This window comes from Yinghuangia seranimata (genome assembly GCF_029953285.1).
Lineage (GTDB): Bacteria > Actinomycetota > Actinomycetes > Streptomycetales > Streptomycetaceae > Yinghuangia > Yinghuangia seranimata.
In genome coordinates this window covers 1-44,275 of sequence record NZ_JASAOI010000033.1, presented here as the reverse complement: position 1 = coordinate 44,275, position 44,275 = coordinate 1, and the positions used below count along the sequence as shown (strand labels likewise).

Here is a 44,275-nt window from a genome sequence, read left to right as displayed (position 1 = left end):
CCGGACCCACCCCGGCCCCCGCCGCACCCCCCGGGAGAGGTGCTGAGCCAGGGCTGGGGGGGTGCCCCCGGGGGGGCCCCCGCCACTGTCGCGTTACCGGGCCGCCTCAGCGGCCGTGCGTCAGTCCCGCAGGATCGCGAGCAGGCGCAGCAGGTAGGTGTAGATCCACACCAGCGAGAGCGTCAGGCCGAACGCGCAGCGCCAGGCCTCGCGCTCCGGCGCGCCGGCGGCGGAGAGCTGCTCGACCTCGTGGAAGTCCATCGCGAGGAAGAACGCGCCGACGCCGATGCCGAGCAGCGAGAACAGGATGCCGAGCGGGCCGTCGTTGAGGCCGAGCGCGTTGCCGCCGCCGAACGACCAGACCAGGAAGTTGACCATCGCGACCAGGAAGAAGCCGATCGCGATCGCCGTGCCGATGCGCGCGAACCGCGAGGTGACGCGGACGCGGCCCGACTTGTACGCCCACAGCATGCCCGCGAAGACGCCGGCCGTGCCGAGCACGGCCTGCACCACGATGCCGCTGTACGCGTACTCGAACGCGTGGCTGACCGCGCCGAGGAAGACACCCTCGAGGGCGGCGTAGGCGACGACCAGCGCGGGGCTGATCGTGCGCTTGATGATCAGCGCCAGGTAGACGCCGAACGCGGCGAGGGCAGCGACCCCCGCCAGCATGAAGTTCTCGAACGGGATGAACGCCCAGCCGATCGCCGCGCCGACGAGCAGCGTCAGCAGCGTGATGGCCGTCTTGGCGACGACGTCGTCAACAGTCATCCGGCCGGTCTGAAGCGGGCCGGCGGACTGCTGCTGGTACCACTGGTTCATCTGCTCGGGCGTCGGCTGCCCGTACTGCTGGCCCTGCTGGCCGTACTGGGCCGCGTTGCCGCCGAACGGGTTGCCGCCGGACGGCTGCTGGCCATTCGGCGCGCCGTACTGCGGCGCCTGCTGCGGCCCGGCCTGCGGCACCCCGAAAGCCCCCCGCCGCGTCAGGACCGGGTTGCTGCTCCTCATGTCAACTCCTCCATGCCCCTGCGTATGTGGGGTCGTGGGTCAAGAGTAATGGCCCAGTAAAGCCCATGGTGTGACCCACGAGGACGATCCTTCCCCCATCCTCTGGTCGCATCAACGTGCGGGCAGCGTGGATTGTGCCCGACGCGGGAGGGCCTCCAGGCGAACGGGAGGCGAACAGGAGTGCGCCATTTACACCCCGGGGCACCGGCATCAGAAGTTCTATGGAGCTTCTGGGGCTCGTACCGCGACGGAGCTCGCGGTACGGGGACCTCGACGCCGGTCCGCGGGCTGCTGCCCACTCGGCGACGCGTTCCCCCGACCTGGTCCGAGGTGGCGGCCTCGGCGACGTTCCCCCAGGTCAGAGCGCTTTTCATCCGGTGCCCGGAGCCGGACTCGAACCGGCACGGCCGTGCGGCCAGCGAGGTTTAAGCTCGCCGTGTCTGCGTTCCACCATCCGGGCGCGATGCCGAGCGTAGCGGCATCACAGCACCCTGTTGACCAACCGTCTGTGTCCGGACCACCACGGACGGCCCGGACCGGTTGTTCGGCGGCGTGCGGCGGGGCGCGGAGACGTCCCGCGCGACCCTCACGCGCGCCTCCGCGCCCCCTTCAGCGGACCTGGCGCGCGAGCGTGAACTGCGACACGCCGAGGTATCCGGAGCGGAACCCGGCCTCGCAGTAGGCCAGGTAGAACTCCCACATCCGTTGGAAGGTCGTGTCGAAGCCGAGCGCGGTCACCTCGGCCGCGCGGGCGACGAACCGGTCGCGCCACGCGTGCAGCGTCTCTGCGTAGTGCGCGCCGAAGTCGCGCCGGTGCACGACCTGGAGGCGGGTGTGCTCGGCGAGGGCGGCGTCGATCGCCTCGGGCGACGGGATGAGGCCGCCGGGGAAGACGTACTTGTGCATCCACGTCCACGTGTCGCGGGCGGCCCGCATGCGGTCGTCGGCCATGGTGATCGCCTGGACGCAGGCGCGGCCGCCGGGGACCAGCGCGCGGTCGATCGCGGCGAAGTAGGCCGGCCAGTAGCGCTCGCCGACCGCCTCGATCATCTCGACGCTGACGACCGCGTCGTAGGTGCCGGACACCTCGCGGTAGTCGCACAGCAGGACGTCCACCTGGTCGGCGACGCCGGCCTGGGCCAACCGGCGTCTGGCCAGGGCGCGCTGCTCGTCCGACAACGTGATGGTGGTGACCCGGGCGCCGCGCTCCGCCGCGCGCAGCGCCAGCTCGCCCCACCCGGTGCCGATCTCCAGGACGTGGGTGCCCGACCGGACCGCGGCCGCGTCCAGCACCGCGTCGATCTTGCGCCGCTGGGCGGCGCGCAGGTCGTCGCCCGGTTCGAACAGGGCCGACGAATAGGTCATGGTCTCGTCGAGGAAGAGCGCGAACAGGTCGTTCGACAGGTCGTAGTGGCGGCTGATGTTGCCGCGCGCGCCGGACGGGGTGTTCTCCTCGTCGGCCGGGCGCACCGCGACCGCCCACCTGCGCAGCCGCTGCAGCGACGGCGGTACCAGGGTGCTCAGGCGGCGGGCGAACACCGTCAGCACGCTGGTCGGGTCGTCGGCGTCCCACGCGCCGGTCATCCACGCCTCGCCGAAGCCGATCAGGCCGTGCGCGCCGATCCGGCGATAGAACTCGTCGGGGCGCTCGATGCGCATGACCGGGTCGCCGAACCCGCCGCCGCCGATCACCCGGCCGCTCGGCAGGTGGACGCGGACCTTCAGGTCGCGCACGGCGTGCGCGAACAGCCGTTTGGCGATGCGGGCGCGCGCCGGGGCGTCGGGCACCGTGGCGAGTCCCGGCCAGCGCCCCGCGGCCGGCTCGGGCGTGCCCCGCGTGCGCGGGCGCGATCCCGCCCCGGGCGTGGGGGCGTTCGCCGCACCGCCGGTCGTGCTGGTCCTCGTGCTCACGCTCGTACGTTGCCCGGCTCGACCTCGAGTGACGCTCGATTCAGTCGTTTGCCGGGTCGCCGGGGCGTCCGGGTACGCCGAAGGGCCCGCACCCCAGGGGGGTGCGGGCCCTTCGTGGCTCGTGCGCCGGACGGCCGGATCCGGCCGTCGGCGGACGGGTCAGGCGCTCTTGGACACCGTCGTCGCGGCGGGCGCCGGCGGCAGCGCGGCCTCGGCGAACTCGTCGCGCGGGTGCTCCATGGAGCCGAGCGAGACGATCTCGCGGCGGAAGAACATCGCGAGCGTCCAGTCCGCGACGATGCGCGTCTTCCGGTTGAAGGTCGGCATCGCGTACATGTGGTACGTGCGGTGGAACAGCCAGGCCGGCAGGCCCTTGAGCTTGATGCCGCCGAGCACGATCGCGACGCCCTTGTGCAGGCCGAGGCCCGCCACCGCGCCGAGGTTCTTGTGCTTGTACTCGCCGGGCGGGAAGCCGCGCACGACACTCATCACGTTGTCGCCGAGCTGCTTGGCCTGGCGGACGGCGTGCTGCGCGTTCGGCGGGCACCACGCGCCCTCGCCCGAGGCGAGGTCCGGGACCTGCGCGTTGTCGCCGGCGGCGAACACGTGGTCCATGCCGGTGACCTGCAGGGTCGGGCGGGTGTCGACGTGGCCGCGGGGGCCGAGCGGCAGGCCGAACTGGGCGAGCGCGGGGTTCGGCTTGACGCCGGCGGTCCACACGATGGTGCTCGCGTCGAACTCGGTGCCGTCGGACAGCACGCAGTGCTTGTCGACGCAGGACTGCAGCGAGGTCTCGAGGTAGAACTCGATGCCGCGCTCCTTGAGCTTCGCCAGCGTCCACTTGCCGAGCTCGTCGCCGACCTCGGGGAGGATGCGGTGCATGGCCTCGACCATGATGAAGCGCATGTCGTCGCGGCTGATGTTCTTGTAGTACTTGACCGCGTCGCGCGCCATGTCCTCGATCTCGGCGAGCGCCTCGATGCCGGCGAAGCCGCCGCCGACGAACGCGAAGGTCAGCGCGCGGCGGCGGATCTCCGGGTCGGTGGTCGAGTCGGCGACGTCGAGCTGGCCCAGCACGTGGTTGCGCAGCGCGATGGCTTCTTCGATCGTCTTGAAGCCGATGCCGTTCTCGGCGAGGCCGGGGATCGGGAAGGTCCGGGATATGGAGCCGAGCGCGACCACCAGGTAGTCGAACTCGTGGTCGTACGCCTCGCCGACGAGCGGCACGATGCGCGCGACCTTCTTCTCCTGGTCGATGGTGGTGACACGACCGGTGACGACGTCGGCCTTGGGCAGGGCCCGGCGCAGCGGGACGACGACGTGGCGGGGCGACAGGCTGCCTGCCGCCGCCTCCGGGAGGAAGGGCTGGTACGTCATGTACGAACGCGGGTCGACGACGGTGACCGACACCTCGTCGCGGCGCGCCTTCTTCAGGATGCGCTGCGCTGCGTACAGGCCGACGTACCCGCCGCCGACGACGAGGATGCGGTGGCGACGGTCCTTGTTGCTGCTCATGTACGGAAGTATCCAGGAGCACGGCGGGGGGCTTGCGCGAGGCCGCTCACAAGGTCGACTTGGCACTGTGATACCCTGCGCGGTTTTGATTTCGGCCACCCGTACCTGCGGATGTACGGGTGCGCGGCGCCCCGGGCCTTGGGTTGCCGAATACCTGACGCGGTCAACCGACGCTTGTGCGTGATTGAGAAAGCTTTCACAAAGTCACTTAGTGGCAGAGTGACGAAAAGTTTGCCGAAGGGGCATGTGAAGAGTTTCACAACCTTCGTGTCCGGACGTCCCACATGGTGGGACGGGGGTCCGGGTCAATCCGCCACGGACCAGGCGATCCCGTCCAGGATGTCGTGCTCGGAGACGACGACCTCGTCGGCGCCGATCCGCTCCATGATCGTGAGCAGCACCAGGGCGCCCGCGCCGATGACGTCGATCCGCCCCGGGTGCAGCACCGGGATGGCGGCCCGCTCGTCGTGGGTCATGGACAGCAGGCGCTCGGTCACCGCGCGGACCTGGTCGCGGGTCAGCCGCGCGTGGTGGATACGCGTCGAGTCGTACTCCGGCAGGTTGAGCACGATGCCGGCGACTGTGGTCACCGAGCCGGCCAGGCCGACGAGGGTGCGGGCGCGGTCCAGCGGCACGGCCTCGGCGGCGTGGTCGACGGCCGCCTCGATGTCGGCCTTCGCCGCCGCGACCTGCTCGGCCGTGGGCGGGTCGTCGTGCAGGTGCCGCTCGGTCATCCGCACGCAGCCGATGTCGACCGAGCGGGCCGCCTCGACGTGGTCGCCGCCGAGCACGAACTCGGTGGAGCCGCCGCCGATGTCGACCACCAGGTACGGCTGTGCCGGGCCGGCCTCGCCGGTCAGCTCGCGGGTCGCGCCGGAGAAGGAGAGGTTGGCCTCCTCGTCCCCGGACACCACCTCGGGCTCGACGCCGAACAGCTCGCGCACGCCGCTGCGGAACTCCTCGCGGTTCTCCGCGTCACGGCTCGCGCTGGTGGCCACGAAGCGCAGCCGGTCGGGGCCGACGCCCAGGGCGTCGATCAGCTGCTTGTAGACCCGCCCGGCGGCGAACGTGCGCTCGAGGGCCTCGGGCGCGAGCCGGCCGGTCTTGTCGACGCCCTGGCCGAGCCGGACGATCTCCATGCGCCGGTCGAGGTCCTTCAGGGCGCCGGTCTCCGGGTCGAGGTCGGCGACCAGCAGCCGGATCGAGTTGGTGCCGCAGTCGATCGCGGCCACGCGCGTCTGAGCCATGTCGTTCAGTCCCCCAAGGACTCGTCGTCGGCGGACTGTTCCGCCTGCCCCGTCTGCTCCCCCGATGTGCTGACGCACGGGCCCTTGCGCCACCACTCCGGCAGCGCGGCGAGCGCCTCGTCCCCCAGCGGGTTGACGCCGGGGCCGGCGGCCAGCGAGTGCGCGACCAGAACGTGCAGGCACTTCACCCGGTCGGGCATACCGCCCGCGGACGGGAAGCCGGCCAGCACCTCGATCGCGTCGCGGCGCTCGATGTAGTCGTCGTGCGCGGCGGCGTAGCGGGCGGCCAGCTCCGGGTCGGCCGCGAGCCGCTCGTTCATCTCGCGCATCATCCCGTCGGACTCCAGCGTGCCGATCGCGGACGCGGCCCGCGGGCAGGTCAGGTAGTACATCGTCGGGAACGGGGTGCCGTCCTCCAGACGGGGCGCGGTCTCCACCACGTCGGGCTGCCCGCAGGGGCAGCGGTGGGCGACCCCGCGCAGACCGCGCGGGGTGCGGCCGAGCTGGGCGGTGACGGCGTCGACGTCCTGCTGATCCATGCTGAGCAGTATTTCCGATTTTCGGGGACGGTGGTTCCGGCGCGCGGCCGGGCGGGGTCCGTGCGGGTCCCGCCCGGTCCGGACCGGGTTCCGCCGGGCGGCGGTTCGTTCAGCGGCCGCCGGTGCGCGGGTCGACGATCGTCGCGGCGGGCGCGGGCGGCGGCGGGGGGACGGACGGCTTCTTCGGCCCGGTGTCCGCGTCGCGCACCGACGTCCACAGCTGGCTCGGCCACGAGCCGGGGCTCGGGGTCGCGCCGGGGGACGCGCTCGCGGGCGCGGGCGGCGGGACGACCGAGTAGGCCGTGTCGCCCGGGTTGACGTAGTGCAGGTAGAGGCGGGCCTGCTGGCGGACGAACGCCGGATCCTTCCAGCGCTCGAGCTCCAGCCGCAGCCGCTCCACCTCCTCGCGGCGCTTGGCGGTCTCCTCGCGCAGGTCCTCGCGTTCGCGCCGCTGGTCGAGGTACTGCCGGGCGGGCACGATCAGCGCGACGCCGAGCGTGCAGACCACGAGCACGAGCACGCCCGCGCGGCCGGTGAGCCGGTTGGGGCGGCCCTTGCCTCCGCCCCACGTGATCACCAGGCGGCGGCGCTTCGCGGCGGGGTCGGACTTGGGCTTCGGCTTCGGCTTGGGCCTCGCCGCGGCGGGACCGCCGCCCGGCCTCGGCCTGGCCGCCGGTCGCGGTGCCGCGGCACGCGGCCTCGGAGCTCCCCCGTCGCCGTTCCCGTTGCGTCCGCCCGCCTCGGACACGCGCCCTCCCTGGCATCGGGCCGGGGGGGCGGGGGGGGGGGGGGGGGGGGGGCCCCCGGGGGGGGGGGGGGGCGCCGGCGGGGGGGGGGGGGGGGGCCCCGCCCCCCCCCCCGGGGGCGGGGGCGCGGGGGGGGGGGGGGGCCCCCCCCCCCCCCCCCCGGTGTCGAGACCGGATCAGCCCTTGAAGCGGGGGAACGCGCCGCGGCCGGCGTAGACCGCGGCGTCGTCGAGGATCTCCTCGATGCGCAGCAGCTGGTTGTACTTGGCCACGCGCTCGGAGCGGGCCGGGGCACCGGTCTTGATCTGGCCGCAGTCGGTGGCGACGGCCAGGTCGGCGATCGTGGTGTCCTCGGTCTCGCCCGAACGGTGACTCATCATGCACCGGTAACCGTTGCGGTGGGCGAGCGACACGGCGTCGAGGGTCTCGGTGAGCGTGCCGATCTGGTTGACCTTCACCAGCAGCGCGTTCGCCGTACCGGAGTCGATGCCGCGCTGCAGGCGGGCCGGGTTGGTGACGAACAGGTCGTCGCCGACCAGCTGGACCTTGTCGCCGAGGGTCTCGGTGAGCTGCTGCCAGCCCTCCCAGTCCTCCTCGTTCATCGGGTCCTCGATGGAGACCAGCGGGTAGGCCTCGACGAGCTCGGCGTAGTAAGCGGCCATCTCGGCGGAGGTCTTCGCGGCGCCCTCGAACGTGTAGACGCCGTCCTTGTAGAACTCGGTCGCGGCGACGTCGAGCGCGAGGGCGATGTCGGTGCCGGGCTCGTAGCCGGCCGCCTCGATGGCCTCGATGATCAGGTCGAGCGCGTCGCGGTTGCTCGGCAGGTCGGGGGCGAAGCCGCCCTCGTCGCCGATGCTGGTGGCCAGGCCGCGGGCCTTCAGGACGGCCTTGAGCTGGTGGTAGACCTCCGCGCCCCAGCGCACGGCCTCCGAGAAGCTCTCCGCGCCGATCGGCGCGATCATGAACTCCTGGATGTCGACGTTGGTGTCCGCGTGGGCGCCGCCGTTGAGGATGTTCATCATCGGGACGGGCAGCACGTGCGCGTTCGGTCCGCCGAGGTAGCGGAACAGCGGCAGCTCGGCGGCCTCCGCGGCGGCGTGCGCGACGGCGAGCGAGACGCCGAGCATGGCGTTGGCGCCGAGGTTGGACTTGTCGGCCGACGCGTCCAGGTCGATCATCGTCTGGTCGATGATGCGCTGCTCGTCGGCCTCGATGCCGACGATCTCCGTCTGGATCTGCTCGATGACGGCGAGCACGGCCTTCTGGACGCCCTTGCCGTTGTACCGCTCCTGCTCGCCGTCGCGGAGCTCGATGGCTTCGAACGCGCCGGTGGAGGCACCGGACGGGACCGCGGCCCGGCCCTGGCTGCCGTTGTCGAGGACCACCTCGACCTCGACCGTGGGGTTGCCGCGGGAGTCGAGGATCTCCCGGGCGTGGACGACGTCGATGGACGGCACGAGCATCTCCTTGGTACGTGGCGGGCGCGTCGGGCACACGATGTCTGCCGGACCGAGCCTAGTGCCTGGCACCGCACGCCCCGCCCGGCGGTTCGGGCGGCCGGGGCCGCCCGCGGCGAAACGGCCCGCGGCGAGGTGTGCGTCGGAACGGACGCGGGTGTGGCCCGGCGGGCGGCGGCCCCTGTCTGCTTCGCCGTCGCCCGCCGGGAGATGGGGTGCGGGCCGCGGGGCGGACGGCGTCGTTGGCGTCCGTCCCGCGGCTGGTGCACGGGTTACGCGTTGTCGGCCGCGTAGACGCGCTCGCCTTCGACGTAGGTGAGGGCGGTGCGGGTCTCGTAGATGGCCTCGGCCGGGGCGGCGAACGGGTCGCGGTCCAGGACGACGAGGTCGGCGAGCTTGCCGACCTCGATGGAGCCGGTCTCGTCGAGGTGGTTCACGTACGCCGAGCCGGCCGTGTAGGCGGCGATCGCGGTGCCGAGGTCGAGGCGCTGCTCGGGCAGGAAGACCGGGTAGTCGCCCTCGGAGGCCGGGACGCGGCGGTTGACCGCGACGTGGATGCCGGCCATCGGGTCGGGCGAGGACACCGACCAGTCGCTGCCCGCGGCGAGGACCGCGCCGGCCTGCTGGAAGGCGCGGAACGGGTACTGCCAGGAGGCGCGCTCGGAGCCGAGGAACGGGATGTTGAGCTCGTCCATCTGCACCTCGTGCGCGGCCCACAGCGGCTGCATGTTGACGGCCACGTCGAGCGCGCGGAAGCGCGGGATGTCGACGGGGTCGACGACCTGGACGTGCGCGACGTGGTGGCGCAGGTCGTTGAAGCCGTTGACCTTGCGGGCCGCCTCGACGGCGTCGAGCACCTCGCGCACGGCGCGGTCGCCGATGGCGTGGAAATGCACCTGGAAGCCGTGCGTGTCCAACAGCGTGATGTATTCGCGCAGCAGGGCCGGGTCGACCATGGACAGGCCGTTGTTGCCGGTCTGGCAGCCGCAGGCGTCGAGGTAGGACTCGGCCATGCCCGCGGTGAAGTTCTCCGTGATGCCGTCCTGCATCAGCTTGATGGTGCCGCAGTTGAACCGGCCGACGGTGCCGCGGGCGCGCCGGTCGAGCAGGAAGTCGAGCTGCTCGGCGCCCTGGTCGCGGTCCCACCACAGCGCGCCGCGGACGCGCGCGGTGAGCAGGCCGGTGGCGGCGGCCTCCAGGTAGACGTCGTACTGGTCGTTCCAACCGCCGTAGCCGCCGATGATGGCGTCCTGCCAGGCGGTGATGCCGAGCGAGTGCAGGTACGACTGCGCGTCGGTCAGGCCCTTGAGGTAGTCGGCGTGGGTCGGCGACGGCGCGTGGTGGCCGACGAGGCCCATGGCGCCCTCGTGGAGGATGCCGCTGGGGGTGCCGTCCGGCTCGCGCTCGATGCGGCCGTCGGCCGGGTCGGGCGTGTTCTTGTCGATGCCGGCCAGCTCGAGCGCGCGGGTGTTGACCCAGGCGCTGTGGCCGTCGCGCACCGGCAGGTAGACGGGGCGGTCGGCGACCACGGCGTCGAGCATCTGGCGGGTGGCCAGGCCGCCCGGGAACGCGTCGAACGACCAGGCACCGCCGAGGATCCACTCGACCTCGGGGTGGGCGGCCGCGTAGGCGGCCACCGTGCCGACGGTCTGCTCCTGCGTCTCCGCCTCGGAGAGGTCGCAGCGGCTCATCGTCAGGCCGGCGAACACCGGGTGGACGTGGGCGTCCTGGAACCCGGGGATGAGCAGGCGGCCGTTGAGGTCGATCCGCTCGGTGTTCGGGCCGACCAGCTCGGCGACCTCGCTGTCCGTGCCGACCGCGACGACACGGCCGTCGCGGACGGCCACCGCGCGGGCCCAGCTGCGTGCCGCGTCTACGGTGTAGACGGGCCCGTTGGTGAAGACGAGGTCGGCGTACGCCATGGGTCCTGACGACCTTTCAGTCGAAGTTCGGGTGAACGTGGGACGGGTTGCGCAGATGCGCTCGGTCAGCCGATCTCGGCGGGACTGTCCGGGTCGACGGAGCGCGGCAGGGTGAAGTAGTCCGGCTTGCGCACGAAGCGGTTCCAGGCGGCGATCGGGATGCCGACGGCGATGATGCTCAGCGGGACGACGGTCAGGAACCGGCCGTTCTCCGCGTCGAACGCGATGGTGTCGACGGACGTCCACTGGCTGTAGACCATGTAGCCGCCGAGCAGCAGCAGGGCCACGCCGGCGAGTCCGGGCAGCAGTCCGAGGGTGAGGAAGTTGCGGACGGACCGGCGCAGTTCGCGGCGGAAGATCATGACGCAGGCGACGCCGGTGACGCCGTAGCCGAACGACACCAGGATGCCGACCGCGGTGACGGTGGCCATGATGACGTCGGTCAGCTTGCCGAGCGCCGTGCCGGCGGCGGCGATCACGAGGCTGATGGCGACCGTGCGGTAGGTGCTGATCGCGGGCGTGCGGTGCTTGGGGTGCAGGCGCGCCCAGCTCTTGCCGAGGACGCCGTTGCGGCCCATGGCCATGGTGAGGCGCGCGCCGCCGATGACGCTGGACTGCAGGCACGCGATGGTCGACAGCAGCATCGCGAGGTAGGCGATCAGCGCGCCGGGGCCGCCGAAGATCTTGTCCGAGAGGTACGGCAGGGCGTTGGCGCCGTACTCGGCGAACTCGTCCGCGCTGAGCGCCCGTTCGAAGGCGGCGGCGGCGAAGACGAAGAGCGCGACGGCAATGGCGATCGAGATCAGGCCCGCCTTGCCGGCGACCTTCTTGTCGACGTTCTCCTCGGAGACGCTGAACGCGGTCTCCCAGCCCCAGAAGTTGTAGGCGCACAGCAGCACGCCGGTCGCCAGCACGGTGGTGTTGTCGAAGCCGAACGGGTTGAACCAGTGCGCGCTGAAGTCGTTGGTCGCGCCGCCGTCGCCCCAGCCCGCGAAGGCGAAGACGCAGACGATGACGACGACGAGGGCGGCGAAACCGAAGAGGATGCCCTGCACGCGGGCGGCGACGTCGACGCCGCGCACCGCGGTCCAGGTGATGCCGACCGCCCACAGGATGCCGATGACGGTCGCGTACTTCATGTTGCCCGGGTCGACGCTGCCGCCGAGCTCGTGGACGACGCCGAGGGTGAACTGCCCGGCGAGCTGGGTGCCGTACGCGAGGAACAGGATCGAACAGGCGACGCCGATCCACCCGACCATGAAGCCCAGCCAGGGGCCGAGCGCGCGGCGCACCCAGATGTAGGTGGTGCCGGCGTTGGGGTCGCGCTCGGAGAGGCGCGCGTAGCCGACGGCTATGCCGAGGATCGGCAGGCACGCGATGAGGAACGCGGCGGGGAGGCTGGTGCCGACCTCCATGCCGATCAGGCCGAGGCCGAGGCCGATGCTGACCGTGGGGCTCATGTTGGCGAGCGCCATGACGACGCCCTGACGCACTCCGAGGGTCTTCTTCAGTCCGGGTGCGGTTGCGGCGGCGGCCGCGGCGGGCGCCGCGGCCGTGCGGGTCGGGGTGTCGACGGACATGAGCACTCCAGGGCGGGGCAGGTGGTACGGGCGGAGCTGGGTAACGCCTCCTCGGGGGGACCGGGCGGGCTTCGTCGGCCGCCACCATGTCCCGGGACTATCAAGGCAGCGTCATGTAACACGGACGTCAACGCCGAAGTCAATGGTGTTGACAAAAGTGTTTACCTCGACACTCTTGAACGTCACCGGGCGTTCGACACGGCAAGATGGGGCCGGTCGGCGCGGGAAGAGTCCCGCACGTCGCGTCAAGGACACCAAGGGAGGGCTGCGATGGCAGGCACCGGCACGGGGGTGCCCGGCACCCGGCGCCGCGGGGGAGCCGGCGGACGCGTGGGCCTGACGCCCGAGCGGATCGTCGACGGATGCCTCGCACTGCTGGACGAGCAGGGCCCCGAGGCCTTCACGTTCCGGCGCATCGGCGGCTACCTCGGCGTCGACCCGACCGCGCTGTACCGGCACTTCCGCGACAAGGACGAGCTCGTCCTCGCGGTCGCCGACCGCCTGCTGGCCCGGGCGCTGGAGGACTTCACGCCGACCGGCGACTGGCGCGCGACGCTGACCGACATGCTGGTGCGCAACCGCACGGTGTACCTCGCGCACCCCGAGGCCGCGGTGCTGTCCGTCTCCCGGACCACGCGCCGCGCCGCGGAGATGGCGAGCGTCGAGATCACCCTCGGCGCACTCGCCGACGCGGGGTTCCCGCCGGAGGAGGCGGTCCGGTACTACCGGGTGCTGGTCGACTTCGTGCTGTCGTGGTGCGGCCTCGAGGCCGCCTACCTCACGCTCGACCAGGCCGCGCGGAGCGGCGACGAGGGTGCGTGGTCACGCGAGTACGCGGGCGCGCCCGCCGACCGGTACCCGCACATCGCGGCCGCGGCGCCGTACCTGCCGGACGTCACGGAGGAGGGCAACTTCATGCTGGCCCTCGAACTGCTGCTGGACTCGATCGAACTGCGCGCGACGAAGCTGGCCGCCGCGGCTCAGGCGAAGTAGCCCGACCCCTCCCCCGGGCCGCCGTCGAGGCCGAAGATCCGCCAGCGGGTCGGGGTGACGACGCCGAGACTGGTGCCCTCGCGGGACAGCGCGCGGTGCTGCGACGTGAGGCCTTGTTCGCCGAGGATGTGCCGCATCGCGAACTCCCAGCGCTCCTGCGCCCAGGCGTCCTCCCGGAGCTCGACCTCGCCCCAGATGATCACGTGGGCGATGTCCCCGTCCTCGGCTATCGACAGGCACACCTTGGGGTTCTTCTCGAGGTTGGCCTTCTTGGTGCGGCCGGTGAGGCTCAGGTAGAGGTGGTCGTCGTCGTACGCCAGCATCACGGGCGTCACGTGCGGCTCACCGGTGGGCGTCACCGTGCCGGCGTGCACCCAGTGCTCGGGGTCGCCGAGCATCGAGTCGAGCGCGGCCTTCAGTTCCGGGTCGATCATCGGCTTCCGCCTTTCGTGTGCCGTCCCGCGGGGGCGCGGGTACGGTCCGACGGTTGTACGACGCGGCCACGTTACCCGTTCGAGTGACGCAGGACACAAGGCGGGGCGGTCTGGGGGGCGTACTCGGCGCGAAGGCGCGGCGTCGGCCGGCGGCGGCGCGGCCGCGGGCGTCTCCCGGGCGCTCCCGCGAGGCGCGCGTAGGACGCGCGCGCCCCGGCGGCATGGCGCCCGAGCCGACTGCGGCCAGGACGGCGGCGGCCCTCGCCAGTCGATCGGATATTCCCGTGCGATCTCCCTCAAATCGACCGCACGCCCTCGGCCCGACAAACGACCGCATGCGTCCACTAGGCACGCATTTCATACCTACGAGTGATTCCTCAGTGTCTGCCGTGACCTCCTTTCGTTGACCCTTTCGTTGACCCGTTGATGACGCGTCGACCGTTTCGCCGACCGGTCGCGTGGGCACGCCGCCGCGTCCGCACGGGGACGCGGTCGGCCCCGGTCGGCCCCAAGGACTCGCAAGAGCTCGCACGGAAGGCGGTCGCGGTGCCCGAGGTCTCGTTCGTCGTCCCCACGCGCAACTCGGGACGCACGTTGGAGGCGTGCCTCAAGAGCCTGCGCGCCCAGTCCGGGGTGTCCGTCGAGGTGATCGTGGTCGACGACGCCTCGACCGACGCCACGCCGGAGATCGCCGCGCGGTGGGCCGACCGCCTGCTGCTCCACGGACCCGGGCGCAGCTCGCAGCGCAACGCCGGGTGGCAGGCGTCGCGGGCGCGCGTCGTGGCGTTCCTGGACAGCGACATGGTGCTCGACCCGGGCGCGGCGTCCGAGGCGGTCGCGTCGTTCTGCGAGGATCCCGGCCTCGGCGGCCTGGTCGTCCCCGAATACGCGTTCGGCGCCGGGTTCTTCGCGCGCTGCCGCGCACACGAGAAGCGGCTGTCGGCGGGCGACCCGGCGACCGAAGGCGCCCGGTTCTTCCGCCGCGCCGCCGTCGAACTCGCGGGCGGCTACGACGAGTCCCGGTGCGCCGCCGAGGACTGGGAGTTCTCGGAGCGGATCGCCGCCGACGGGTGGGCGATCCGCCGCCTGAACTCCGCCGTCGGACACGACGAGGGCCGCCTGTCGCTCGGCCGTGCGTTCGCCAAGAAGCGCTACTACGGCCGCAACTTCTACGACTACGCCACGCTGCCGCGGCAGGAGCGCCGTCCGTTCATCCGGACCTCGCTGGTCAGCTCCCCCGCGCGACTCGCGAAGGCGCCCGCGCTGACCGCCGGGCTGGCGCTGCTCAAGGCGGTCGAGGTCGGCGGGATGTTGTGCGGCATGGCGGAGGAGCGCCGCGCCCGACGCGGCTAGCCGGCGGTCACACGGGGGCCGGGTCGGGCCCGACCCGGGCGACGTGCGCCGCGCACGCCTCCCACACCGCGTCCGCGACCTCGTCCCACGACAGCGCGCCGCCGCGCCAGCCGCCGGGCGAGGGCGCCTCGCACCATCCCGGCAGGTGCTCGGCGAGCCCGGCGGCGAGCGCGGCCGGGGCGGGGGCGACCAGCACGCCCTGCGCGGCCGGGACCGCGTCGACCAGGCCCGGGTTGGCGTACGCGATGGCCGGCGTGCCCATGGCGGCCGCCTCGTCGACGGCCAGCGCCCAGCCCTCCCGCGCCGCAGTGCTCACCAAGGCATGTGCGCGCGCCAGGAGTTCGTCGCGCTTGTGGACGGGGACCCGGCCGTGGAAGAGCACGCCGTCGGGCGCGGAGCGGCGCAGACGTCGGGCCGCCGGACCGTCGCCGACCAGCCACAGCCGCACGCCGGGGATCTGCTCGCGGAGCAGCCGCACCGCCTCGAACAGCTGGTCGACCTGGCTGCCGGAGGTCAGCCGGCCGACGTGGACCAGCGTCGGGCGCACCTCGCGCGCGACGTCCGGCCGCCGCCGGGCGTCCATGCCCTCCGGCACCAGCGTGATGCGGCGCAGCCCGTACTCGCGCAGCGAACGGCGGCTGGACGGCGACACCGTCAGCACCGGCACGTCCGCGAGCGTGCGCAGCCAGCGCGGTTCGGCGACGGTACGGCCGAACCACGACAGCGGCCACGGGAATTCGTGTGCCCACAGTTCTCGCGCGACCCGGTGGACGAAGGCGACGGACGGCACGCCGTCGGACCACGTCGCGCAGCCGAACGGCCGGGTGTCCACCTCGTCGACGAGCAGGTCGAAGTGCTCGCCCCGGCGGCGCGCCGCCGCGTACCAGGCGCGGGCCGCGCGGTGGACGCCGAACCGGCCGCCGGCGCGGACCACCCGGACACCGTCCGCACGCACCTCCTCGGCCGGGCGCCCCGTGACGGCCGCCGCGAACCACGTCACGTCGTGGCCGCGCGCCGCCCAACGGCTCAGCACCTCACGGGTGTAGACCTCGGCGCCGCCCGCGGTCGGGTGGGCGGGGCACTTCCGGTTGAAGAGGAGGACGCGCACCGGCCACATGTACCAGCGGCGGGGCCGCGGTCGGCCGCGGCGCGATCCGCGGCGACCGAATGTTCCCCTGAACGGGCGACGAAGTGACCACCCGGTGCCCTGATTCGTTGACCTCGCGTTCCCCTTGTCGTCCGTCGCACGGACGCCGTCCCGAGGAGTGCCGTGGCCCAGCCGAACGACCCGTCCACCTCCGTCGCGTCCGGCCGGGCGTCCGGGTCCTCGGCCGCCTCGCGCGCCACCGTCCGTACCGGGGACGCGAGTTCGTCGGGCGCGTCGGTGCTGGAGGATCCGGGAGCCGGCATTCTCGTGCCCGCGCAGACCGCCTCGCGGTCGTCGCACGAGCGCATCCGCGAGACCCGCTACCGGCGCCACGCGACGAACCTGCGGCTGTGGAGCCGCAATCGGGACTGGTGGCAGGCCGATCTGCCGGTGGGCACGCGGCTGCGCTACTACGGGGACATGGCCGCGTCGTACGTGCGCGTCGCGCGCGGGCAGCGGCGCGGCATCCGCTACCTGGACCGCACGTTCATGTTCGACGACGTCGCCGCGCCGCTGAACCTGCAGGCGTATCCGCGCGCGGTCGGCCGCGACGTGCTCGGCAACCTGCGGCCCGGCTCCACGCCCCGCTCGGTCCTCGACGTCGGCGGGAACCTCGGCCAGTTCGCCGTGACGCTCAGGCACTTCGCGCCGCACGCGCAGATCGACGTGTTCGAGCCGAACAGCGCCGTCGTGCCGCTGCTCGAGCAGAACACCGCGGGGCTCGAAGGGGTCCGGGTGTGGCCGTACGCGCTGTCGCCGCGCCCGGTCGACGAGCTGTACGTCGAGCCGGGCCGCTCCGCGAGCGGTTCGCTGCTCGCGGACCAGGTGGACGCGATCGCCGCGCCCCGCAGCGTCGCGGTGCGCAGCGTGAGCGACCCGTCGTCGGTCACCGGCCACCAGGAGTACGACCTCGTCAGGATCGACGTCGCCGGCTACGAGCTGGAAGTCCTCAAGTGCCTGGGCGGCATGACCGTGCACTACCTGTACCTGGAGATGTCCGGGCTGCGCGGCGTCTACCCGCACTCCGAGCTGCTCATGCTGGTGCGCCGGCAGTTCGGCGACTTCCGGATCGTGTTCCAGGGCCCCTGCGACCGGCGTTCGGTGAACCACCCGGTGCTGCTGGAGTTCGCGGGCTGAGCGCGGACGCCGCGGCCCCGGCGCGGCCGACGTACACCGGGGGCGACGGGTGGGCGAACCGCACCGGCGTGCGCGCGTGGACGAGCAGGATCGCCGCCGCCGACGGCACCCGGGTCAGCAGCCGGTCGAGCGGCCGCCCGGGCGCCGGCAGCGCCTCGCACGCCGCACCGGTCACCTTGATCGCCCGGAAGCCGCGCGCGGTCAGGAACTCCACGAGCGCGCGCCGCGTGAACAGCCTCAGGTGCCCGGCGACTTCGCGGCCCGGACGGCCGTAGACCCCGGACAGCGCGACCTCGGAGAAGGCCGGCTGCACGCCCGCGAGGAGCAGCATCCGGTTGAACCACGCGGCCAGGTTCGGGGTGGACAGGAACAGGTGGCCGCCGGGGCGCAGCACGCGGTACGCCTCGGCCAGCGCGGCGTCCGGGTCGACGAGGTGCTCGACGACCTCGCTCATCACCACGACGTCCGCCTCTCCGTCGGCGAACGGCAGCGGTGTGCCGGTGTCCAGCGCGGCGCGGACCGTCTCCAGGCCGCGCGCGCGGGCCCGGGCCAGCGCGGTCTCCGACCAGTCGACGCCGACCACGCGGTGCCGGCCGGGTCCGGCGGGCGGCCACACGGTGCACGGGTACGCGTGCACGGCGCCGTCCACCAGCGCCTGGATCCGCTCGGTGGCGTATCCGTCGCCGCAGCCCAGGTCGAGCACGGTCAGCGGTTTCACGGCCTGGTCGACGACCGGCCGCAGCAGCGCGAGCTGGCGGCGGATCCGGTCGGCGCCCGTCCGGTGAACGGTCTCGTCGGCCTCGTAGAACGCGCGCAGCCGGGCGTCCGGGGCCGCGTCGCGCGCGGCGGTCGGCGTCGTCATGCCGTGAAGAACGACGGGCCCGTCCGCCGAGTGACGGCGCTTTCCCGTCACTCGGCGGTTCGGCTCAGCGCGCGACGGGGTCGCGGGCGGTCGCTCAGAAGTCGTCCGGGTACGGCGCCGCGAACGCCGCCGCCCCCTCCGACGCGGCGGCCGAGTACCCGGGCAGCAACTCGGTGAGCAGCCCGCGCACCGCGTGGTCGTCGTTGACCGACGCGTGCCCGTACAGCTCCGGCAGGCGTACGACGGCGCCGAGAGTGTCGACCGGCGGGACCGTCGCGTACACCCGCGGGTGTTCGGTGGGCAGCCGCTCCTCGACCACGGAGAACAGCGCCTCGTGCAGCTTCTCGCCGGGCCGCAGGCCGGTGAACCTGATCTCCACCTGCGGCTGGTTCACCTGCTCGACGAACTTGTGCACCAGGTCGACGATCCGCACCGGGTCGCCCATGTCGAGGACGAAGATCTCGCCGCCCTGCGCCATCCGCCCGGCCTCCAGGACCAGGCCGACCGCCTCCTCGATGGTCATGAAGAAGCGCGTGACCTCCGGGTGCGTGACCGTGACGGGGCCGCCGCTGCGCACCTGTTCGGCGAGCACCGACAGCAGCGAGCCGCGGCTGCCCAGCACGTTGCCGAACCGCACACCCGCGAAGACGCCCGGCGCCTGCGTGTTGGCCTGCACGATCAGCTCGGCGAGGCGCTTGGTCGCGCCCAGCACCGACACCGGGTCGGCGGCCTTGTCCGTGGAGATCAGGATGAAGCGCTCCACGCCGATGTCCAGCGCGGCCCGCACGAGGTTCTCGGTGCCCAGCACGTTGGACTTGACCGCCTCGCACGGGTGCCGTTCGAGCAGCGGCAGGTGCTTGTGCGCGGCAGCGTGGAACACCACCTCGGGCTTGAGGTCGCGGAAGATCTGCTCGATCCGCGGCCGGTCCCGGATGTCCGCGATGACGAGGGTGTCGTCGTCGAGCAACGCCTCGCCCCACACGTCCAGTTGCAGGCGGTGCAGGTTCGACTCGTCGTGGTCGAGCATGTACATCTTGCTCGGCCCGAAGCCGTACACCTGGCGGCACAGCTCACTGCCGATCGAACCGCCCGCGCCGGTCACCAGGACGCGGCGGCCGGCGATGACCTCGCGCACGGAGGCCGACACCACGTGCAGTTCCTGGCGTCCGATCAGCCGGTTGACGTCCAGTGTGCGCATGTCGCTGCCCACCACGTCGCGGCGCAGCGCGACGAGGAACGACGGCAGGTAGCGCACGCTCGCGCCGACCGCGGAGGCTGCGGCGGCGACCTTGCGGAAGTCCTCCGGCAGCAGGCCGGGGATGGCCAGCACGACCACCTCGACGGCGTGTTCGAGGCTGACGTCCACCAAGTCGTCGAGCCGGCCCAGCACGGTGAGGTGCTCGGGCAGCTCGGGTTCGTCCCATGGCAGTCCGCCCACCCGGACCGCTTTCTTGCGCGGATCGTCGTCCAGAAACCCGATCGGGCACAGCCCGAACTCGGGTGTGCGCAACAGGTCGCGCGCTAGTGCGCTGCCCGCCGACCCGGCCCCCACGACCAGGGTGCGCAGGCCCGCGCGCAGCGTCTCTGCCGACGTGGTCTTCAACCCCATCAAGCCCCCCATAGTCAGGGGCAGCATGACCGTCGGCAGGCCGCCTCCCGGTCATGTGCGGCGTCGACGCTTGTTCCCCGGCGGGCGAAAATCCCCATCCGCACCCGCCGGTTCCAGGCGTCGCCTTGCGACTGCCCCTCCCGCCCCCACAACCCCGGCAGACGCGGGAACGCCCACCGGTACCGCCGTTCAGACTACGGCGGTCTCCCGGTGGGCGTTGGCCTTTGGTCCTATTTTTTCGGGGCTGGGACCCAACGAAACCGGCGGTGCGCCCCCACGGACGCCGATGGCGACGAACCGGTTGCCTGGCGGCGGCGCGGCGGGCCGGGGGTTACTCGCCGGTCTCCTCCGCGAGTTCGAGCCAGCGGGTCTCCAGGTCCTCGCGCTCGGCGGCCAGCGCGCGCAGTTCGGCGTCCAGGCCGGCGACCTTCTCGAAGTCCGTTGCGTGCTCGGCCATTCCGGCGTGCAGCTTCTCCTCGCGCTCGCCGAGCTTCGCCAACTGCCGCTCGATCTTCTGCAGTTCGCGCTTCGCGGCGCGGGTGTCGCCGGTGCGCTGCTTCGTGGGCGCGGCGGCGCCGACCGCCTCCACCGCGGCGCGGCGGCGTTCGAGGTACTCCTCGACACCGCCCGGCAGCATACGCAGCGTCTGGTCGCCCAGCAGCGCCCACGCGGTGTCGGTCGTGCGCTCGACGAAGTACCGGTCGTGGCTGACCACGACGAGCGAGCCCGGCCAGCCGTCCAGCAGGTCCTCGAGCTGGGTCAGCGTCTCGATGTCGAGGTCGTTGGTCGGCTCGTCGAGGAACAGCACGTTGGGCTCGTCCATGAGCAGCCGCAGCAGTTGCAGGCGGCGGCGCTCGCCGCCGGACAGGTCGCCGACCGGCGTCCACTGCTTCTCGCCGGTGAAGCCGAACTGCTCGCACAGCTGGCCCGCGGTCAGCTCGCGGCCCTTGCCGAGGTCGACGCGCTCGCGCACGCGCTGCACCGCCTCCAGCACCCGCCACGCCGGGTCGAGCTCGACGACCTCCTGCGACAGGTAGGCCAGCCGCACGGTCTTGCCGACCACGACGCGGCCCGCGGCCGGCTCCTTCTCCTCGAACGCGGCGGCGGCCATCGCCCGCATGAGCGAGGTCTTGCCGGCGCCGTTCACGCCGACCAGGCCGATGCGGTCGCCGGGTCCCAGGTTCCAGGTCAGGTGCTTGAGCAGGGTCTTCGGGCCGGCCTCGACCGTGACGTCCTTCAGCTCGAAGACCGTCTTGCCCAGCCGCGCGTTCGCGAACTTCATCAGCTCGCTGCGGTCGCGCGGCGGCGGCTCGTTGGCGATCAGCTCGTTGGCCGCCTCGATGCGGAACTTCGGCTTCGAGGTCCGGGCGGGGGCGCCGCGGCGCAGCCAGGCCAGCTCCTTGCGGATCAGGTTCTGCCGCTTGACCTCCTCGGTCGCGGCGATCCGCTCGCGCTCGGCGCGGGCCAGGACGTACGCGGAGTAGCCGCCCTCGTAGTCGTGGATGCGGCCGGCCTGCACGTCCCACATGCGCGTGCACACCTCGTCCAGGAACCACCGGTCGTGGGTCACCACGACGAGCGCGGAGCGGCGCGCCTTCAGGTGCCCGGCCAGCCACGCGATGCCCTCGATGTCGAGGTGGTTGGTGGGCTCGTCGAGGATGATCAGGTCGTGCTCGCCGATGAGCAGCTTCGCGAGCGCGATGCGGCGGCGCTCGCCGCCGGACAGCGGGCCGATCACGGTGTCCATGCCCTGCGGGAAGCCCGGCATGTCAAGGCCGCCGAACAGACCGGACAGCACGTCGCGCACCCGCGCGTCGCCCGCCCACACGTGGTCGGGGCGGTCGCCGACGATCTCGTGGCGGACCGTCGCGGCCGGGTCCAGGTCGTCCTGCTGGCTCAGGAAGCCGAGGCTGAGGCCGGTCATGTGGGTCACGCGGCCCGAGTCCGCGGGCTCGCGCTGGGCCATCACCTTGATGAGGGTCGTCTTGCCGTCGCCGTTGCGGCCGACGACGCCGATCCGGTCGCCCTCACCCACGCCCAGCGACACGGCGTCGAGCAGCGTGCGCATGACGTACGCCTTGCTGACGGACTCGAGGTTGACCAGGTTCGCCACGGCACGACCTTCTGGTGGATCTTCCGGGGATGGGAGCACCCGATTCTACGGTTGTGAGAAGAGGGGACCGGACGGCTGTCCGCGCCCGGCGGCGCGGCACCGTGACGGTGCTCATACGATGGCCACGAGCGGAAAGGGGGACGCGTGACCATCGATGTCCGCGGACCGGCTTGGTCGAGTACAGGTCTGGGCAGGCACACCGGGCGCAACCCGCTCGCGGTGGACGTCCCGGCGATGCTGTTGCACGCGTGGCCTGCGGGCACCGCGTTGCGTGAGGTGCTGCTGTTGGGTTCGGCGTTCCCGCCGGACAGCGTGGAGCGCGACGCGATACCGGCGGCCCGGGCCCGCGGGGCCAGGACGACCGTCGTCTCCGACGCGGCGCACGCCGCGTTCCAGCGGAGCCGGACCAACGAGCGCGGCGGGCCCGACCCGCACACGGCGCACATGGCGGGTCGCGGTTACCTGCACGCGCTGGCCGCCGCGCGCGGCGCGTTCCACCCGAAGCTGGCCCTCCTGCTCGGCGACGGCGCCACCCGGCTCGCGGTCGGCACCGGCGCCCCGGCCGGACCCGCCGCCGGGGACGAGCTGTGGACCGTCGTCAGCTGCGACGACAACGCGTCCCACGCCATGCTCGCCGACCTGGCCGACTGGCTCGACGCCCTGCCCGGCGCGGTACGGCTCGCGCCCTGGGCCGCCGAGCGCCTCGCCGAACTCGCCGAACTCGTGACCGAGCGGCACATCGAAGCGGACGAGACCGAGGCCGGCGAAGGCCCCGAGGCCCGCCTCCTGCACAACCTCGACACCCCCCTCCTCGACCAGCTGCCCCGCGGCCCCGTCGACGAACTGCACGTCCACGCGCGGTTCCTCGACCCGGCCGGGCACGCGCTCCGGGCGCTCGTCGAGCGCCTCGACCCCAAGCACGTCGTCGTCGCCGTCCAGGCGCGGTGGACCGGCTACGACCCCGCCGCGGTCGCCGCCGCACTCGACGGGCGCTCCGCCGAGGCCCGGCTGCTGGACGACGACCAGGTCCGGCACGCCAAGCTCGTGCAGTGGCGGATCGGCGACCACTGGACGGCCCTCGCCGGCGGCCCCGGCCTGACCCCCGCCGCGCTCACCGCGACGGCGCGGGACGGCGGCGACATCGAACTCGCCGTCCTCGCACCGGGCGACGCGGCGCTGCTGCCGGACGGGAGCACCCTCGACCCGGCCGCGCTGCCCGGCCCCTACACCGGGGCGACGCCGTCGCTCGTGCTGCTGGGCGCGCGCACGGACGGTTCGCTGGTCACCGTCGAACTCGCGCAGGCGCAGCCGGTCGCCGTCGACATCACGGCCGCGGACCAGGCAGGGAACTGGCGCACCGTGGGGTCCGTCCCGGCGGGGCAGCTCGGTGAGATGTTCGCGCCGGGCGTCGCGCCCGGGACCGCGCTGCGGGCCTCGCACCCGAGGGCCGACGGGACGCTGGCCACCTCGCCGGTGGTGTTCGCGTACGGGGCGGTCGCGGACACCAGGCGTCCCGAGCCGCCGGTCACGCCGACCGCCCCGGTCGCCCGTCCCGTGGTCGAGCCCGCCGCGCCGGCCGCAGCCGTGACGGCCCCCGCGCCGGTGATCCGGCCGGTGGCGGTGCCGCGGGAGGAGCCGACCGCCGAGCCGGTCGCGCCGGTCGCCCCGATCGCACCGGTCGAGGAGCCCCGCCCCGTCGTGCCGGTCGCCGCCGAGGAGCCCTTCGCGGGCGAGGCCGAGGCCGACCACGCGGGCGGCTACGCCGACGAGCCCGTCGCGGAGCCGTTCCCCGAGGTCGTCATCGACGGCCCGTTCGCCGAGGCGCTCGGCGAGTTCGCCGAGTCCGGTTGGCGGGTGTACGACGACGCAGGCCTGTGGGAGGTCACCGGCACCTTCGGCAACCCGATGCCGGTCGCGGCGAAGGTCGCCGACCGGCTGGGCCGCGACGTGGACGGCGTCGTCCTCGTCCGCGCGCAGAGCAAGGGCGAGGGCACGTTCATCGCCTGGCGCGCCCCCGACCTCGTGCTGATCAACCTGCGCCAGAAGGTGTGGCGCAGCTACCAGGTCACCCCGCCGACCACCCCGGCCTCCAGCCTGGGCAGCGGCAACATCGCGGCACTCCCGGCGAAGACCACGCCGCGCGCCGCGGGCGCCCCGCCGGCGCTCGCCCGCATGCTGGCGGAACTCGGCATGGAGTACGCGGAGTTGGTGGCCCGGGTCTTCGACTAGGCACGGGCCGGGCGGTCCGTCCATGGGGGTGCCGCCCCACCATCGTCGGGGGTCTGGGCCCACCCGACCGGGGGGACAGCCGGGGCGACCGGCGTACATCGGATTCATAGCGTGGAACCACGGCGCCTGGCGGCGGCTGATCGAGCCGTCGGCAGGCGCGTGAACTCCCGCCGCCGATACCGAGGTACGCCATGCCTTCAGCACCGACCGCCCTCGTCGACGATCCTCCGGTCCGTGAACGCGGGCGGCGCGGAAGCGACTTCGCGCCGCTGCTCGCCGAACTCAAGGCCGCGGGGCTGATGGAGCGGCGGCGCGCCTGGTACGCCCGCATGATCGCCGTCAACCTCGTGCTGTTCCTGACGTCGTGGGCCGCGGTGCTGTGGCTGGGCGACTCGTGGTGGCAGCTGCTGCTCGCCATACCCGTCGCCCTGTTCACCACCCGCGCCTCGTTCGTCGGGCACGACGCCGGCCACCAGCAGATCGGCCGCGACGCGCGCACCCACCGGGCGCTCTCCCTCCTGCACGGCAACCTGCTCATGGGCATGAGCTGCGGCTGGTGGAACGCCAAGCACTCCAGGCACCACGCGAACCCGAACCACCGCGAGAAGGACCCCGACGTGCGGGTCGGCGTCCTGGTCTGGGACGCCGACCAGACCCGCGGACGCACCGGCGTCATGGGCTGGCTGACCCGGCACCAGGCCCGGCTGTTCTTCCCGCTGCTGCTCCTCGAAGGCCTCAACCTCAAGATCGGGAGCATCGTCGCGCTCAAGGAGCGCACCCGGCGCGAGCAGCTCGTCGAAGGCGCTGTGCTGGCCGTGCACTTCACGGCGTACGTCGGCGTCCTGCTGACCGCGATGTCGCCGCTCAAGGCCCTGGTGTTCGCGCTGCTCCACCACGCGCTGCTCGGCCTGCACCTGGGCGCCGCGTTCGCGCCGAACCACAAGGGCATGCCGATGCCCGAGCCCGGCGTGACCTGGGACCACCTGCGCCGTCAGGTGCTGACCTCGCGCAACGTGCGCGGCGGCCCGGTCACCGACTGGATGCTCGGCGGCCTCAACTACCAGATCGAGCACCACCTGGTGCCCAGCATGCCGCGGGTCAACCTGCGGCGCGCCCAGCCGATCGTCCGGGCGCACTGCGCGCGGCTGGGGGTGCCGTACCTGGAGACCGGGCTGGTCGCGTCGTACCGGCAGGCGCTCGGACACATGCACGACGTGGGTGCGCCGCTGCGTGCCGAGCGCGCCCGCGGGCGCTGACCGGGGCGGGTCGGCGCGTGGTCAGCCGACGCCGGGGGTGGACTCGTTCGTCCGCAGCCTCGGCGTCGGGACGACCTTCGCGCCGCCGACCGGGCCGTAGGCGACCCGGGTCGTCCGGCACGTGCCCGACTCCTCCAGCGCGACCGCGACCGTCTTGGCGGCGGCCTCGTCGGCGGCCAGGAAGGCGCACGTCGGGCCGGATCCGGAGACGAGGGCGCCGAGGGCCCCCGCGGCGCGGCCCGCGTCGAGGGTGTCGCGGAGCGCGGGACGCAGCGACAGCGCGGCGGGCTGCAGGTCGTTGGACATGGCGGCGCCGAGCGCGGCGGCGTCGCCGGCGCGCAGGGCCGCGACCAGTTCCTCGCGCGGCGCGGGGACGGGCACGGGCTCGCCCGCGACCTCGCGCAGCCGGTCGCACTCGCCGTACACGGCGGGCGTGGACAGGCCGCCGTCGGCGAGCGCGAAGACCCAGTGGAAGCGGCCGACCGACGGGACCGCGGCGAGGCGTTCGCCGCGCCCGGTGCCGATGGCGGTGCCGCCGAGGTCGCTGAAGGGGACGTCGCTGCCCAGTTCGGCGCCGAGCCGGCGGAGCATCTCGCGCGGCGTCGCGCCGCGCCACAGGGTGTCGCACGCCAGCAGGGCCGCCGCGGCGTCCGCGCTGCCGCCCGCCATGCCGCCCGCGACCGGGATGCCCTTGCGCAGGTGCACGTGGACGTCGGGGCGCTGCCCCAGCCGGTCGGCGAGCAGTTCGACCGCGCGGACCGCGAGGTTGCTCCGGTCCAGCGGCACGACGCCCTCGCCCTCGCCCTCGACGGTGACGGTGAGGCGGTCCGCCGGGCGAACCGTCACCTCGTCGAACAGCGAGACGGCGTGGAAGACCGACACCAGCTCGTGGTACCCGTCCGGCCTGACCGCCCCCACGGCGAGCTGCAGGTTCACCTTGGCGGGAACGAGAACGGTCACGGAAGTCACGAGGGCTGCTGCTCCCTGGCGTCGGCGGGGCGTGGTCCTCGTCGATCGTACTGACCGTAGCGGGACGACCACCGGGCGCCCCTGTGGGCGCCGCCGGTTCCGGGTGCGACGTGCCGGCTCACGCGCGCGGGCCGTGCTCGGCGATCCGCGCGAAGGCCTCGACGCCGAGCGACTCGCCGCGCGCCTTGGGGTCGACGCCAGCGGCCACCAGCGCGTCCTCGGCGGCCTGCGGGGAGCCCGCCCAGCCCGCGAGCGCGGCGCGGAGCGTCTTGCGGCGCTGCGCGAACGCGGCGTCGACGACGGCGAAGACCGCCTGGCGGGTGGCGCTGGTCGCGGGCGGTTCGCGGCGCACGAGCGAGACCAGCCCCGAGTCGACGTTGGGGGCGGGCCAGAACACGTTGCGGCCGATCGCGCCGGCGCGCTTCACGTCGGCGTACCAGGAGGCCTTGACCGACGGCACGCCGTAGACCTTGCCGCCGGGCGTCGCGGCGAGCCGGTCGGCGACCTCGGACTGCACCATCACCAGCGTGCGTTCGATGCTCGGGAAGGTCTGCAGCATGTGCAGCAGTACCGGCACCGACACGTTGTAGGGCAGGTTCGCCACCAGCGCGGTGGGGGCGGGGCCCGGCAGTTCGGTGACCGTCATGGCGTCGGCGTGCACGAGCGCGAACCGGTCGGCGCGGCCCGGCATGCGGGCGGCGACGGTGGTCGGCAGGTGCGCGGCGAGCACTGGGTCGATCTCGACGGCGACGACGCGGTCGGCGGCCTCGAGCAGCGCGAGGGTCAGCGAGCCGAGGCCGGGGCCGATCTCGACGACGACGTCGTCCGGCTTGACCTCCGCGGTGCGGACGATGCGCCGCACGGTGTTGGCGTCGATGACGAAGTTCTGGCCGAGCTGCTTGGTGGGACGGACGCCGAGCGCCCCGGCCAGCTCGCGGATGTCCGCGGGACCGAGGAGACCGGGTTCCGCAGGACGATCGTTCGAGCGGTCAATCACGGGCACTCACGAATACAGCTTACGGCCGCACACAGGCCACGGACTCGCGCCCCGCTGCACGTACATGAGCTTGGCGCGGTACGTCTGCTCGGCGGCGGGCGCCTGGCTGGCCACCCCGGTGCCGCCCATCGAGCGCCACGTCCCGGCGTCGAACTGGTAGAGGCCGTGGTAGGTCCCGGTGGGGTCTATGGCCTTCGGGTTGCCGCCCGACTCGCACTGCGCCATCGCCGCCCAGTTGAGGTCGTCGGCGCCCGCGACGGACGTCGGCAGCGCCTTGGTGCCGACCTTGACCACCTGCGTGACCGGCGGCTTGACGACCTCCTCCGACACCTTGCGCGGGTCCTGCTTGACGCCGTCGATCGTCTCGTAGGCCCAGGTGACCTTCTTGACGCCGGTGACGCCCTTGGTAACGACGACCTCGCTGCCCTTGAACGCGGTCGGGTCGTCCTGCCGGACGGTCTCGAACGGGATCTTGTCGTCCTTGACCACCGTCGAGCCGGTCACGCGCAGCACAGACACGGTCATGCCCTCGGTGGGGTACGCGTCCGCGGAGGCGCTGAGCCGGTCCTGCGGCCCCATCGTGAGGCCGGCCTGCTTGAGCGCCTCGCCGACCGTCGCCACGTTGGTGCGCAGCGGGATCTGCTTGCCGTCGGCCATGAACGTGATGCCGCGCTCGGTGCGCACGTCCAGGTTGAGGCCCTCGCGGCCGATGGTCTGGCTGCGCGACGCCGACAGGAACGCTCCGTCGGTGCGCACACCGAGCTGGTCCATCGCCTCGGAGACCGACGTGGCGGTGACCCACACCTGCTGCGGCTTGCCGTCGAGGTTCAGGGTGAGGAGGCGGCCGTAGCGGACCGCGATGCGGTCGCCGTCGTCGAGCGTGGCGTTCCGGCCCGGCGCGACGATGTCGTGCTCGCCGACCTTGATCTGCTGGCGGTCGAGCACCTGGCGCACGTTCGACGCGAAGGTGTGCACGGTGCGCTCTTTGCCGTCGACGACCACGGTGACCGTCTTGTCGTAGCGGACGAACGCGGTGGTGCCGCCCACGAGGACGGCCACGACCAGCAGTTGCGGCACCAGGACGCGCGGCGAGAAGCCGCGTCGCGGCGCTCTTCCGCGCCTGCGACCGCGCTCGGCGGAACGACTCAAGGGGTGGCTCCCGTCACCTCAGTCCGTCGAGCAAGGGACTGTAACAGGTCACCGGTCGCCGAATACGCGCTCGGCGTTCGCCGCCAGCGCGTGGCACAGCACGTCTTCGTCGACGCCCTTCACGTCCGCCATCGCGCGCACCGTCACCGGGATCAGGTACGGCGCGTTCGGGCGGCCCCGGAACGGCACGGGCGTCAGGAACGGCGCGTCCGTCTCCACCAGCAGCAGGTCCAGCGGCGCGACCGCCAGCGCGTCCCGCAGCGGCTGCGCGCTGGGATAGGTCATGTTGCCGGCGAACGACATGACGTAGCCGCGCTCGGCGCACGTCTTCGCCATCTCCGCGTCACCCGAGAAGCAGTGGAAGACCACCGTTTCGGGCGCGCCCTCCTCCTGGAGGATGCGCAGCACGTCGTCGTGCGCGTCCCGGTCGTGGATCACCAGGGCCTTGCCGTGCCGCTTCGCGATCGCGATGTGCCGCCGGAACGACTCGTGCTGCACCTCGGCGCCCTCGGGGCCGGTGCGGAAGTAGTCCAGGCCGGTCTCGCCGACGCCGCGGACGTGCGGGAGCGCGGCGAGTTCGTCGACGACGGCGAGCGCGGCGTCCAGGGCGGCCATGCCGCCGGGCTCGCGGCGCTGCCCGGACCAGCCGTCCGGGTCGCCGAGCACGAGGCGGGGTGCCTCGTTCGGGTGAAGGGCGACGGTGGCGTGCACGCGCGGGTTGTCGAACGCCGCCTCGGCGGCCCACCGCGACGACGGCACGTCGATGCCGACCTGCACGAGCGTGGACACGCCGACCTCGGCCGCCGCGGACAGCGCCGAGGCGATGTCGCCCTCCTGCAGGTCGAGGTGCGTGTGGGCGTCCCACACGGGCACGCGCAGCGACGGCGGCGCCGGAGGCGGCGTCGTGTCCCGGGGCCCGCCGTCGCGGCGCGTGCGCTTGCCCATCCTCAGCTGTCCTTCTTCTCTTCCAGACGGGGGAAGAGGATCTCGCCCTTGGTGACGGTCGCACCGGCGGGCAGCTGCCCCCAGGTGCCCGCGTCCTGGACCCGCTGCGCGGGCAGCGCGCCGAGGTGCGCCTCGGCGCCCAGCGACGCCCACAGCTTCTCGGCGGTCGCCGGCATGACCGGGTTCAGCAGGACGGCGAGGCCGCGCAGCGACTCCGCCGCGGTGTACAGGATCGTCGCGAGGCGGGCCTGGCCCTCCTCGGACGTGTCCTTGGCGACCTTCCACGGCTCCTGCTCGGTGAGGTAGCCGTTGACCAGCTTCACGAAGCCGAAGACGTCGTCCAGCGCGCCCTGGAAGTCGAGCTGCTCGACCTTGCTGTCGGCGGACTTCACGGCGTTGGCGAGCGCGGCGTGCAGCGCCTCCTCCGCGGGACCGTCGGCGGTCGCGGCGGGCAGCGTGCCGTCGAAGTACTTGCCGACCATCGCGGCGACGCGCGACGCCAGGTTGCCGAAGTCGTTCGCCAGCTCGGACGTGTAGCGGGCGGTGAAGTCCTCCCACGAGAACGAGCCGTCCTGGCCGAACGGGATCGCGCGCATGAAGTAGTACCGGTACGCGTCGACACCGAAGTGGTCGGTCAGCTGATGGGGCGAGATGCCGGTCAGCTTCGACTTGCTCATCTTCTCGCCGCCGACCAGCAGCCAGCCGTGCGCGAACACCTTGCCGGGCAGCGGCAGGCCGGCCGCCATCAGCATGGCCGGCCAGATCACCGCGTGGAAGCGCAGGATGTCCTTGCCGACCAGGTGCACGTCGGCCGGGAAGGTCGCGTCGAACTTCGCCTGGTCGGCGCCGTAGCCGACCGCGGTGGCGTAGTTGAGCAGCGCGTCCACCCACACGTACAGCACGTGCGCGGGGTCCCACGGCAGCTTGATGCCCCAGTCGAACGTCGACCGCGAGATCGACAGGTCCTGCAGGCCCTGCTGGACGAACTTGAGGACCTCGTTGCGCGCCGAGGCGGGCTGGATGAAGTCGGGGTTGGCCGCGTAGAACTCCAGGAGCCGCTCGGTGTACGCGGACATCCGGAAGAAGTAGTTGTCCTCCGACAGCATCTCAACGGGGCGGCCGTGGATCGGGCAGAGCTTCTGGCCCTCGTACTCGCCGGTGCCGTCGATCAGGTCGCCCGGGAGCTTGAACTCCTCGCAGCCGACGCAGTACGGGCCCTCGTACGAGCCCTTGTAGATCTCGCCCTTGTCGTACAGGTCCTGCACGAACTCCTGGACGCGGTGCGTGTGCCGCTCCTGGGTCGTGCGGATGAAGTCGTCGTTGGCGATCTCCAGGTGCTCCCACAGCGGCTTCCACGCCGTCTCGACGAGCCGGTCCGCCCACTCCTTCGGGGTGACCCCGTTGGTCTGGGCGGTGCGCATGACCTTCTGGCCGTGCTCGTCGGTGCCGGTGAGGTACCACACCTTCTCGCCGCGCTGACGGTGCCAGCGGGTGAGCACGTCGCCTGCGACGGTCGTGTAGGCGTGGCCGAGGTGCGGGGCGTCGTTCACGTAGTAGATCGGGGTGGAGACGTAGTACGCCTTGCCCCCCGCGTGTCCGCCCGGGGTCGTGGAGAGATCAGTGGATCCAGAGGCCGCCATGCCGGAAATCCTACGGCCCGCGCGGAGTGGGCCGCCCCCGAGTATCGAGGGGCGGCCCACGGGAGAGGGTGTGCCGGGTCAGTGGCGGCTCAGGCGGAGGTGCCAGTGGCGACCGGTGGACGAGGGCGGCGCGGCGCCGGTGGACGGGGACGGAGGCGGGGGCGGGGTCACGGAGGCGACACGCCCGGCGGGCAGGATGCGCAGGCGGACGCCGTCGCAGTGTTCGCAGCTGGGACGGCTGAACGGGGAAGGCACCCGGTCACCGTCCGCGTAGTAGTGGCAGACCCGCTCTCCGTGCAGGCCGGTGACGTGGTGGATCTCGTAGGCGCGCTCCCAGCCGTGGCCACAACTGAGACACACGAACGAGTACGCCTCGTGCACGATGGTCGAGGTGTTCATGGCGACCTCCTCGCGCGGGCCGTTCCGTCCACCGATGGTTCGGTGGCTTCCCATGGGCCCCGGCTTCCATGGAATGCCCGTTGGATCGCCTGCCGTATCGGCGGTTACACCCCCTTGGCCACCTCTAATACGTCAGATGACGAAATTGGGCCTGGCATGGGCCGAACACTCCCATTGTGCTACCCCTTCGTTGCCGACGCTTGACGCGATCACCGTTGCTCGGTGGCCGACCCGGTTGGCGCGTTCGGTGTCTTCCACACCCGGCGCGGTCGGGCCCGCTCAGCGCTTCTTGGCGGCGACCACGGCGTCGAAGACGTCCCGCTTCGGGAGCCCGAGCTCGGCCGCGACCTCGGCGATCGCCTCCTTGCGGTGCTGGCCCGCGGCCTCGCGCCGGGCGACCAGGGCGGCCAGCTCCTCCGGGCCGACGTCGGCCGGGTCGGCGGGCGGCGCCCCGGCCACGACGACGGTGATCTCGCCCAGGACGCCGTCCTCGGCCCACGCGGCGAGCTCGGCGAGCGGTCCGCGCCGGACCTCCTCGTACGTCTTGGTCAGCTCGCGGCACACCGCGGCGCGCCGGTCGGCGCCGAACGCCTCGGCCATCGCCGCCAGCGACACGCCGAGCCGGCGCGGCGATTCGAAGAACACCATCGTGCGCGGCTCGGCGGCGACCTCGGCGAGGCGCGCCGCGCGCTCTCCGGGCTTGCGGGGCAGGAAGCCCTCGAAGCAGAAGCGGTCGACCGGGAGGCCGGACAGCGCGAGCGCGGTCAGCACCGCGGACGGGCCGGGCACCGCGGTGACCCGTACGCCCTCGGCCACGGCGGCCTCGACGAGCCGGTAGCCGGGGTCGGACACCGAGGGCATGCCGGCGTCCGTGACCAGCAGCACCCGCTGCCCGTCGACCAGCGCGCGGACCAGCTCGGCGGTGCGGGACGCCTCGTTCCCCTCGAAGTACGACACCACCCGCCCGGACACCTCGACACCGAGCGCGGCGGTCAGCCGACGCAGCCGCCGGGTGTCCTCGGCCGCCACGACGTCGGCCGCGGCGAGCTCGGCGGACAGCCGCGGCGGGGCGTCGGCGACGTCGCCGATCGGGGTTCCGGCGAGGACGAGGACTCCGTCTTGTTCGTGTTCCACCCGCCTAGTCTCCCCTGTGTCTCACCCGTGATGAGCCCCGCACGGGCGCGCGGTCAATACGATGACCGTCGTGACGAGCGACGTGGCGACCGACAACCCCGCCCGCAGGCGCGACCCCGACCGCGGTCGCGGGTCCGCCCCCGCAGCGGCCGACGGCGGCGCGTGGTCGCGCACCCTCGCGCGGTTCTCGTTCCGGCCGAGGCCGCGGCTCTCGCTGCGCGAGCGCCTCGTGCCCGGGTTCACCGACTCGACGCCCTACACGGGCGGCGGCTGGCTGCCCTGCATCCTCATCACGCTGATGGCGGGCTTCCTGCGCTTCTGGAAGCTCGGCGAGCCCAACGCGGTGATCTTCGACGAGACGTACTACGCCAAGGACGGCTGGTCGCTCTTCAAGTACGGCTACGAGGGCACGTGGTCGGACTTCGGTGCGGACAAGGCCAACGACCACTTCGTCAACGGGGTCTACCAGCCGTACCTGAGCGACCAGGGGTCGTACATCGTCCACCCGCCGGTTGGAAAGTGGATCATCGGCTTCGGCGAGTGGCTGTTCGGCATCAACTCGTTCGGGTGGCGCGTGATGGTGGCGCTGCTCGGCACGCTGTCGGTGCTGATGATGTGCCGGATCGCGCGCCGGCTGTTCCGCTCGACGCTGCTGGGCTGCGTCGCCGGCCTGCTGCTGTCGCTCGACGGCCTGCACTTCGTGATGAGCCGCACCGCGCTGCTCGACCTGGTGCTGATGTTCTGGGTGCTGGCGGCGTTCGGCTCGCTGCTGATCGACCGCGACGACACCAGAGCGGTCGTCGCCCGGCGCATGCGCGACGGCATCGACCCGCACCGCGCGCTCACCATGGGCTTCGGCTTCCGACCGTGGCGCGTGGTCGCGGGCATCTGCCTCGGGCTGGCGTGCGGCACCAAGTGGAGCGGCGTGCCCGTCGTGTTCGCGTTCCTCGCCCTCACGCTGCTGTGGGACGCGGGCACCCGGCGGGCGCTGGGCGCGGCCGGCTGGCGCGTCTACGCCGCCGTCGCGCGCCGCGACCTGCCGTGGGCGCTGCTGGCGATGGTCGTCGTCGCGCTGGCCGTCTACATCTGGTCGTGGTCCGGCTGGCTGATGACCGACGGCGGGTTCGACCGGCACTGGGCCGAGCACCGCAAGGGCCTCTCCCCCGACCACGTCTCGTTCGCGGGCCTGCGCATCGGCGGGCTCCCGCAGTTCGACATGACGTGGATGCCGGACGCGCTGCGCAGCCTGTGGCACTACCACGCCGAAATGTGGACGTTCCACAACGGACTGGACTCGCCGCACGTCTACCAGTCGAACCCGTGGAGCTGGATGGTCCTCGGCCGCCCGGTCTCGTACTACTTCGAGAACAAGAGCAACGGGCAGGCCGGCTGCCACGTCGACCGCTGCGCGCAGGAAGTGCTCGGCATCGGCACACCGCTGCTGTGGTGGGCGGGCTGCTTCGCGGCGCTGTACCTGCTGTTCCGCTGGGCGGGGCGGCGCGACTGGCGGGCGGGCGCGATCCTGTGCGGGCTCGCGGCCGGGCTGCTGCCGTGGATGTTCAAGCAGGACCGCACGATCTTCCTGTTCTACGCGGTCGTGTTCGTGCCGTTCATCGCCCTGGCGGTCACAATGGCGATCGGCGCGATCCTCGGACCGCCGGGGTCGAGCGACCGCAGGCGCGCGTGGGGCGCGGCGGGCGCGGTCGCGCTGATCGCACTCATCGCGTGGAACTTCCTGTACTTCTATCCCATCTACACCGGCACGACGATCCCGCTCGAGGACTGGCAGGACCGCATGTGGTGGACCACATGGATCTGACGGCCGGTAGCGTGTGATCCATGGCGCCCACCAGGACCGACGCGGGACAGACCCGTGAGATCGACATCCGTCGCCGTGCCATCGAGGCGACGCGGGCGTTGGCCGCGGAAGGCGGCTACGACAGCGTCCAGATGCGCGACGTCGTCCGCCTGTCAGGGCTGTCCTCGGCGACCATCTACCGGCACTTCTCGTCCAAGGACCACCTGCTCGCGGCCACCCACCTGGACTGGATCCAGAGCCTGGAGCGCAGCGAGGCGGCCACCCCGAACGGGGAGGACGCCGCCGCGCGGGTCGGCGCCATCCTGGCGAACACCTGCCGGGCGATGGGCCGCAACCCGCGGCTCGCGGGCGCGCTGATCCACGCGCTGGGGTCGTCCGACCCGGGCGTGCGCGACTGCCACCGGCAGACCAACCGGATCATGCACGACATGTTCCGCGCGGCGGTCGCCGACGAGGTCGCGGACGTCGACGAGTTCATCCGGCTGATCGGCGTCGCGTGGGAAGGCGCGCTGTTCAGCTGGGCGTTCGGGCGCATGACGATGGACGACGTCGAACACGTCGTCACCCGCAGCGCGCGCCTGCTGATCTCCGGCGCGGCGGCGGAACAGGGCCGCGGCTGACGGCGGGCGCGCACGAATCCGCCACTACGTGCGCGCACTGTCGGACGGCTGTGCGTTCGCTGGAACGCCTGTTGGTGGTACGGCTACAGGGGCAGCAGGTCCGGACGCTTGGGCTCCAGCCCGTCGCCGGAGGACTGGCCGCGCAGCCGGCGACCGATCCAGGGCACCAGGTGCTCACGCGCCCACTGCACATGCTCCCTGCGCGCGTCCGCGGCGCTCAACTGCTCTTCCTCCGGCGGCCACGCCGCCTCGGGGTCCTCGGCGGTCGGCACCCCGAGCGAACGCGCGGCGTGCTGTGCGACCCGCTCGTGCCCGCACGCCGACAGGTGCAGCCGGTCCTCGCTCCACGCCCGGCGGTCCTGCACGGCGTGCATCGCCCACAGGTCCACCACCGTGCAGTCGTAGCGCGCGGCGATCACCCGCAGGTGCTCGTTGTACGTCGCGACCTTGCCGCGCAGCAGCTTCAGCAGGCCCAGCTCGCGCGTGTCGAAGCCGGTGAACACCATCACGCGCGCCCCCGCGGCGCGCAGATCGGCGACGGCCTGCTCGTACTCGGCGGCCAGCTTGTCCGGGTCGCCGCCCGGACGCAGCACGTCGTTCCCGCCCGCGCAGAAGCTGACCAGGTCCGGGCGGGCGGCCAGGGCGAGCGGCAGCTGCTCGTCGAGGATCTGGTGGAGGAGCTTGCCGCGCACCGCCAGGTTCGCGTACCGGAGCCCGGGCCGGGCCTCGGCCAACCGCACGGCGAACCGGTCCGCCCAGCCGATCAGGCTGCCGTCCGGGCCGGGGTCGCCGACGCCTTCGGTGAAGCTGTCGCCGATCGCGACATAGGAGTGGACCGCGTCGAGTCCGGGCACGTCCGGGAACGTGGCGCCGGGCACGGTGGACGCGGACGCGGGGGCGTCGGGTGCGGCGGAAATACTCGAAAGGGACAGGGACGCGTCGAGGTTCGCATCGTCGGCCATGTCACGCGATGTTGGCACGCCGTGACCGGGCTACGCGACCGTAGTGATCGCCGCGTCACGGCGCGTCGCGATCGCCCCCCCACCTTCGACGGCGAACCCGCAGGTACATCCATGATCACGAATGCTCAGCGCCCAACTCGCCGACGCCATACGGCTGCACGAACCCACAGAACCCTAGCCGCGTGCGGCGCCGACGAGTTGCCGACGGAACGACGAAGGCCCGGTCCTGAGGACCGGGCCTTCGTGTTGGGTGGAGCTGAGGGGATTTGAACCCCTGGCCCCCTCGATGCGAACGAGGTGCGCTACCGGACTGCGCCACAGCCCCAACGAGAAAGAAGATTACCACCTTCTGAGGACCACTCGCGCACAGGTATTCCGCCGGCCCGGGGGCGGGCCACGAGAGCCCCCGCGCCAGACAGGGCGCGGAACAACGAACACCGTTGAGAACGATGAACGTTGGCGGCGCATCGAACCCGCCCCGGACGACCCGCGGAACGACCGAGACCACCGGCGAAACGCCGCCCGGCCCAGACCCCACCACGAGCACGGACAACGGCCGCGACCGCACAACCACTCCCCACGAGGACGGGGCCGCAGGAACGGGCCCTGAAGCCGCCCTCGCCCCGTCGACGACCACGCGACGGCACGTCCCACAGAGCCGACGAGCCGGAAGGCAGTCCGCTGGCGTCACGGCCGCTCCCGCGCCAGCCGACCCAGCTCACCCGCGCCACCGCACCGAGCCACGCACCACGAGGGCCGACCAGCCCCCGAGAGACGATCCTGCAGCCTCGCGTCCGCCCGCACACACCACGACCGGTCCGCGCCACGCCGGAGCCGCCAGAGCGGGGGTGGCGTCCGCGCGGCGCCGCTGTGCGCAGCCCTCGGTGGCCGCGTCCGTCCGCCTGCGGCTGCGCGCCTGACCGGAGGCGGTGGCCGTAGCCGGGCTACCGCGGGCCGTGACACGCGCCCGTCGCACAGCGTGCCCCCGCCGGGCTCCGTGGCGGACGCGGCCGGCAACCCGCTGACGCGCGATTGTCGCCTCACCCGCCCAAGCGCCTGGACGGCCTGCCGGGCCCGCGACGCCGTTGCGCAACGAGCGAGCTCTAGCGCCTTCTGCCGGCTGCCGCTCACGGTCTCCTCGCGAGCCCTCGTCGGACCTGGCGCTGGGCGCGGCGGCTCGCACGTCGACGCGTCGCCAGTGGCTCTCGGACGTCGGCTGCCGCCGCTCGGCGCCTCGTCTCACCACCGCGGCACCGCGGCGCGGCCTGTCGGTGCTGCCTGGCTGAGAGCGGTGACCTGCAGCTCGTCGGGATGGCCGCAGCACGGGTGCTGTCAGGCACCGGCGCCGCCGGCAGGGACGTCTCGGCCGTCCAGCCCCGGGCGGCCTTTGCCGTCGGCCACGGACATCGCCTCGTCGGGGAGCGCACGCTGGGCTCGTCGGGTCGCTGCGGGGCTGTTCGTTGGCTGCGCGGGCCGTCCTGCCCTGATGTCAGCGGAGCGCCGCGTCGTCCGCGTCGGCGCTTCGCTGGCGGACCCTGGTGCATCGCGGTCCACGCGGCCACACCCTCATTGGGGGCGTGAGCGCCTGGGCGGTCTGGCTGTGATGCGCGTGCGCGGCCCGCTTCGCTGGCGCCTTCTGTCGGCCGCCGCTCGGCGCCTCGCCTCGCCGCCGCGACGCCGTTCGTCGTCCTCCGTTGGCGTCGCGGCTCTGCGTCTCGTGGCGGGCCTTGACGTTGGGCAGGGGGCGTGGCTCGTTGAGAGGCTGCCGCCGGTCGGGCTCGGGGCTCGTTGGGTCGAGGGCGGGTTATTCGTTGCCCGCCCGGGGCCATTCCTGTTCGTAGACCGGTGGGGGGCCCAGGGTGCGGCGGGGGTCTTCGGCGTATTGGTCGAAGAGGGGGGTCGGAGGGGCCGGCTGGGGGTGGTCGGCTTGGGGTGCCGGGGGGTCCTCGTGGGTCAGGGGGGCCGGGTCGCCGCGGGGGACGACGGGGGCCGTGACGTAGGTCGGGAGCGGGACGGGGACGGGGTCCCAGGCGTCGCGGTCGTGGGTGGCGTCCTGGTCGGACTGGAGGGCGGCGATCCAGTCGGCGTGGTCGCGTTCCTCGGCCTCGCGGCGGGTGGCGCGGGCGCGCGGGTCGGGGGCCGGCGGGCGGTCGCCGGCGGTGCGGGTGGGGCCGGGCTGGTCGGTGCCCGCGCGGCGGCCGGTGGGTTCGGCGGACGGCGTGCGTCGGGGCTCGGGCTCGGCGGGCTTGCGGGCGGGCCGGGGCGGCGCCGGGCGGAGCCGGTTGCGCAGGGTGGCCTCGTAGCGGCGCCGTTCCTGGACGCGCAGGTAGCCGATGTAGCCGGTGAGCGCGAGGCCGGGCAGGGCCGGGACCCACAGCCGGGCGAGCCCGGTGAGGCCGGTGACGACCGCTCCGGCGGTGAAGAGCAGGAACAGGCCGACCACGACGCGGCGGCGGCGTGCGAGGAGCTTGGCGCGGCCGTCGGGGCGCTTGAGCGCGGCCGGCGGCTTGGCGGACTGCGGTCGGCCCAGGCCGAAGCGGCGCCGCGCGGGGGCGCCCGGGGCGCTGGGCGCCGGGATCCTTCCCGACGCGGAGGGCTTCGGTACGGCGGTCTTGCCGGTGGAGCCGACCCTGCCGGAGCCGGTGGGCACGGCGGCCTTGCCCGTCGAGCCGCCGGGCACGCCTGTCTTGCCCGGCGAGCCGCTGGGCACGGCGGTCTTGCCGGTGGAGCCCGCGGAGCCGGTGGGCCTGGTGGTCTTGCCGGTCGCTCCGGTCCTCGCGGACGCGGCCGGGCCGCCGGCGACCTGCTGCTTGCCCGTGTCACGGCCAGGCTGCCGGCCCGCGTCGCGGCCGGGCTGCGCCGAGGACGTGCGGCGTGCGCCCTGCTGTTCGCCCTTGCCGGTGCCCGGCTTCGGGCGGGGTGATCCGCCCCGGGAACGCTCGAAGGCCCCGTCGCCCGTGGCGGCGCGGCCCGTGTCGTCCACGGACGCGTGCACTTGGCGGGCGCGCGGGGCCTGCGCGGCTGAGGTGTCCTTGCGGCGCCGCGCCGCGGTGTCGGTCTGGTCGGGGGCTCCGGGGCCGCCGCCGCCCGTGTCGGGGCGGCCGGGGTCGGACACGACGGGGTCGCCGCGGCCCGCGTCGGCCCGTTTGGCCTGGGGCTCGTCGGAGGTCCGGGCGGGGAGCGCGAAGGACGATGCGGCGAGCCCGTCGTCGCCGTCGGCGATCATGCGGGCGTAGCGGCGCTCGAGGGCGCCGCGACGGGACAGGATCCGGATCGCGGTGGTGAACCGCTCGGTGTGACGGCTCTCGTTGAGCTCGTCCTGCCGGCGGAGCCACATGGGCACCAGATAGGCAGCCCAGGCACCCACGATCGCTGCGTAGATCAGGCCGCTGCTGCTCACAGCCACCACGCTAAGCCGGATGGCCGCCGCATCGGTGGAATGGCGACGGTGTGTCGCACGATCTTCTTTGATGCGTGTGTGACTACTGGGACAGAAGGGTTTCCTGTGGTCATACGAATACTCCGTTGCGACCGCACCTCGTCACCCGTTCTCCGCAACGACCGCGGATACCGGCTGGTCGGAAGCGTCCCCAGGATCCCCCCACCCACACACACGGGGCGCACGCGTCACCCGCCCGCGAGCCCCCTGGACTCCCGATAGGCGCGCCAGCGCGTCAGCAGGCCCTCCGGCACCTCCTCGGCGTTGAGCGCGTACACGAGGTGGTCGCGCCAGTCGCCGTCGATGTGCAGGTACCGCGGCCTCATGCCCTCTTCGCGGAAGCCGAGCTTCGCCACCACGCGCCGGCTCGGCGCGTTCTCCGGGCGGATGCAGACCTCCAGCCGGTGCAGCCCTATCCGGAAGAAGCAGTGGTCCGAGGCCAGCGCCACCGCGGTCGGCATCACACCGCGTCCCGCGACCGCCTCGTCGACCCAGTAACCGATGTGGGCGGAACTCATCGAGCCCCACGTGATGCCCGCGACCGTCACCTGTCCGACCAGTTTCCCGTCGTACAGGACGGCGAACGGCAACATGCGTCCCGCCGCGGCCTCGGCGCGCAGGTAGCGGGCCATTTGGCGGAACGTCGGCCGACGCGCGGCGGGCGAGCCGGGCGGGACCGTGGCCTCCCAGCGGCGCAACCAGTCGCGGTTGCGCGTGTGGACTTCCTGCCACACCTCGGCGTCGCGGGCCCGGATGGGCCGAAGGGCGACACGCCCTTCGGCCAGTTCCACCGGCCAGCCGCGGATCAGGGGTTGCCCCACGGCGGTGAGGACGAGTAGCCGCCCCCGCCGTAGCCTCCCCCACCGAATCCGCCGCCGCCCTGCTGGGGGTAGCCGGGCTGTCCGCCGCCGTAACCGCCCTGCTGGCCGCCGTAGCCGCCACCGGCCGCGGGCGGCTGCTGGCCGCCGTACCCGCCCGCCGGGCCGCCGCCGAAGCCGCCGCGCGCGTGGTCGCTGCCGGCGATCTGCTGCACGGCGTGCACGAGGAACTTCGAGAGCACCTCCATGCCGTCGCGCGCGCCGCCCTGCGATCCGGGCAGGTTGATGATCAGGCTGCGGTAGACCCACTGCGCGTCCTGCACGACCGCGACACCGGCGATGCCCCGCGAGAGGACCGCGGTGGGCACCTTCTCGAAGCTCTGCGCACGGATGATCTCGGCGATGCCGGGCACCTCGAACGTGATGACGCGGCGGGTCATCTCCGGCGTCTGGTCCATCGGCGTCACGCCGGTGCCGCCGGTGGTGATGATGACCTCGTAGTGCTGCGCGACCGCGTCGCGCAGCGCCTGGGCGACCGGTTCACCGTCCGGTACGACCTGCGGCCCGCGGACCTGGAAGCCCAGCCGGGTCAGCTCCTGGCTGATGATGGGGCCGCTCTCGTCCCCATAGGTGCCTGCCGCAGCCCGTGTCGACGCGGTGATCACCATGGCTCGCATCAGTGTTGCCCTCCGTCCCCTCGCACCGGCGCGGTACGGCTCTCCCCGGCCGCAGCCCCGGTCTCGTCCCCGTGGTCCGGCGTCGCGTTCCCGGCACCGGTCGCGCGCTTGCCGCGCACCCAGTCGCCGGACACGCCGCCGGTCTTCTCCTCGACCCGCACGTCGGTGATCACGGCGCCCTTGTCGACGGCCTTGACCATGTCGACCACGGTCAGCGCGGCGACCGAGACCGCGGTGAGGGCCTCCATCTCCACGCCGGTGCGGTCGGCCGTGCGGACGCTGGCGGTGATGACGACCGCGTCGTCCTCGACCACCAGGTCCACCGTGACGCCGTGGATGGCGATCGGGTGGCACAGCGGCACCAGGTCGGGCGTGCGCTTGGCCGCCATGATTCCCGCGATACGCGCGGTCCCCAGGGCGTCGCCCTTCGGCATGCCCTCGCCGCGCAGGAGTTCCACGACGCGCGGGGACACCAGGACGCGGCCGCTGGCGCGCCCGGTGCGCACCGACACCTCTTTGGCCGTGACGTCGACCATCCGGGCGGCGCCCGTCTCGTCGATGTGCGTGAGAGCCTCGCCGCGCACCGTTCTCCCTCTCCTGCCCTTGGTCCGTGTCCCCGTGTGAGTCGTCGTGTGACCCCGTCGGGGCAACGTTAGAGCAGTCAGAGCAGCATGACGTCGACGCCCGAGCCGCGACGCACCTCGGTGACGTCCTCGGGGACGACGATGAGCGCGTTGGCCAGCGCCAGCGAGCCGATCAGGTGCGAGCCCTGGCCGCCGACCGGTTCGACGGTCGCGGAGTGCGCGGGGCTCTCCGCGGGCGTGTACTTGGCGCGGATGAACTGCCGCTTGCCGTCCGGCGACCCGAAGGCGCTCTCGCAGCGGGCGCGCACCACCTGACGCTCGATGCGGGCGGCGCCCTGCATGCGCAGCAGGGCGGGGCGGACGAACACCTCGAAGGAGACGAAGGCGCTGACGGGGTTGCCGGGCAGCGTGAAGATCGGCGTGTCGTCCGGCCCGATGGTGCCGAAGCCCTGCGGCATGCCGGGCTGCATCGCGACCTTGTCGAACGCCACGGTGCCCAGCTCGGAGAGGACCTCCTTGACGACGTCGTAGGCGCCCGCGCTGACGCCGCCGGTGGTGACCACCACGTCGGCGCGGATCAGCTGGTCCTCGATCGTGTCGATGAGCGCCTTGGGGTCGTCGGCGACGTTGCCGACGCGGTACGCGATGGCGCCGGCCTCGCGTGCCGCGGCGGTGAGCATGTAGCTGTTCGAGTCGCGGATCTGACCGGCGGTCAGCGGGCGTCCGGGCTGCACGAGTTCGCTGCCGGTGGACAGGATGACCACGCGCGGCTTGGGACGCACCCGCACCCGGTCGCGGCCGATCGCCGCGAGCAGGCCCACCTGGGGCGCGCCCAGCTCGGTACCGCCGGCGAGCACGGTCTGGCCCGCGGAGACGTCGTCGCCGCGGCGGCGGATGTACTGGCCCTCGGACGGCGACTTGGTGATGCGCACCGTGGGCATCCCCTGGTCGGTCCACTCCACGGGGACGATCGCCTCTGTGCCTGCGGGCACGGGCGCGCCCGTCATGATGCGCGCGCAGGTGCCGGGTTCGAGGGTCACGTCGGGCGCGGTGCCCGCGGGGATGTCGGCGATGACGTCGAGGACGACGGGGTAGCGCTCGCCCGCGTCGGCGACGTCGGCGAGGCGTACCGCGTAGCCGTCCATCGAGGAGTTGTCGAAAGGCGGCAGGTCGCCCGTGGCGGCGACCTCGTCGACCAGCAGGCTGCCGTGCGCGTCCAGGAGCTGCAGCTCGAGCGGTGACAGCGGGGAGACCCGTTCGAGGATTCCGTTCAGGTGCTCCTCGACGCTTTTCATTACCGCAGCTCCTCGTTGACGTACGTTTTCAGCCAGGTCCGGAATTCCGGGCCCAGGTCCTCGCGCTCGCAGGCAAGTCTGACGATAGCCCTCAGGTAGTCGCCGCGGTCGCCCGTGTCGTAGCGGCGTCCGCTGAACAGTACGCCGTGCACAGGGCCGCCCGCGTCGCCGTCGCGCATCGCCAGTTCCCGCAGGGCGTCGGTCAGTTGGATCTCGCCGCCGCGCCCGGGCGGGGTCGACTCCAGGACGCCGAAGACGGCGGGGTCGAGGATGTAGCGGCCGATGACGGCGAACGTGCTGGGGGCGGCGCCGGCGTCAGGCTTCTCGACGAGGTCGGTGATGCGGACGACGTCGGCGTGCTCGGTGGGCTTGACGGCCGCGCAGCCGTACAGGTGGATCTGCGAGGGGTCGACCTCGATGAGCGCGACGACGCTGCCGCCGAGTTCCTCGCGGACCTCCAGCATGCGGGTCAGCAGCGGGTCGCGCGGGTCGATGAGGTCGTCGCCGAGGAGGACGGCGAACGGCTCGTCGCCGACGTGCGGCTGCGCGCACAGGACGGCGTGCCCGAGCCCGCGCGGGTCGCCCTGCCGCACGTAGTGGATGGTGGCGAGTTCGCTGGACTCGCGGACGCGGCGCAGCCGCTCGGTGTCGCCCTTGGCGGACAGCGCCTCTTCGAGCTCGTAGGCGCGGTCGAAGTGGTCCTCCAGGGGCCGCTTGTTGCGGCCGGTGACCATCAGGACGTCGTGGAGTCCGGCCGCGACGGCCTCTTCGACGACGTACTGGATGGCCGGCTTGTCGACGACCGGGAGCATCTCCTTGGGAGTCGCCTTGGTCGCGGGCAGGAAGCGGGTGCCGAGGCCGGCCGCGGGAACGACGGCCTTGCAGATGCCCTTGGCGGTCTCGGGCGTGGGCGCCGGATTCATGATTGAAGACTCTAATCGCGGCCCATGAGCATCGCGTGAGAAAGCCCGTCGTTTGTCTGAAAGCCATCTGAACGGCTCGCTCTAGAGTTGTGGAGCATGGGTGAACAGAACGGTTCGGGTGGGACGTCGGACGCGGTCGGAGAAGCCGCCGCGCCCGGTGCGGAGGCGGGCGGCGCGGCCGACGCCAAGCGCGCGCTGAGGGCTCGGCTGCTCGCCGCACGCCGCGCCACGGACGCGGCCGAACGGGCGTACGCCGCGCGGGCCCTGGGCGTGTCGCTGGCCGGCCTGCCGGAACTCGCGGCGGCGCGCACCGTGGCCGCCTACGTGCCGGTCGGCTCCGAGCCGGGTCCGCGGGACCTCGCGGAGGTGCTGGCGGGCCCGGGGCGGCGGGTGCTGCTGCCGGTGCTGATGCCGGACAACGACCTCGACTGGGCGCTGTACGAGGGGCCCGGGTCGCTCGCGGACGCCGGGCGTGGGCTGCGCGAGCCGACCGGTCGTCGGCTGGGCCCGGAGGCGGTCGCCGAGGCGGACGTGGTGGTGCTGCCGGGGCTGGCGGTCGACGGGCACGGGATGCGGCTGGGGCGCGGCGGCGGTTCGTACGACCGGGCGCTGGTGCGGATCGCCCCGGAGGCGTTCACCGTGGTGCTGCTGTACGACGGCGAACTGGTGGACGCGGTCCCCGCCGAGGCGCACGACCGGCCGGTGCGGGCAGCGCTCACGCCAGGGCGGACGGTGCGGTACTGACGGCGCTGTCTGGGGCGCGGCGCATAACGACGCGGGGGGGGGCGCCGGGGGGGGGGGGCCCGCCGGGGGGGGGGGGGGGGGGGGGGGGGTGGGGCGCGCGGAC

General features: G+C 73.0%; 34 protein-coding genes, 2 tRNA genes and 2 pseudogenes. 8 read left to right on the top strand and 30 right to left on the bottom strand.

Annotation, left to right across the window (positions count from 1 at the left end; genetic code table 11):
- Positions 1 to 120: 120 nt before the first annotated feature.
- From QI554_RS21915 to QI554_RS21870, 10 genes are all read right to left on the bottom strand, one after another.
- On the bottom strand, positions 121 to 1,008 hold the full coding sequence (locus tag QI554_RS21915) for a Bax inhibitor-1/YccA family protein (protein WP_281471878.1): 888 nt from the start codon (positions 1,006 to 1,008) through the stop codon (positions 121 to 123).
- A 378-nt stretch (positions 1,009 to 1,386) separates the two neighbouring features.
- Positions 1,387 to 1,468 (bottom strand) — tRNA-Leu (locus QI554_RS21910).
- A 149-nt stretch (positions 1,469 to 1,617) separates the two neighbouring features.
- Positions 1,618 to 2,919: an SAM-dependent methyltransferase gene (locus QI554_RS21905; RefSeq protein WP_281471877.1), complete on the bottom strand. Its 1,302-nt coding sequence runs from the start codon at positions 2,917 to 2,919 to the stop codon at positions 1,618 to 1,620.
- A gap of 159 nt (positions 2,920 to 3,078) precedes the next feature.
- Complete coding sequence (locus QI554_RS21900; RefSeq protein WP_281471876.1) at positions 3,079 to 4,434, bottom strand: NAD(P)/FAD-dependent oxidoreductase; 1,356 nt, start codon at positions 4,432 to 4,434, stop codon at positions 3,079 to 3,081.
- Positions 4,435 to 4,739: 305 nt separating this feature from the next.
- Positions 4,740 to 5,681 (bottom strand): Ppx/GppA phosphatase family protein, encoded by a 942-nt coding sequence (locus tag QI554_RS21895; RefSeq protein ID WP_281471875.1) that lies wholly within the window; start codon positions 5,679 to 5,681, stop codon positions 4,740 to 4,742.
- A gap of 5 nt (positions 5,682 to 5,686) precedes the next feature.
- Complete coding sequence (locus QI554_RS21890) at positions 5,687 to 6,220, bottom strand: DUF501 domain-containing protein (protein WP_281471874.1); 534 nt, start codon at positions 6,218 to 6,220, stop codon at positions 5,687 to 5,689.
- Between the two features lie 109 nt (positions 6,221 to 6,329).
- On the bottom strand, positions 6,330 to 6,968 hold the full coding sequence (locus QI554_RS21885; RefSeq protein WP_281471873.1) for an FtsB family cell division protein: 639 nt from the start codon (positions 6,966 to 6,968) through the stop codon (positions 6,330 to 6,332).
- A gap of 174 nt (positions 6,969 to 7,142) precedes the next feature.
- Complete coding sequence (gene eno, locus QI554_RS21880; RefSeq protein WP_425528023.1) at positions 7,143 to 8,423, bottom strand: phosphopyruvate hydratase; 1,281 nt, start codon at positions 8,421 to 8,423, stop codon at positions 7,143 to 7,145.
- Positions 8,424 to 8,695: 272 nt separating this feature from the next.
- The gene (locus QI554_RS21875; RefSeq protein WP_281471871.1) at positions 8,696 to 10,345 is read right to left on the bottom strand and encodes an amidohydrolase; all 1,650 of its coding nucleotides are present in this window, start codon (positions 10,343 to 10,345) and stop codon (positions 8,696 to 8,698) included.
- 65 nt (positions 10,346 to 10,410) lie between these two features.
- Complete coding sequence (locus QI554_RS21870) at positions 10,411 to 11,925, bottom strand: APC family permease (RefSeq protein WP_281471870.1); 1,515 nt, start codon at positions 11,923 to 11,925, stop codon at positions 10,411 to 10,413.
- Between the two features lie 270 nt (positions 11,926 to 12,195).
- Between QI554_RS21870 and QI554_RS21865 the strand changes: the two genes are divergently transcribed.
- Positions 12,196 to 12,918: a TetR/AcrR family transcriptional regulator gene (locus QI554_RS21865; protein WP_281471869.1), complete on the top strand. Its 723-nt coding sequence runs from the start codon at positions 12,196 to 12,198 to the stop codon at positions 12,916 to 12,918.
- On the opposite strand, the gene QI554_RS21860 is transcribed toward QI554_RS21865, so the two are convergent.
- Positions 12,906 to 13,352, bottom strand: coding sequence for a pyridoxamine 5'-phosphate oxidase family protein (locus QI554_RS21860; protein WP_281471868.1), 447 nt, complete (start codon positions 13,350 to 13,352; stop codon positions 12,906 to 12,908). The two genes, QI554_RS21865 and QI554_RS21860, sit on opposite strands and share 13 nt — an antisense overlap.
- 546 nt (positions 13,353 to 13,898) lie before the next feature.
- Between QI554_RS21860 and QI554_RS21855 the strand changes: the two genes are divergently transcribed.
- Positions 13,899 to 14,705 carry a glycosyltransferase family 2 protein gene (locus QI554_RS21855; protein ID WP_281471867.1) on the top strand — a complete coding sequence of 269 codons (807 nt, stop codon included), beginning with the start codon at positions 13,899 to 13,901 and terminating at the stop codon, positions 14,703 to 14,705.
- Positions 14,706 to 14,712: 7 nt separating this feature from the next.
- Here QI554_RS21855 and QI554_RS21850 read toward each other — a convergent pair whose 3' ends face one another.
- Positions 14,713 to 15,813: a glycosyltransferase family 4 protein gene (locus tag QI554_RS21850; protein WP_281471866.1), complete on the bottom strand. Its 1,101-nt coding sequence runs from the start codon at positions 15,811 to 15,813 to the stop codon at positions 14,713 to 14,715.
- Positions 15,814 to 15,975: 162 nt separating this feature from the next.
- Here QI554_RS21850 and QI554_RS21845 point away from each other — a divergent pair, with 162 nt between their 5' ends.
- Positions 15,976 to 16,989 (top strand): FkbM family methyltransferase, encoded by a 1,014-nt coding sequence (locus QI554_RS21845; RefSeq protein ID WP_281471865.1) that lies wholly within the window; start codon positions 15,976 to 15,978, stop codon positions 16,987 to 16,989.
- Here QI554_RS21845 and QI554_RS21840 read toward each other — a convergent pair.
- The 3 genes from QI554_RS21840 to QI554_RS21830 all read right to left on the bottom strand — a co-directional run bounded on the left by QI554_RS21840 (position 16,886) and on the right by QI554_RS21830 (position 21,528).
- A complete protein-coding gene (locus QI554_RS21840; RefSeq protein WP_343230803.1) occupies positions 16,886 to 17,851 on the bottom strand; it encodes a class I SAM-dependent methyltransferase in 966 nt (321 codons plus the stop codon). The genes QI554_RS21845 and QI554_RS21840 overlap by 104 nt on opposite strands.
- Before the next feature lie 94 nt (positions 17,852 to 17,945).
- Positions 17,946 to 19,460, bottom strand: a complete 1,515-nt coding sequence (locus QI554_RS21835; RefSeq protein WP_281471864.1) for a polysaccharide biosynthesis protein — start codon at positions 19,458 to 19,460, stop codon at positions 17,946 to 17,948.
- 331 nt (positions 19,461 to 19,791) lie between these two features.
- A complete protein-coding gene (locus QI554_RS21830) occupies positions 19,792 to 21,528 on the bottom strand; it encodes an ABC-F family ATP-binding cassette domain-containing protein (protein WP_281471879.1) in 1,737 nt (578 codons plus the stop codon).
- 189 nt (positions 21,529 to 21,717) lie between these two features.
- Between QI554_RS21830 and QI554_RS21825 the strand changes: the two genes are divergently transcribed.
- Positions 21,718 to 23,802 (top strand): hypothetical protein, encoded by a 2,085-nt coding sequence (locus QI554_RS21825; RefSeq protein WP_281471863.1) that lies wholly within the window; start codon positions 21,718 to 21,720, stop codon positions 23,800 to 23,802.
- Between the two features lie 191 nt (positions 23,803 to 23,993).
- Positions 23,994 to 25,058: a fatty acid desaturase family protein gene (locus tag QI554_RS21820; RefSeq protein WP_281471862.1), complete on the top strand. Its 1,065-nt coding sequence runs from the start codon at positions 23,994 to 23,996 to the stop codon at positions 25,056 to 25,058.
- 21 nt (positions 25,059 to 25,079) lie between these two features.
- Here QI554_RS21820 and QI554_RS21815 read toward each other — a convergent pair whose 3' ends face one another.
- The 7 genes from QI554_RS21815 to rsmI all read right to left on the bottom strand — a co-directional run bounded on the left by QI554_RS21815 (position 25,080) and on the right by rsmI (position 32,291).
- On the bottom strand, positions 25,080 to 26,027 hold the full coding sequence (locus QI554_RS21815) for a 4-(cytidine 5'-diphospho)-2-C-methyl-D-erythritol kinase (RefSeq protein ID WP_281471861.1): 948 nt from the start codon (positions 26,025 to 26,027) through the stop codon (positions 25,080 to 25,082).
- Positions 26,028 to 26,145: 118 nt separating this feature from the next.
- Positions 26,146 to 27,024, bottom strand: coding sequence for a 16S rRNA (adenine(1518)-N(6)/adenine(1519)-N(6))-dimethyltransferase RsmA (rsmA, locus tag QI554_RS21810; protein WP_281471860.1), 879 nt, complete (start codon positions 27,022 to 27,024; stop codon positions 26,146 to 26,148).
- 6 nt (positions 27,025 to 27,030) lie between these two features.
- Complete coding sequence (locus QI554_RS21805; protein ID WP_281471859.1) at positions 27,031 to 28,173, bottom strand: resuscitation-promoting factor; 1,143 nt, start codon at positions 28,171 to 28,173, stop codon at positions 27,031 to 27,033.
- 48 nt (positions 28,174 to 28,221) lie between these two features.
- The gene (locus QI554_RS21800; RefSeq protein ID WP_281471858.1) at positions 28,222 to 29,118 is read right to left on the bottom strand and encodes a TatD family hydrolase; all 897 of its coding nucleotides are present in this window, start codon (positions 29,116 to 29,118) and stop codon (positions 28,222 to 28,224) included.
- Positions 29,119 to 29,120: 2 nt separating this feature from the next.
- The gene (metG, locus tag QI554_RS21795; protein WP_281471857.1) at positions 29,121 to 30,758 is read right to left on the bottom strand and encodes a methionine--tRNA ligase; all 1,638 of its coding nucleotides are present in this window, start codon (positions 30,756 to 30,758) and stop codon (positions 29,121 to 29,123) included.
- A 78-nt stretch (positions 30,759 to 30,836) separates the two neighbouring features.
- Positions 30,837 to 31,157, bottom strand: a complete 321-nt coding sequence (locus QI554_RS21790) for a hypothetical protein (protein WP_281471856.1) — start codon at positions 31,155 to 31,157, stop codon at positions 30,837 to 30,839.
- A 279-nt stretch (positions 31,158 to 31,436) separates the two neighbouring features.
- Positions 31,437 to 32,291: a 16S rRNA (cytidine(1402)-2'-O)-methyltransferase gene (gene rsmI, locus QI554_RS21785; protein ID WP_281471855.1), complete on the bottom strand. Its 855-nt coding sequence runs from the start codon at positions 32,289 to 32,291 to the stop codon at positions 31,437 to 31,439.
- A gap of 61 nt (positions 32,292 to 32,352) precedes the next feature.
- Between rsmI and QI554_RS21780 the strand changes: the two genes are divergently transcribed.
- Both QI554_RS21780 and QI554_RS21775 read left to right on the top strand, forming a co-directional pair.
- On the top strand, positions 32,353 to 34,110 hold the full coding sequence (locus QI554_RS21780; protein WP_425528022.1) for a dolichyl-phosphate-mannose--protein mannosyltransferase: 1,758 nt from the start codon (positions 32,353 to 32,355) through the stop codon (positions 34,108 to 34,110).
- 20 nt (positions 34,111 to 34,130) lie between these two features.
- Entirely contained in the window at positions 34,131 to 34,730 is a 600-nt protein-coding gene (locus tag QI554_RS21775; RefSeq protein ID WP_281471853.1) for a TetR/AcrR family transcriptional regulator, read from the top strand.
- Positions 34,731 to 34,813: 83 nt separating this feature from the next.
- Here QI554_RS21775 and QI554_RS21770 read toward each other — a convergent pair whose 3' ends face one another.
- The 8 genes and pseudogenes from QI554_RS21770 to galU all read right to left on the bottom strand — a co-directional run bounded on the left by QI554_RS21770 (position 34,814) and on the right by galU (position 43,428).
- Positions 34,814 to 35,692 carry an SGNH/GDSL hydrolase family protein gene (locus QI554_RS21770; RefSeq protein WP_281471852.1) on the bottom strand — a complete coding sequence of 293 codons (879 nt, stop codon included), beginning with the start codon at positions 35,690 to 35,692 and terminating at the stop codon, positions 34,814 to 34,816.
- Between the two features lie 251 nt (positions 35,693 to 35,943).
- A tRNA-Ala gene (locus tag QI554_RS21765) sits at positions 35,944 to 36,017 on the bottom strand.
- A gap of 1,479 nt (positions 36,018 to 37,496) precedes the next feature.
- Entirely contained in the window at positions 37,497 to 39,092 is a 1,596-nt protein-coding gene (locus QI554_RS21760) for a hypothetical protein (protein ID WP_281471880.1), read from the bottom strand.
- Positions 39,093 to 39,319: 227 nt separating this feature from the next.
- Positions 39,320 to 39,952: a GNAT family N-acetyltransferase gene (locus QI554_RS21755; RefSeq protein ID WP_281471851.1), complete on the bottom strand. Its 633-nt coding sequence runs from the start codon at positions 39,950 to 39,952 to the stop codon at positions 39,320 to 39,322.
- A gap of 173 nt (positions 39,953 to 40,125) precedes the next feature.
- Positions 40,126 to 40,626 (bottom strand): annotated as a pseudogene (locus QI554_RS21750) (MogA/MoaB family molybdenum cofactor biosynthesis protein); the annotation flags it as partial.
- Between the two features lie 113 nt (positions 40,627 to 40,739).
- Positions 40,740 to 41,162, bottom strand: a pseudogene (gene moaC, locus QI554_RS21745) (cyclic pyranopterin monophosphate synthase MoaC); the annotation flags it as partial.
- A 125-nt stretch (positions 41,163 to 41,287) separates the two neighbouring features.
- Complete coding sequence (gene glp / locus QI554_RS21740) at positions 41,288 to 42,505, bottom strand: molybdotransferase-like divisome protein Glp (protein ID WP_281471849.1); 1,218 nt, start codon at positions 42,503 to 42,505, stop codon at positions 41,288 to 41,290.
- Entirely contained in the window at positions 42,505 to 43,428 is a 924-nt protein-coding gene (gene galU, locus QI554_RS21735) for a UTP--glucose-1-phosphate uridylyltransferase GalU (RefSeq protein WP_281471848.1), read from the bottom strand. The genes glp and galU overlap by 1 nt, the downstream gene beginning before the upstream one ends.
- A 96-nt stretch (positions 43,429 to 43,524) precedes the next feature.
- On the opposite strand from galU, the gene QI554_RS21730 reads away from it, so the two are divergent.
- Entirely contained in the window at positions 43,525 to 44,172 is a 648-nt protein-coding gene (locus QI554_RS21730; RefSeq protein WP_281471847.1) for a 5-formyltetrahydrofolate cyclo-ligase, read from the top strand.
- Positions 44,173 to 44,275: the final 103 nt, after the last annotated feature.

Coding starts and splice junctions, on each gene's coding strand:
- QI554_RS21915 (WP_281471878.1), bottom strand. CDS start 1,008: ATGAGGAGCAGCAACCCGGTCCTGACGCGGCGGGGGGCTTTCGGGGTG.
- QI554_RS21900 (WP_281471876.1), bottom strand. CDS start 4,434: ATGAGCAGCAACAAGGACCGTCGCCACCGCATCCTCGTCGTCGGCGGC.
- QI554_RS21895 (WP_281471875.1), bottom strand. CDS start 5,681: ATGGCTCAGACGCGCGTGGCCGCGATCGACTGCGGCACCAACTCGATC.
- QI554_RS21890 (WP_281471874.1), bottom strand. CDS start 6,220: ATGGATCAGCAGGACGTCGACGCCGTCACCGCCCAGCTCGGCCGCACC.
- QI554_RS21875 (WP_281471871.1), bottom strand. CDS start 10,345: ATGGCGTACGCCGACCTCGTCTTCACCAACGGGCCCGTCTACACCGTA.
- QI554_RS21870 (WP_281471870.1), bottom strand. CDS start 11,925: ATGTCCGTCGACACCCCGACCCGCACGGCCGCGGCGCCCGCCGCGGCC.
- QI554_RS21865 (WP_281471869.1), top strand. CDS start 12,196: ATGGCAGGCACCGGCACGGGGGTGCCCGGCACCCGGCGCCGCGGGGGA.
- QI554_RS21860 (WP_281471868.1), bottom strand. CDS start 13,352: ATGATCGACCCGGAACTGAAGGCCGCGCTCGACTCGATGCTCGGCGAC.
- QI554_RS21840 (WP_343230803.1), bottom strand. CDS start 17,851: ATGACGACGCCGACCGCCGCGCGCGACGCGGCCCCGGACGCCCGGCTG.
- QI554_RS21835 (WP_281471864.1), bottom strand. CDS start 19,460: ATGGGGTTGAAGACCACGTCGGCAGAGACGCTGCGCGCGGGCCTGCGC.
- QI554_RS21830 (WP_281471879.1), bottom strand. CDS start 21,528: ATGCGCACGCTGCTCGACGCCGTGTCGCTGGGCGTGGGTGAGGGCGAC.
- QI554_RS21820 (WP_281471862.1), top strand. CDS start 23,994: ATGCCTTCAGCACCGACCGCCCTCGTCGACGATCCTCCGGTCCGTGAA.
- QI554_RS21800 (WP_281471858.1), bottom strand. CDS start 29,118: ATGGGCAAGCGCACGCGCCGCGACGGCGGGCCCCGGGACACGACGCCG.
- metG (WP_281471857.1), bottom strand. CDS start 30,758: ATGGCGGCCTCTGGATCCACTGATCTCTCCACGACCCCGGGCGGACAC.
- QI554_RS21790 (WP_281471856.1), bottom strand. CDS start 31,157: ATGAACACCTCGACCATCGTGCACGAGGCGTACTCGTTCGTGTGTCTC.
- QI554_RS21780 (WP_425528022.1), top strand. CDS start 32,353: ATGACCGTCGTGACGAGCGACGTGGCGACCGACAACCCCGCCCGCAGG.
- QI554_RS21775 (WP_281471853.1), top strand. CDS start 34,131: ATGGCGCCCACCAGGACCGACGCGGGACAGACCCGTGAGATCGACATC.
- QI554_RS21770 (WP_281471852.1), bottom strand. CDS start 35,692: ATGGCCGACGATGCGAACCTCGACGCGTCCCTGTCCCTTTCGAGTATT.
- glp (WP_281471849.1), bottom strand. CDS start 42,505: ATGAAAAGCGTCGAGGAGCACCTGAACGGAATCCTCGAACGGGTCTCC.
- galU (WP_281471848.1), bottom strand. CDS start 43,428: ATGAATCCGGCGCCCACGCCCGAGACCGCCAAGGGCATCTGCAAGGCC.
- QI554_RS21730 (WP_281471847.1), top strand. CDS start 43,525: ATGGGTGAACAGAACGGTTCGGGTGGGACGTCGGACGCGGTCGGAGAA.